This is a genomic window from Flavobacterium sp. ov086, assembly GCF_900187965.1.
In the GTDB taxonomy this organism is placed as follows: Bacteria; Bacteroidota; Bacteroidia; order Flavobacteriales; family Flavobacteriaceae; genus Flavobacterium.
In genome coordinates this window covers 288357-346027 of sequence record NZ_FZNL01000003.1, presented here as the reverse complement: position 1 = coordinate 346027, position 57671 = coordinate 288357, and the positions used below count along the sequence as shown (strand labels likewise).

Below are 57671 nucleotides of genomic sequence, written 5' to 3'. Positions count from 1 at the left end.
ACATTCCTTCTTCCGGAAGCATCACCTTAGGATCGTATTTAAAAGCTTTTTTATAAAGTTCGAATTTCCTTTTACGAACCTCTTTTTTAGTATTATTGGCAGTCCAGGTGCCAACTAAAAGGGTGTCATTTTTTATTTCAAAATCAAAAACACCGTCGTATTTATCATCTCCGGGTTCATTAAGTACAAAATGAACTGTATTTCCTTCTGTTGTTACTTTGCCTTTCAGAGGTCTGCTATTCCCGGCAACAACACTTTGTCCTAGAACCTCCGAAGCGGTTATTTTTTTTATTACAATATTAATTTTGTTGCTATACATTTCAGATTCCGGTCTGGTTGTATCACGTTCCAATACTATAAAATCACCTACCCATGAACCATATAAATCAGTATGGATTTCTTCGGGTTGTGTATTATCTATTTTCTGGGTTAGGTCTTTTTTCTCTTTAGAATTACAGGAGAAAAGTACTATGGATAACAATAAATAAAAAAGGTTTTTCATTTTTTTAATTGGTTATAAAGGTAATATTCAATGATTAGTAAATTCGGAATCCAGCCTAACCAAGCGATTATTTGATAGACATCCATAGGTGCAGGGTGAAACAAATATACAAGAATCACCTTCCAAAAACGCAATGTTACAGCAGAAAAAGTCAGGGCAAAACTTCGTAACATAAATGCCTTATGTTGGGAGATATTTTTGTTTTTAATAGCGGTAAAACCTTTGAGGGTAAAATAAAACCATAAAATCGATAAACTGACAAAAGATATTTGAGAGTAAAGTCCGCCATTTGCAAAAAAGCCAATAAATAAACCCGAAGGCGCACTTAAAAACAGCACTACAAAAACGTAAAACTTACCAATGTTTCTATGTACTGCAGGAAATATTTTTAAAAAAGTAGCATTCAACTGAAAAAATCCGGCTAGTAAAACAAAAATAGCAGAATAAACATGTGTGTAAAAAAAAGGAATATAAAATGGAATTTTCTCTACCTCGGATTGTTTTATTTGAAGAAAAGCAATGTCTTTATGAAAAGGAATATATTGCCATGTAATCTTAATCATTAAGATAAAAAAGTAACTAAAACAGATTGTCCAGATTAAGGGAAATAAAAGACTAAGGTTCTTTCTCAATTTTAGCTTATAAGATTAAATACAATCAAATATATGTAAAAAAAAAGGTTCTAAGGGGCTAAGTTGCTAAGAAAAAAAACTTAGCAACTTAGAATCTCAGTAGCTTTATATTACTTTTTCAAAAACAGAATAAAGCCAAGAATACTAACAACCAAAATGGTCAAAGCTGCCAAAACCATTGTTAGATCGCGAATGTTTTTTCCTGCCCAATCCATGAATAAGAATTTGTGGAGAATTGCAAACGAATAACCTTCGACCATGTCTGAACTCTTAACTACTGCCGCTAATCTTGAAGTACCAGTTTCTATAAAATAAGTTATTTTCTCCGGAGTTTCATAGGCTAATTTTACAACAGGTAATCTTTTGTTGACAAAACCATATTCTCTGCTTTCGAAATCTGTTAAGACTTTAGATTCTAACAATTTTGCATTTTGTAATGAAACTTCCGGTTCATCAGAGCTTTCGACCATTTCGCAACAAGCGGCTTTTGGTGCCCCATCAGTAAAATAATAAGCCAGAAATTCGGCATATTGAAGATCGATGTTTGGTGTGATTTTATTGGTTGTTGCATTAATGTAAACCACTTCAGATTTTTGATCTTCTTTTTTATTCCATTTTGTATTAGAATCTCCTTTTGGTTTTTTGAATTTTCCCTTTTCCAATAATTGACAGCGATAATAAGTAGTATCATTTAAGGTAATAATGCTCGCATTTTGAAAACGAGTCCAGTCTAAATTCAAAGTATTATTCGCTACCGGAATTTCTTTGGTTTTAAAAGTTGGTTCGTAAACCATTTGCGATAAAGTATAAGGCGCCCATTTTGTTGTGGCGTGATAAGCACCGCTAAAAGCAAATGTCAAAGTAAAAAGTGAAACCCAGATTCCAATTTGTCGGTGGTATTTTCTAAGTCCTTTTTTAGGTTGTAGATTGTCAGTTTTTTTGAATTGCTTCCACAGCAAACCATAAATCAGAATTCCGCTCAAGGCAGAAAATCCAATTATAGACAATAAGAAAATCATTGTAATAATTCGGATGCTGTTATTGGTAATTGCATCGATGAAAGACCAATTATGAAAAGTGTCAAAGAACCAAATAAACCATTGTCTTGAAGTTGGATTATAAGTAGCCAGTTTACTTGAAGAAGTTTCTACATAAACTTCCATAGTATCTGCGCGATCAAAACTAAGTTTGTAAACCGGTAAATATCGATTTACATATTTGTATTGCGAAGTAAATTCGGTGAGAACTTCGCTCTTTTTTACGGCACTTTTTTGATCGTCTAAGAAATATCTTGAAAGCCATTCGGCATATTTTTGATCTCCGTTTTCCAGTTTCTCAGCTGTTGAAGTATCGTAATACCATAATTCACCAATTATAGTTTTAAGCTGATAATACGTTTTATTGTTGAAGGTAACGATTCTGAAATTTTTGAATTGTGTTAGTTCATTTTTCTGTAAAACTTGCTGAATCGAAAATTTCAATTGGTTTTTATCAATAATCTGCTGTTTCAGTTTGTCGTGTGCAATTTCCGGTTTGAAAAAATGCGCCATAAACGGATGCATCAACCCTGATAATGTCCAGAAGATTACGGGAATAATTGTAACTAAACCAATAACACGATGCCATTTGTACATGTGTTGTTTGATTTTCTTGACAATTTTGGAATCTTTCTTTTTAGACTTTTTTTCTTTTATTTCTTTGCTCATTGTTAGTTTTTTTAGCCCCGATGGAAGCGATATCCTTTTTTGAGTCGATTTTTTTCGCCTCAAAAAAGATAAAGCTGAGAGCGGGATTAGCTTCTAATAATTATTTTTTTAATGAAAAATTGTACTGTATTCCAAACACAAAAGTTCTTGGGGCAGCTGCTGTATAAGTTGGTTGTGCATTTGTGGTATTGGCTCTCGAAACATTGTAAGCATACAATTTATCGGTTAGATTAAGTACGTTTCCGTAAACTTCAATGTGTTTCCATTGATAACCAACTCTTGCGTTGAATATGTTGTAACCGCTATATTTTACGGTGTTTATCTGATCCTGATAGTAACTTCCCACAAGTTGCCATTCGACAGAAGTTCTAAGATTTGGAAGCCAGTTTGGATAATAACTTACTTCTGAATTTCCGGACCATTTTGGAGCAGCAGGCATTTCTTTTCCGTTTAAATCCTGAATTGGATCTGACGGTTTGTCTGAAAGTTTAAAATCGATATAAGTGTGTTGCGCGTAAGTTCCGCCAAGGCGAAAGTTGAATTGTTTTGATGGACGGTATGAAGCTCCAAATTCGATTCCTTTATGACGCGTTTCTCCGGCCGAACGATAATCTGTTGAATTATCAGCAAGTTTGATGTTCAAAAGTTCATTTTTTCCTTCCATATAATAGAAAGCGTAGTCAAAATTTAATTTATTCTGAAGGAAAGAAAACCATCCGCCCACTTCGTAATTGTTGAAAGTTGCGGGTTCTAAGTTGTAATAAAAGTCAGCAGGAACGCCAGTTGTTCCGCCAGTTCCCGGTTTAGTTCTAAAAATAGAAGTAATTCCCGGAGGCGCAAAACCTTCAGAATAATTTATATAGAAGCCTGCAAATTCAAAAGGATTGTAATTCACACCTGTTTTATAAGTCGTTTTGTCGTAAACTTTGCTTCCTGTAGAGTTATCCAAAGCATTGTTGTAATTGACTTTCATATTGTCATAACGACCTCCAAATGTGATAACTAATTTTTCAAATGGATTAAAACTAAATTGTGCATATTCTGCATAGTTATAAATATCTGCCGTATAATCTGCTAATTTTGAATCGGGATGTTCGGCAATAATCTCATAAGAATCTACCGTTTGTTTCCCTGGAGTTCCCGGATTCAAGTTCGCTTTTAAATCAATAACATAAGACCAATACGTCACAGGAGAATAGTCGTATAATGCTCCGGCAACAAGTTTGGCATTCAAAAAGTTGAATTTTTGAGTATGTTGTCCGATTGCTCCGTAGCTTTTGAAGTTATTCGAATTTACTTCGCCTTTTGCTGTTGTAGGATTTACGGTTGGACTCCATTTTATTCCGTATGAAGGATTTTGGCCTAATTTATTGTCGCGCAAATAAGCTGTAATATAACTGCTAGAATTGCTGTTCCAATCGTGTTCTAATGTTAATCTGGTTCTTAAAGCATCCGATTTTCTATAGGTAAAATTAGAAGTGCTTTTGTAGGTTCTGTTATTAAATGCGTCTTCGTTTACGGTTCCGCTCATGTCCGAATAATATTTTCCATACATGGTATTACTGATCAATCGGGTAGAGGGCGAGATGTTGTAATCGATTCTTGCATTCAGATTGTCTTTGTTATAATCCGAATATGCCATCCAACCGTTTTCTTGCAGGCTTGAAATTCCCGCAATATGAAAACCAACTTTCCCGATTGTTGCGCCACCGGCAGCCTGAAATCTTCTGTAACCGTAATTATCTGCCTGAACACCAAACTTAAATTCGGGATCAACAGGTGGTTTTAGCGAAATTAAATTAATTGTTCCACCAACAGCTTCCGGTCCGTATAAAGAAGAAACAGGACCTTTTACAACTTCGATACTTTGCAAATTATATTGATTGATTTCTAATAAAGCATTGTGATTGAAGATTCCCATTGGGCGAATTGGCAAACCATCTTCGAGATATAAATAATAAGCATTGGTCGTCATTGGCTGACGAATCGACATCATATGTTGTTCGTTTCCTAAATTCACCATTAAAACTCCGGGAGTTTTATTAATGATTTCGTAAACTGCTGTAGCTTTGGTTTCGTTGATTGTTTTTGCCGTTATTTTACTAATAGCAACAGGAGTATCTTTACGTAAAGTGGCGGTACGATTGGCTGTTATAAAAACGTTTTCAAGTTCCTGAGATTTGGTTGTGTCTTTTTCAACTTTGTTTTGTGCTAAAACACATTGCCCCATTATCAATAGGATAAGGTATATTTTTTTCATTATGAATTATATAAATTTTAAAAGTAACAAGTGGTTTTCTTGCTTTTTTGACAAGAAAGTGTGACTGAATTTATATAAAACAGGAGGGAGGACGGAAAGTAGAATTCGAAATCGAAATTGGTTTTTTATCAAAATAATCGAAAATTTTTGCTTCTGATTTGATTTGAACTATTAATTTGAAATCAGCAATAATTGTGTTTTGAATGTAAACCACTTCTGCTTTTTCTTTCAGATTGTCCTGCATTCTTTTTTCATTGTCCGAATATTTCTTCAGGCTTTTTTGAAGTTCGCAACGACCATTACAACTATTAAAAATCATTTTTCGTTGTACACAGATGGTTTTAGAAATTTCTTCCTGATTTAATTTGAATGAAGTGTAAACAAGGAAACTGCCAAAAGAAGGCAGTAAAAGCATGGCAGAAAGAAATAGGATTATAATTTTTTTCAAAGCTTATTTCGTTGTTTTGATAATTTTATTTTTAATTCGAATCAATTTTAATATGTGCTGTTAGGCACATATTTAATTATAGCGTATAATTCAAATTTACACTCCATCTGTAATTGGCTTCCATTTTTCCATTTGATAAATTTTGATTGATTGGAAGCATCGCATTTACACCAATCGAAAGCTTGTCTTTTCCGGCTTCAAAGCCAAATTTCCCAAACAGAATATCTCCCGCAGTATTTGGTAAATCCAATCCGTGTTGTTTGTTGGTTTGATAAACTTCGCCTGCTAATCCGGCCTGAGGAACTATTTGCACCGATTTTAAATCGAATAAATAAAATAGCGTTGCGGCATAATTAAACTGATCTCCGTATTGGTATTCCTTTTTATTTTCTGTTTTAAAAATATAATTCAGCGTTGTGTTTAGTCCCAAATCTTTTCTGTTAATCACATATTCTGAAACTACTGAGTAATCCCAACTTCCGGTTCCTAACTGAAAACTTTGGTTTACGCTTCCTAAATTATTGGCTTCGGTAAATTTACCCGTTGGTATTTTTATTCCCGCCCCAATATTTACTTTATGCGTAAAAACGGCACTGTCTTTTTTCGTTTCGAAGATTTTATATAATCCCATAACCGTAATATCTCCCAAACCAGAAATACTTTCTGTTCCAGCCGTTAATTCTCTTTCATGAAAATGATACGGAATCAATGCCGAAATCTGAATTTTCTCGGTTACGGGAATTCTTGTCCAAACCTGAACGGTATTGAAATTTTCGTCAATCCACGGTGAATTGTCAAAAATCCCGTCGCGGCTTGTATAGCTTTGTTTAAAATAGCGGACACCCACAAAATTATTATTCAGCATTGAGCTAAAACCCATACTTCCGCCACTTGCCGAACAACCGCAAGCATCGCAATCAAAGTCTTCCATCATTGCCAAACGTTGAAAAGTAAAGGCCGAAATACTATCTTTTTCTGTAAAACTAAAGGCCGAAAAGCCAACCAAAAATGTACAGATTACTATTAATTTTTTCATTTTAATTGTTTTTAGGAGCTGATCCCGCTTTCGGCTATATCTTTTTTCGGGTGAAGAAAAATCACCCAAAAAAAGGATACCGCCTCTATCGGGGCTAGGACTCCAGTTTTTATTATATTTTTATTTTTTTGCCACAGATTTCAAGGATTTTGCAAAACAACTTAAATTGTTTTTAATCTGTGTTGATTTGTAAAATCCGTACAATCTGTGGGCTATGTTTTTCTCTAATATTCCGAGAAACGCTTATCAGTCAAATATTGATTATCAGTCAATGTTTTCAGAAAAGCTATGATTTGTTTTTTATCCGTTTCAGAAAGTGCAATTCCCAGTTTTCCATTTTTATTTAAAAGCAGATCTAAAGTTGCCGATGCTACAATACCACTTTCATAATGATCTAAAACACCTTCAAGAGTTCCAAATCTTCCGTCGTGCATATATGGAGCCGAAACTTCTACGTTTCGTAAACTTGGAACTTTGAATTTGTAATAATCACTCGCTAATTCGGTTACTTTATATCTTCCAACATCATTAACCATTGGGTTTACAGCAAGACCATTATTTCGAAATGAGTTATCAGTCTGTAAATCTGTAGCATGACATGAAGCGCAGTTTGATTTAAATAAATTGTAACCAGCCAATTCATCCGATGTGAATGTTCCGCCAGCTTCATTTCGTCGGTATTTGTCAAATTTTGAGTTCGAAGAAACAATCATTACCATAAATTGCGAAAGTGCTTTAAGCATGTTTTCAGTAGTAATTGCTCCATCATCAAAAGCTTGTCCAAATAGTTTTTGATATTCTTTGTCGGCTTTCATCATTTTTAGAATAGCGGTAAAATTGCCATTCATTTCAATAATACTTGTAAGCGGAATTATAGGCTGCAAGTCTAAATGATCTGTCGCGCCGTCGTACATAAAGATACTTTGGTAAGCCAGATTTTGAATTGGCGGTGTATTCCGTGTGCCTTGCGCATTGTCTACACCGTGACTTACAGTGTGTCCGTGATGCGTAAAGGCATTGGCTTGTATGTGGCAAAAACCGCAGGAAACCACTCCGTCAGAAGCTAAGCGTCCATCGTAGAATAGTTTTTTTCCTAATTCAAATCCTTTTTGTGTTGGCGGATTCAGTGCGATATTGTAAGCTAAATCAGGGAAATTCGAAGGAACTTTAAATTCTAGTGGAACATTTACATATTCCTCGTCTTCGCTTTGATTTGAGCAACTCCATAACAATGGAATCATTAGCCATAGAAAATATTTTATTTTCAGCATGATTTTTTATGTTTAAAAAGCAAAATAGTATATTTTTTTTGCCACGAATTGTACGAATTTCCACAAATTACAATGGAGATTAAATTTTTTTAATTGTTATTGCTTTTTTTGTTTATTAGGAATACAAAAGTTGTGGTCTAGCCCCGATTGCAGTGGAAATCCTTTTTATTTTTTCTTTAAAAATAAAAAGATTGAAACGTAAAGCGGGACGTCATTTCTGGGAAACCGAAACTTTTGTGCTCCTGAAAATAAAATTAGTCGTTATGTACGTGATCAACTCTAAACATTCCAGATACGTTTTGAGTAATTAATGGCAAATTAGCACCGCCCATAATCATGGCGCCCATTCCTCCGGCATTATTGTCAGAAAGTTTGATTTTGTTTGTTCCGTCGATAATTTTAGAAACGTCTGTAATAAGGTGAACCTCTGGAGTAATTGTAGTACGAACTAAGGCTTTTGTTGGTAAATCCAGGGTAACTTCGGTATAATTATAATCCGTTCCTGTTTTACCGGTGTGAACCATAAAAGAGGTTGCGGTAGTTACAGTTGGAGAAGTAAAAGTTCCTTCGAAAGCAAGGAATTTGTAACCTGCTGACCAAGACCAAAACATTTCAGCATCATCTGCCTGAGCAAGAAAATCACCTTGTCCTGTTGCGCCTAGTTTCCATTGCTCTTCATCGACTCCTATTCCGAATTTTACTTTTACATAATCTCCCGCAGGAACATCAGTAAGTTCAAATTCACGACCTTCTGCAGAAGCTTCATCTGCTATAAAATAACTTTTACTTTTAGGATATGTAAAGGTTGTTCCGTCAGCTTTTGTTAAAACCACATTGCTAACAATGTATTTTACCATGCTTATTTTTAAAATCTCGTTGTTAGAGGTTTTGTTGGGTTGTGTATTTAGGATAAGATCGTTTGTTCCGTAAGCATTATCAAATTCTAATATAATTTTTCCTTTTCCGGATACGTCGCTACTGCTGTCATCACTTGAACAAGAACCTAGAGTAATAGAAATTGCTACAATAGCAAATGCTTTGTATAATGTATTTTTCATTTTATGAATTTTATATAATAGTAATTTTAAATTTTATTTGTGTGTAAACACAATTTCATTGTTTGGTGACAACGAAAATTATTTCAATAGAATTGAAATGTTATTTAAAAAATTATATAAAATAGGATGGAGGACGAAATGTAGAATTCGAAACCGAAATTGGTTTGTTGTCAAAAGAAGCAAAGAATTTTTCTTTTGATTGAATTGGTGTTGCTAATTTAAAATTTGCTGTAATTGTACTTTGAATGTAAACAACTTCTGCTTTTTCTTTCAGATTGTTTTGCATTTTCTTTTCGTTATCAGCGTATTTTTTTAAACTTTTTTGAAGTTCACATCGGCCGTTACAACTATTAAAAATCATTTTTCGTTGTACGCAGATGGTTTTTGAAATCTCTTCCTGATTTAATTTGAATGAGGTATAAACAAAGAAACTGCCAAATGATGGCACCAGAAGCATGCAGGAAAGAAATATGATTAAAATTCGCTTCAAAGCTTTTTTGTTGTTTATGATTGCAAAAGTACTGTTTATTCGATTTAGAAAGAATAAATATTAGTTTTTTTGCAAAAAAAATCCGCAATTACAAAGTAGTTACGGATTTTCGATATGACAAACCCGACAGGTTTTTAAAAACTTGTCGGGTTTAAAATTGTAAATATTATTTATTTAACAATAACCCATGCTCCAGAAGCGATTAGAGTTTCTGCTTTTTTAAATTTCATTTCTTCAGTTTTACCTGTTGCAACTTCCTGAACTGTTACAGTATCATTACGATTGATTTTTGGCATATCTCTCACGATAGTTTCTGTAACCTGACGTTGTTGTGTTTCTCCAGCTTCGCGGTTGATGTCTTCGCTGTTTACAATTTCGTCTTTGCTTAATTTGAAGTTTTCCTTTTGACGAACTTCTTTTGCTTCGTGAATTTCAGGAACGTTTTGAGCTGGTAAATCACCTTTGAATAAGAATGAAATAACTTCTTTATTAACGTTGTCTAACATTCCTCTAAACAAATTAAAAGCTTCTAATTTGTAAATAAGCAATGGATCTTTTTGCTCGTGAACGGCTAATTGAACTGATTGTTTCAACTCGTCCATTTTACGTAAGTGTTTTTTCCAAGCTTCATCAACAATAGAAAGTGTGATGTTTTTCTCAAAATCAGCAATTAACTGAGTACCTTCGCTTTCGTATGCTTTTTTCAAGTCAGTAACTACGTTCAAAGTTTTGATTCCGTCAGTAAATGGAACTACGATACGCTCAAAATGATTGTTTGGCTCTTCGAAAACTCCTTTAATGATTGGGAAAGCTTCTCTTGCGCTTCTTTCTGTTTTTTCTGTATAGAAAGCTAGAGTTTCTTTATAGATTTTTCCAGTAATTTCGATATCAGATAATTTCGAGAAATCTGCTTCAGAAATTGGAGAAGTGATCGAGAAATAACGAATCAAATCAAATTCGAAGTTTTTGAAATCATTAACAGGTTTGTTTTGACTTACAATTAATTCGCAAGTATCATACATCATGTTAGCGATATCCAGTTTCAAACGCTCACCAAATAAAGCGTGACGACGACGTTTGTAAACTACTTCACGTTGAGAGTTCATAACGTCATCATATTCTAATAAACGTTTACGAACACCAAAGTTGTTTTCTTCTACTTTTTTCTGAGCACGCTCGATAGATTTCGTCATCATAGAATGCTGAATAACTTCACCTTCCTGAAGTCCCATTCTGTCCATTACTTTGGCAACTCTTTCAGAACCAAATAAACGCATTAAGTTATCTTCAAGAGAAACATAGAATTGAGAACTTCCCGGATCTCCCTGACGTCCTGCACGACCACGTAACTGTCTGTCAACACGACGAGAATCATGACGCTCTGTACCAACGATTGCTAAACCTCCGGCAGCTTTTACTTCTGGAGATAATTTAATATCGGTACCACGACCAGCCATATTTGTTGCAATAGTTACAACTCCGGCTTTTCCTGCTTCTTCAACAATTTGAGCTTCTTGTTTGTGCATTTTAGCATTCAAAACGTTATGTGTAACGCCTCTCATTTTCAACATTCGGCTTAATAATTCTGAAATCTCTACAGAAGTTGTTCCAATTAAAACTGGTCTTCCTGCATTTGATAATTGTGTTACATCTTCGATTACAGCATTGAATTTCTCACGTGTAGTTTTGTAGATGTAATCTTCTTTGTCTTGTCTTGACATCGGACGGTTTGTTGGAATTTCAACAACGTCTAATTTGTAAATCTGCCATAACTCTCCAGCTTCTGTAACCGCTGTACCTGTCATACCACCTAATTTGCTGTACATTCTGAAATAATTCTGTAATGTAACTGTTGCAAATGTTTGTGTAGCAGCTTCGATTTTTACATTTTCTTTAGCTTCGATCGCTTGGTGTAAACCGTCAGAATAACGACGGCCATCCATGATACGACCTGTTTGCTCATCGACAATCATAATTTTGTTGTCCATGATCACGTATTCTACATCTTTTTCAAAAAGAGCATACGCTTTTAAAAGTTGTGTAAGTGTATGGATACGCTCGCTTTTTACTCCAAAATCCTGGAATAATCTTTCTTTAGCTTCCGCTTCAGCGTCTTTATCTAGTTTTTGTTTTTCGATAGCAGCGATTTCAGTTCCAATATCCGGAAGTACGAAAAAGTCAGCATCTGTATCTCCTGAAAGGTATTGAATACCGTTGTCAGTCAATTCAACTTGATTGTTTTTTTCTTCAATTACAAAATACAAAGCTTCATCAACTTTATGCATTTCGCGATTGTTATCCTGCATGTATTGATTTTCAGTTTTTTGAAGCAATTGTTTGATTCCTTCTTCACTTAAAAATTTAATTAATGCTTTATTTCTAGGTAAACTTCTGTAAGCTCTTAACAATAAGAATCCACCTTCTTTAGTGTTTCCTTCTTTGATTAATTTTTTAGCTTCAGATAAGAAACCATTCGCTAACTGACGTTGTTGAGATACTAAGTTTTCGATTTTTGGTTTCAACTCATTAAATTCATGACGATCTCCTTGAGGAACAGGTCCTGAAATAATAAGTGGTGTTCTTGCATCATCAATTAATACAGAATCGACCTCATCGACAATTGCATAATTGTGTTTTCTTTGCACTAAGTCGCTTGGCGAATGTGCCATGTTATCTCTTAAGTAGTCAAAACCAAATTCATTGTTGGTTCCGTAAGTGATATCAGCGTCGTATGCTTTTTTTCTTTGTTCTGTACTTGGTTGGTGATTATCGATACAATCAACAGTTAAACCGTGAAATTCGAATAAAGGTGCTTTCCATGTACTATCACGTTTTGCAAGGTAATCATTCACAGTTACCAAGTGAACTCCGTTTCCTGTCAAAGCGTTTAAGTAAAGCGGAAGTGTAGCAACCAAAGTTTTTCCTTCACCCGTTTGCATTTCGGCAACTTTACCTTCATGCAAAACCATACCTCCAATTAACTGAACATCATAATGAATCATGTCCCATGTAATTTCTTTACCGGCAGCATTCCATTTGTTAGCCCAAGTCGCTTTGTCACCTTCAATAGTAACATAAGTTTTTGAACCTGAAAATTCGCGGTCTTTTGCAGTTGCAGTAACTTCGATAAAAGAATTGTCTTTAAAACGACGTGCAGTTTCTTTTACAACAGAGAATGCTTCCGGAAGGATTTCCAATAAAGTTTTCTCTGAGATTTCGTAAGCTTCTTTTTCAAGAGCATCAATAGCATCATAAAGATCTTCTCTTTTGTCAATGTCTTCGATGTTTTCAACTTCTGCTTTAAGCGAAGCAATTTTAGCATCTTTGTCAGCTCTGGCTTCTTTTATTTTTTCTTTAAAAAATGCGGTTCTGGCTCTTAGTTCGTCGTGAGACAATCCCATTAAGCTGGTTTCGAATGTTTTAATTTTATTTAAATATGGCTGTAAAGCTTTGACATCTTTCTGTGATTTATCACCTACAAAGACTTTAATAATACTGTTTATGAAACTCATGATTTATTGTATTTCTATTTTATGTAAATGTGTATTTGAACCAAAAAAAAAGCCTCGGTGATGAGACTTTTTCCTTTGGTTTATTTTTTAATATTCATCCTCATTCCAAAGATAATCTTCGTCTGTTGGATAATCAGGCCAAATTTCTTCCATTGATTCATATATCTCGCCTTCGTCTTCAATCGACTGAAGGTTTTCTACTACTTCTAATGGAGCACCAGCTCTAATAGCGTAGTCAATAAGTTCGTCTTTGTTAGCAGGCCATGGCGCATCACTTAAATAAGATGCTAATTCTAATGTCCAATACATCTGTTATCTGTTTAGTTTGTGCAAAAATAAATTTTTTACTGAAAAAGACAAGTAAAATTTGATTTATTTTAATAAAATTTAAGAACGTCTCTATATATTGTAGATTGTAGAAGGTAGATTTTAGATTTTTGCAATCCGAATAATCTAAAATGTGAACTCTAAAATCTAAAATTTCATTTTCGGGGAATCCATTTCACTTCATCCGCTTTTAAGTCTGACGACAACTTCCGTGCCAAGACAAAAAGGTAGTCAGAAAGTCGGTTTAAGTACATGATTGCGATCTCTGGAACGGGTTCATTATGGCTTAAATGTACTGCCAAACGCTCTGCGCGACGGCAAATACAACGTGCTATATGACAATGTGACACGGTTGGATGACCTCCGGGTAAAACAAAATGAGTCATTTGCGGAAGGCTTTCCTCCATTTTGTCTATTTCGTTTTCTAATAATTCTATATCAGTATCAATGATTCCGAGATTTTTCAAGCGAAGTTCACCGTTTTTTAAAACTTCTTTTTCTGCCGGAGTTGCCAAAATGGCTCCAACGGTAAATAATCGGTCCTGAATTTCGATTAATATAGTTTTATAATGCTCGTCAATTTCCTGATCGCGAATAAGACCTATATAAGAATTTAATTCGTCAACGGTTCCATAACTGTCAATTCTGATATGATCTTTAGGAACTCTGGTGCCTCCAAAAAGAGCCGTGGTTCCTTTATCTCCTGTTTTTGTATATACTTTCATTTTTTTGAGGTGCTAAGTTGCTGAGTACGTAAGTGACTAAGTTTTTGTTTTCGATTAAACAAATAACCAATTAAACTATTTCGTAGTGTCACTTTCAATCAAACCATCTCGCAAACGAATTACGCGATGTGCATAAGCAGCAATATCTTCTTCGTGTGTTACTAAAATCACCGTGTTTCCTTGCGCATGAATATCTCCAAAGAGTTTCATAATTTCTACAGATGTTTTACTGTCTAAGTTTCCGGTTGGTTCATCGGCAAGAATAATAGAAGGTTTGTTGACCAAAGCACGGGCAATTGCAACACGCTGACGTTGACCTCCCGAAAGCTGGTTAGGCTGATGGTCCATTCTGTCTGCCAGATTTACTTGTTTCAAAACTTCTTCAGCTCGTTTAGTACGTTCTGATTTAGAATATCCGGCATAAATCATTGGCAACGCTACATTGTCTAAAGCTGTAGTTCTAGGTAAAAGATTAAAGGTTTGAAAAACAAATCCAATTTCTTTGTTTCGAATTCCTGCTAATTCATCATCTTTCATTTGGCTGACATCTTTTCCATTCAAAATATAATGTCCGGAAGTTGGTGTGTCTAAACAACCTAACAAGTTCATCAAAGTTGATTTTCCGGAACCAGACGGTCCCATTAAAGCTACATATTCGCCTTTGTTGATTTTTAAATCTATACCTTTTAAGACATAAACGATCTCATTACCAAGAACAAAATCTCGTTTTATATCTGTTATTTTAATTAATGGATTTGCCATTTCGATTTACAATTTTGGATTTAAAAGTACAAAACACTTTTCAATAAACGATAAGTAGTTTTAATTGATTTTTGTTACAGATTTCAGGATTTAAAATCATGATTTTCTACAAATTATCATTTTTATAAAAATTATAATTTAATCAAATGAAATATGTTATACGATTTTGTATTATTTTTATATAATTTTCATTTTTTCGGGTTTTTATTGAATTATAATGTTTTAAATATTATAAAAGTGATAATTGTGTAATAATAAGCTCTGCTTTGTAGCTTATATTTGGTATGTAATATTAAATAATCAGAATTATGAAAAACATACAATTATTATCAGGACTTGCTATTATAGCATTAAGTTTTACATCATGTAAAGATGAAAAACAAGAAAAAGCTCAAAAAACAGTAGACTCTTATGTCGCTTATGTCGATTCAGTCAAAAATGTTAAAGCAGATGATCTGAAAGCAGATTGGAAAAATGTTGAAGCGGAATATGACAAAAAAGCTGCAGAAGCAGAATTAGCTTTAGCAGATATTAAAGATAATGCGGCCGCGACCGATAAAGTAAATTCGAGTAAAGTAAAATACGAAGAGTTTAAAAAAGAAATGACCACCGTTCTTGCCCCACCTGCTCCAAGTCCGAAACAACAATTGCGTAATGCATTATTTGGAGAAGGAAAAATAGGAGAGGATATGAGTTTTGCTTGGGTAAATGCCAAGAATATTCATAGTGTTTATCAGCAATTTGTTCATACAGTTGAGAATAATAAGGATAGTTACTCACGTGAAGACTGGGACGAAATTAAATTAATGTATGAAGCGCTTGATAGTCGAAAAAACACTGTTGAAAAAGAAGGGCTTACTGCGGAAGATAACAGAAAAATTGCAGGTTTGAAATTGAAATTTGCTCCAATGTATACTTTAAATAGAATGGGAGCTAAATCTGAAGAAACCAAAGAAGCTAAAAAATAATTATTTATAAAATTGAATTAGTATTAAAATGACAATCAGAAATGGTTGTCATTTTTTTATACCCTAATTTTGCTGAATCGTCCTGAAATTTATTTGATGATAAGTTTTTCAAGCATTGACATCATTTCATCTTTTTCTTTCAGCATACGCTCATATAATGCAATTTTTTCTTCATGCAATTGAATAATCTTTTCAATAGGATTATTATTTTTAACTATAAGCCCAATCGCATTATCATTGGTATTAAATGTATTCGCAATAACATTTACTGCTTGTTCTTCATCAAAATTTTGAAAAGCTTCAAGAGGAATTTTCATAGAATTAGAGATTTGTTTCAGCAGATTATCTTCAATTACTTCTTTCTGTTCCAGTATAGAAATTTTCTTCTGGTTCCAGTCTTCTCCCAAATCATAAGCCAGTGCTTCCTGTTTGATGCCAAGCATTTCTCTGAAACGTTTTACGTTTCTTCCCTGATGAATTTTCTGTTCCATAAATGAGTGTTATTTTTCTAAAGGTTCAAAGATAAAGCTATCTCTACTAAAAAGTGAATTTCAAAGATAAAAAAACATTTCATAAAAACATCTATTTTTGTAGGATATTATCTCTAAATTCAGAATAATTTACCTTAATAATAAAAGCAAATTTTTTGAATAGGAGTTAAATCTGAAGAAACTACACAAGCTAAAAAATAATTTTTTTATAAATTGAATTATTATAAAAATGACAATCAGAAATAGTTGTCATTTTTTTTTGAAATATAATTTTAAAATGAGTTTGTTGTGATAATAATTTTATTTTAGCGATCTGAAAATTAAATAATGGAAATCTATCTTATAATACTACTAATTACAATACTACTTTTTAGACTTTGTTATTTTTTTGAGTATTTTTCTAAATTCGAATTTAAGAGTTTAGTTGGTATTTTTGTTTTTTTGTTTCTGATAATAGCTTTCTTTTTTAGTATCGCGACACAAATATACTTTGTCAAAAGAATAAAAGACAATTATGCTTTATCAGAAGGAAAAGTAACATTTTATCACACTGGAAGAGGAAAATCGGAAGGAAAAGTTCAATATGATTTTAAACTAAACGGGGAATGGGTTTCTAATACGTATAAGGAAAATCATTATATAGAGATTCCGGACGAAAAACCAAATACAAATATTAGCTATTTGGTTATCTATGAAGAAGATTCGCCTCAAAATGGTTATATATTATTTAATTATCCAATAACAGATGAAGATGATTTATTAGAGTACGAAGAATTATTTAAAAAAGGAATACCTGATGATGTGTTTTATAATTAAGCACGAATCACAAAATGTTCTTTTTCCTGTTCGTATCTGAAAAACACAAATCCCCATTGAAAAGTATCAATTGTTACGGTTACTTTTGGATGGTTTTTTATGATTTCCCAAGCTTCTTCCATTTCTGGAGACCAATGAATATCATCAAAAATCCAAACAGAATCATTTGTTATTGTTGGTAATAAAAGGTCAAAATAAGCGATAGTGGCTTTTTTAGAATGATTTCCATCAAAGTATATTAAGTCGAAGTTTTCAGTCTCGGTTTTCAGTCTCAGTTGAAGGTCTTCAAGATAACTTTCGAATTCAGTTATTACCGAATCTACATTATTGAAATTGAATTTTTGTAATTGCAATTGACATTGATTTGCCGTTTGCGGGCAACCTTCAAGCGTAATCACTTTTGCGTTTGTGCTTCCTAAGGCTAAGGCAGAAGTTGCCAATCCTAATGAAGTTCCTATCTCAAGAATGTTTTTTGGCTGAAAATAATTGGTTACGCGAAATAATAATTCGGCACGTTTTGGAGAAATTCCTGCTGTAGATGCAATTTTCGAAATCTGTCTTCTATTTGATTTAAACACTTTTGAACCGGCGCCAAAATCGGTTACTTCAATAAAGTTTTTGTTACTGAGTAATGATTTTCGATAGTTTCGCAAAATCGAATATTCGGGTTTTGTTTTCTTGTCGTAAAAACATTTTGTTAATAAACTAAACACAAACGGTGAATGAACTCCATGTTCGTTTTTGGAATTCCAAAGGAATTTTAAATAAGATTTAATTTGAAATAGCATATAAATGGTTGCAAGGAGGTGCGAAGATACAAAAAAGTCGAAAGTCGTAAAGTCGAAAGTTTTAAAGACACGGGTGTTGCTTTATGACTTTTGATTTTGAACTTTTCCGACTTTTAAAAAGACTATATTTGCGAACTTTAATTTTAAGCTAATAGTAATACTTTTTTATGATGTTGAAGGAAGAAATAGAAGATAAGAATATAATATCTTCTGAAGAAATTAATCGATGCATTGCTATTTTAGCACAATTGAATACGAATACGGATCAGATTTTTGATATTCCAAAAGAGCAACGAATTGCTTTAATCAAAGAAGCGGGGATGTTTTCCAGACCTGACAGAGGTGAGTTTGCAAGACGGGTTAAAGATGGTTTGCAAGCTGCCAAACGCAAAAAAGAAAAGAAAGACAAAACCGCTCGTAAAGAAACCGGAATTCGTCATGCAAGAGAAGCAAGTATATTTGTTGCACCTAAATTATTGGCTTTTAACGATCTTGCCAGCAAAGAACAATTAGAGCTTGAAACCCCCAGAAACTGTTACGTTTGTAAAACAGAATTTACTAAAATGCACCACTTTTATGATACGATGTGTACGGATTGTGGCGATTTTAATTATGCCAAACGTTTTCAGACGGCTGATGTAAAAGGGCAAATTGCAGTTATCACGGGTTCCCGATTAAAAATTGGTTATCATATTACATTGATGCTTTTACGTGGTGGTGCAACCGTTATCGCGACTACACGTTTTCCGGTAGATTCTGCTTTGCGTTTTGCGAAGGAAGATGATTTCATGGAATGGGGACATCGATTAAAAATTCACGGTTTAGATTTGCGACATATTCCAAGTGTGGAAATCTTTTGCAATTTTATAGAGCAAAAATATGAGCGACTGGATATTTTGATTAATAATGCAGCGCAAACGGTTAGACGACCTTCAGGATTTTATTCCCATTTAATGCCGAATGAAGAGTTGCCCATAAGTGCATTGCCCAAACAAGCACAAGAATTATTGGCAGATCATCTTAATTGTCTGGAGGAATTAAAAGTTTTAACAACTGGATTTTCTTCAAATGAAAATATGCCTGTAACCTGGCACGGACCAGAACCCGGAATTGGTTTGCGTGCTTCGGCTCAATTGTCTCAAATTCCGTATTCTTTTGATAATGCGCTTGTAGCAAATGAGGTTTTTCCGGAAGGAGAACTTGATGCTGACTTGCAACAGGTTGATTTGCGAAAAACAAATAGCTGGCGTTTACGTTTAGGTCAAATCGAAACTACCGAAATGATCGAAGTGCAATTGGTGAATTCTGTTGCGCCTTTTGTGTTATGCAACCGACTTTCCGAAGTAATGAAGAAAGATAATACAGGTAAAAAACATATTATAAATGTTTCGGCTATGGAAGGAAAATTTCATCGCTTTTTTAAAGAAGATCGTCATCCGCACACCAATATGGCAAAAGCGGCTCTTAATATGTTAACGCATACTTCATCAGGAACTTTAGCAAAACACGGGATTTTTATGAATGCTGTTGATACAGGCTGGGTAACTGACGAAGATCCTGCCGAATTGGCAAAAAAGAAACAAGAACTTGAAGATTTTCAGCCGCCATTGGATATTGTTGATGGTGCAGCACGTGTTATGGATCCTTTGTTTGACGGAATCAATACTGGAAAACACTGGTGCGGAAAATTTTTGAAAGATTATAATCCGATTCCTTGGTAGAGTTGAGTTTTCAGTCTCCGCTTCATATTAGAAGAAAATAAAAAACCACAACAGAAATAATATCTGTTGTGGTTTTTTAATGAGCTATTTTTAGGTTTTCTATTTGTTGACTTTAATTAATTTAACGTCAAAAACAAGTACTGAACCGCCTGGGATTCCATTATTAGTAAAACTTCCGTAGCCTAAATGTGACGGAACTAGTAAAATTCCACTTCCTCCTTCTTTAAACAAAGGAATACCTTCAGTCCAGCCTTTGATAGCTTTATTTAAATCAAAAGACAGACCTGCTGCGGTACTTTGATCGACGATTTTTCCACTTGTATAATAACCTTTGTAAGCTACAGTTACATTTGATGTTGCTGTTGGTTGTGCTCCTGTTCCGGGTTCATTGATAACATAGTATAAACCTGAATCACTTCTCTCGGCGTCTAGTTTATTTTTGGAAATATAAGCTATGATTTCTTTGTCGTTTTCCATAGTGTAATCCACTTTTGGCGGTTGTGTGACTGTCGGTTGTTCGTCACTATTGCAAGAAACAAAAAGTGTAAAAATTAATAGTGTAGATAAAAGGTGTTTCATGATTTTTTTTTAAAGGATGTAAATATAATGAATTAGGTATTTTATTTCAGGGCTTATTTGCAAATTATATATTCATAAAATGGTCTGGCTCCCATGGGGGGAACTACAAATGTGCCTTTATTAGATAATGTCATTGTAAAATCATGATTGTATTCTTCATTTGCATCAGCATTATGAAAAATGATTTTTCGTGTTTTTAATTTTTTGGATTGTATTTCGATATTTCCAATTTCATAACTTTTAAATACGAATGGTTTTTCTTTAAAATCCCAATAGGTAAATTCTTTTTTACCAAAATCGAGATAAGATTTATTTTCGGAATCACAGAATTTTTGCTGTTCTGTAATATAGTTTTCAATATCTTTTTTGGAATCAAAAGGGATGAAATCCGTCTGTGGATCACTATACGTAACGTCTTCAGTATAATCATAAGATAAGCCTACAATCTTTTTCTTTTCTTTTGTAATTGCAAAGTAGAAATTAAAAATTCGTTTTCCATCTATATCCATTGCACGTGCTCTGTAATTACATTTGTCTTCCAATGCATGATGGGATTTAAAAACACTATCCGAAAGATTTACATAACCATTATCAAAATCAGAGAGCTTGAACTTATTCTCATATTTTTCATAAAAAAAACCTGTTTTCTCAAATTGGGTATCGCCCAGATAAGTTGGAAATTTTTCAGAAGAAACGGTTGTGTGGATTTTAGTTTCAAACCATTCCGTATGACTCATTTTGTTACCGAAAATTATTAAAGGATAAGGACCGTCATAAAGATATTCGACAAAACCATCTTTTTCGTCAATGAACTTATTTATTTCTTTTTCATTATTAGTATTAAAAGCTTTTATAAAATCTTGAAAAAAGAGATTTAATTCGGCTTCTGATATTTCTTCCGGAGCTACAACCGTTTTTTGGACCGTATTTAGTTGTGTTGTATTTGGAATGTTTTTTTTAGGCGAATCACTTTTGAATGAAAAAAATAGTATAACAATTAATGCAAATGCAAAACCTATAATTAAGCTTAATTTTAAAATCTTGTTCTTCGATTCCATCTTTTTTATGTCGTGTAGTGTTGTTGAACCTTATTAGTGGTAATATTGTTCTTCTTTTTGTTTTACAGAATAGTTATTTTTTCTTCTGCTAAAATAGGTATTTACTATTGCAAATGATAAAAAAGACTTTATTTTTTGAAATGGTTTCTTGTTAATTTTGAATTACTTTTTTGAAAAAAAATAACCTCAATACTTTTAGTTATAACACTAATAGTATTGAGGTTCTTATAATATAAGTTTCTGTTTTTCCTTTCGGACGCTCGTGGATTATCCTTCAATCTTAGCCGAAAGCTCAAACCATCTTTCTTCTTTCTGGTCTATTTTATTGATAATGTTTTGTAATTCATTTGCTTTTTTCTCAATATCAGTATCGGCAACTTTTCCGTCAGAGAATAATTGTTCGATTTTAGTTTTGTCTATTTCTAAATCTTTTATTTCTCTTTCTAGTTTTTGATATTCTTTTTGTTCGTTGAAAGTCAGATTTCCTGTTGGATTATTTTGTTTCCAATCTTTCTTTTCGGCTTTGTTTTCTTCTTTTTGAGCAACATCAGCACTATCTTCATAAGCTCTAAAATCTGAGTAGTTTCCTGGGAAGCTTTCGATTTCTCCCTTTCCTCTAAAGATAAATAAGTGATCTACAATTTTATCCATAAAATAACGGTCGTGAGAAACTACCAATAAACATCCTGGGTAATCTAAAAGAAAACTTTCCAAAACATTTAATGTTACAATATCTAAATCGTTTGTAGGTTCATCCAGAATCAAAAAGTTAGGATTCTGAATTAAAACCGTACATAAATACAAACGTTTTAACTCACCACCACTTAATTTTTCGACAAAATCATATTGTTTTTTAGCGTCAAAAAGAAAACGTTCCAGCAATTGTGAAGCCGAAATCATTCGACCTTTTGCCAACGGAATAAACTCTCCGTATTCTTTAATAATATCTATAACACGCTGATTTGGTTTTGGATTAATTCCGCTTTGTGTGTAATATCCAACTTTTATAGTTTCGCCTTTTACAACGCGGCCACTATCTAACGGAATTGTTCCGGTAAGTAGATTTAAGAAAGTAGATTTTCCAGTTCCGTTTTTACCAATAATTCCGATACGTTCTCCACGTTGAAAATCAAAACTGAAATTATCCAGAATAACGTGATCCTTGAATTTTTTAGAAATTTTGTGAAGCTCGATAATTTTGCTTCCCATACGTTCCATATTAATTTCCAGTTCAACTTTATTTTCAAGACGACGGCTTTGTGCTTTTTCTTTAATTACATAAAAATCATCTTGGCGCGATTTTGATTTTGTAGTTCTGGCTTTTGGCTGACGACGCATCCACTCTAATTCTTTTACAAATAAGTTTTTGGCTTTGTCAACGCTGGCATTTTCAGAAGCAATTCTCTCTTCTTTTTTCTCTAAATAATAAGAGTAGTTTCCTTTGTATTGGTATAATTTACCGTTGTCAAGTTCTATGATTTCGTTACAAACACGCTCCAAGAAGAAACGGTCGTGCGTAACCATAAACAAGGTGATATTTTCTTTTGCAAAATAACTTTCCAGCCATTCGATCATTTCAAGATCCAAGTGATTGGTTGGCTCATCAAGAATTAATAAATCAGGGCGATTAATTAAAATGATTGCTAATGAAAGACGCTTCTTTTGTCCTCCCGAAAGATTTTTTACTTTAAGTTTAAAATCTTCCAGTTTTAATTTGAATAAAATCTGCTTGTATTGCGTTTCAAAATCCCATGCGTTATGCTGATCCATTCCGTCAAAAGCTTTTTGATAAGCTTCTTCGTCGTCTGGATTTTCAAGAGCTTTTTCGTAAGCTTCAATAACTTTAAGTGTTTCATTGTCTGATGCAAAAATGCTTTCTTCAATAGATAACTCGTCTTGTAAATTATTGTCTTGCGAAAGAAATGCCATTCGGATTCCTTTTCTCAAAACTACCTGACCAGTATCTGGTTCATCCAAACCATTGATAATACTCATAATGGTCGTTTTTCCTGAACCATTTTTAGCTATAAAAGCAATTTTTTGGTCTTTATTGATTCCAAATGAGATATTGTCAAAAAGCGTTCTTTCGCCAAATGACTTCGATATATTTTCTACAGATAAGTAATTCACTTTGTAAAATATGAGTTATAAATTATAAGTTATGAATGTTTTACAAAACATAACTTTTTTGCAAAAGTAAACTTTTATATTACCATTTACGAATTATTTATGGAGATAGGAACCCAATATAGAAGTTAAGTCAATACGATGAATTTGTTGCGGAACATTAATTATCGGTTTCCGAACCAACGATTCGTTTGTCAGATAATAATGCAAACCATCATTGGTCGCAATACCTTCAATTTGAATAATGGGTAATTTTATCGTAATCCTTCGTTTGTTTCCGGATAAAAAATCATTGTTTTTATAATCATATAAAAGATATAAAAATGGTTTTCCGAGTTTAGAATAACCACAAAGAGCCAGGAGCTTTTTTGACTGTAAATATGTAGCTCCGGTGACTAAACCTTTTGTGTCAAGTGTGTCTTTTAGTTGTGCAACGTGATTACCGGATCTGTTTGGCAGCGCATAAATACTAGTTTTGGAGGTGCTCCATTCTTTGGTAAACAAATAAATAGTGTCTTTGCTAACAATAAAAGCTTCACAGTCAAAATTGGTTGTGTTTTGTTTTTTTGGAGAAAAATCAGCTTGATTAGCGTATTGAAATGAAATTTTTTCAATGTTTGGATTTCCCTCTAAGAAAGATTTTTTTTCTATTTTTAAAATATGTAGATCTGTTCTGTTTCCGGCATAATTATTTCCAAAATCACCAATGTATATATGTGTACTATCTTGCGAAATTTCTTCCCAGTCATTGTTTTTTACTTTGTCTAAAACTATTTTTCTTTTGATATTTCCTAATGTGTCTAATCCATAAATAGTTTTATCATGATCATCGTTATGTGTCCATAATAAATTATTGAATAAAATTAATCCGGAAGTTTCTTTGATCGAGTCGGATATTTTATTAGAATATGTCGGTTTAATTTTGATTAAAGCATATTGACAGCTTCCATTATTTATAGTTGTTAATGGATTATAGTTTTTTGAAAGTGGATCTGTACAGCCTGAAATTTGTGCATTTACTGAAGATAAAATCAGGAAAAAAAATAGAATTGTTTTAAACATAATCTGCAATATTAAATCTGCAAGTTATAAAAGTAAACTTTTAAAGAATAGATTCTAATTAACACGGAAAAATGTAATTAAAATATTATTTTGCACTGCTTTTTTGAATTGAATTTTATTTTTCAAATTAAGCATAAAATACCAACATGAAAATTCTACAACAACTATCACATTATCGTTTTTCGCGCTATTTTAAACTTTTATTTGTTTTAGTAGATGTAGTATTATTGAATCTGGCGACTATTTTGTCTGCATTAGTCAGATTTGGAAATTTGGACAAGCTTTTATCGAAAGAAGAAAGAACAGTTTCGTTATTGGCAATTTTAATTTGGATAGCGTTATTGCTTCAAAATGATTCCAACAGAAGTATAAGGGTCGAGCCTATAGAATCTATATTAGTCCGAACAATAAAGAAGTTGGTAATTCACGCTGCTTTAATTTCGGTTTTTGTTGTTTATTTAAAATATACAGACATTTCACGATTAAGATTAGTTAGTTTTTATTTGATTTTCTTCGGATTACTTATGATTACCCGTTATTTATCAATGAAACTTTTAAAATATATCCGGACACAAGGATATAATTTTAAAACTTTTATCGTGGTGGGAGCTAACGAATCGGGAGAAAAAATACGCAGGATATTGGCTAAAGATTTAACTTATGGATATCGTTTTTTAGGTTTTTTTGATGATAATATAAATCCTCAAATTATTGATTCTTCTTCTGTTTTGGGAGGTTTTGATGCTATTCGTGAATTTGTTTCCGAAAAACAAATAGATGAAATGTATGTGGCGCTACATATTGATAATATTGAAATTATTAATGAGCTAACCAGAATTTGTGAGCAAAGTATGGTACGTATTAAGTTTATTCCTGATTTTCAATTGTACACAAAATCAAGTAAAGTTGAGGTTACCTTTTATGAAAATACGCCTGTATTGATGTTTCGAACAGAGCCTTTAGAATTTGCAGTAAACAGATTGGCAAAAAAAGCTTTTGATGTTATTTTTTCGGTTTTTGTAATCTTGTTAATATTTCCGTGGTTGTTTCCTATTATAATGCTGATTATTAAAATAGAGTCGCCGGGGCCAGTATTTTTTAAACAAGAAAGATCTGGTCGTGACAACAGAACTTTTATGTGTTATAAATTTAGAAGCATGTATGTTAACGGTTTGGCTCATAAGAAACAAGCCGAAAGAGGAGATCAACGTATTACTAAATTTGGTGCTTTTATTCGTAAAACAAGTATTGATGAGCTGCCTCAGTTTTTTAATGTTTTTTATGGAGACATGTCGGTAGTAGGACCAAGACCTCATATGGTAAATCTTGCGAAAGAATACAGTGATTTGATCAATAATTATTTAGTGCGTCAATACGCTAAACCCGGAATTACAGGCTGGGCGCAAGTCAATGGTTATAGGGGAGAAACCAAAGTATTGAGCGATATGGAAAATAGGGTCGAATATGATATCTGGTATATTGAAAACTGGAGCTTATTATTAGATATGAAAATCATTATAAAAACGGTTATCAATATTTTTAAAGGCGAAGAAAACGCGTATTGATTAACGTTTAAAAAAATGATTATTAGCAATTACTTCTTTCAGATTAGAGACGCTGTTTATTTTAATCTTGTTGCTAAAAGAGGCAATATGCTTCATATTATGAACATCTGTTCCAGCAAAATCGTACATTCCTTTTTTTAGAAGTTCTTCTGTAATTTTAGCTATTCTCTCCCCATAATAACCAACGGTCGACAGTAAATTCAATTGAAAAAGACAGCCTGCTTTTTTTAGCTTTTCGTATTCACTAAAGTTTTTATGGTAAAAGGTATAGCGTTCCGGATGTGCCAAAACCGGAATGTAACCTGCAACTTGCAAATCAAATAATGTTTTATACAATTGTATTGGAGCATTGAGATAAGACATTTCTACCAATACATAATTGTCTTTTAATGTTAGAAGTTTTTTTTCTTTAAAATAATTTTCAAACGAATCATCCATTAAATATTCGGCTGCGGCGCGAAAAGGAATTTCTAAATTATTTTCTTCCAGTAAAAGCTTTGTTTTTTTATGATTTTCTGTGATAGTTTCCGGAGAGTTATTCCAGATATAGTGACTAATATGGGGTGTGGTTGTAAATTGAGAAAAACCCATATCCTGAAAAGCCTTTGTAAGATGTATGGTCTCTTTAATGGTCTTGGCTCCATCGTCAATACCGGGTAGTAAATGGGAATGAATATCAATAAAGCCTTCGGAAATAAGGTCCTTTAAGTGTGGTTTGGATTTAAAGAATGATAACATAGATGCAAAAGTAAAAAAAATGTAAGGATTTTCAAGGGTATTAATGAGAGGATTTATTTAAAACGATTTCCGGCACATTTGTTACAGAAACCTAATTTGACATTCCGGCTATTAGTTTATATTTGTTACTATTAATACGGTGAAATTTTATGAGAATTAAAGAGAATTTATACAATCAAAGGATTATTTCGATAGATGCTTTACGCGGAATCACCATTTTTATAATGATTTTTGTAAATGAACTGGCAAGTATTATAGATGTACCGCAATGGATGAAACATATGCCCGCTGATGCAGATGCTATGACTTTTGTTGATGTGGTTTTTCCTGCCTTTTTGTTTATTGTGGGTATGTCAATTCCGTTTGCATTTAATGCCAGATTATTAAAAGGAGATAGCGCCAAAACAATTTGGACACATACATTAAAAAGAGCATTGGCTCTAATTATCATAGGTGTTTTTATGGTTAATGCTGCAGAAGGATATGATGAGACTAAAATGATAATTTTACCTGCATTTTGGGGACTTCTTGCCTATGCAATGCCTATCCCAATTTGGAATAAATACGCAAAAGACTTTCCGGTTTGGATAAAAAACACACTTCAATATGGTGGGATGTTGGTATTAGTAGCGTTATACTTTTTATACGTGCAGGAAGGTACCGGCGCAATTGGTATGACGCCAAAATGGTGGGGAATTCTAGGTTTAATAGGTTGGGCTTATCTGATTACGGTAATTTACTACTGGTTAGTTTCAGGAAGATTATGGGCTATGATTGTTTTTTTGATTGTTTGCGTAATTGCAAATTCTCTTAATTTGACAGAAGGATCTTTTATACAGCAAACATCATGGTTAAACTTCATCGCCGGACATTTAACAGATGCTTCATTAGTAAGTGCAGGAGTTGTAATTTCGTTATTGTTTTTTGATCGAAAAGTAGCAGCCAAAATTAATTGGGCTGTAATAGGTTTTGCTGTTTTGTTTTTTGTGACGGGTTATTTATTAAGACCATATTTCGGAATTTCAAAAATAAAAGGAACTCCATCCTGGACCATGTTTTCGGCTACGATTTGTACGGTATTATTCTATTTTCTGTATTGGTTGATGGAAATTAAAAAACAAACCAAATGGAGCAATTTCTTTATCCCGGCAGCAGCAAATCCATTGTTGATTTATATTTTGCCAGGAGTAATTTATTATTTCTGTAAAACTTTAAACATTCATATTATTCCGGGATATTTCCGTGTAGGAGTTCCGGGAATTATCTGGTCATTAGTTTTTTCTACAATAATGTTGTTTGTAATGAAATTATGTAATAAGTATAAAATTCAATTACACTTATAAAAGGGAATTTAACCCCAAAGTTCACAAAGATTTACGCAAAGTTTTAAAAACAAAGCTTTGCGAACTTTGCGTTTGCTAAAAATGATCTAAGAGAAAAAACTTTGCGGACTTTGCGGTTAAATAGTCTCATTTCAACTTGAAACTTGAAACCTGAAACCATTTTTAACGAATTCTTTTAAACGAAATTGGTCCGGTTCTTTTTTTATTGTCTACAAAAGTACCTTCAAGGGTGTTTCCGTCTTCAGATAATGTTAGGGTATGAGTTCCTGCAGTTGCCCAACCTTTAATAGGTAAAGTAACATCTACTGTATAACCAATTGTGTTTCCAATTCGTTTTCCGGTGCCGCTTTCTACAAATTTTTGCCCTTTCCATTCTAAATAATGCGAGAAAATAACTTTTCCGTTTTGCTCAGATATAATGGCAACAGCATTTTGAACGCCGGGATTTATATCTTCCCAAACACCATTAATATCAATTTTTGATTTTGCAGATTTATTTTGGCTATAGCCAAAATTTGAATATAATACAGTAATAAAAAGCAGTAATAAAAGTCTTGTTTTCATATTTTTTAATTTTGAACTATAACTGATTTAATTTCTAAAAATGCTCCTGAAACCGGATTGTAATTCACAAAATTGAATTTACAAAGATTATGAATATCTAAAAGTTTTCCGTTTGACAATCCGTCTTGTTTAAAGTCTGACCACGGAATTTTAATGGTTACAAATTTCTTTGGAGAAGCCGCAATGTCAACTCTCGGATGCGAACTGCCATGCACACAGCCAGTCCCTTCGTTATTTCCCTCTCTGGCTTGCAATTTTGTAAGATGAGAGGATTTATAGGTAATACTTACGAATTTTGAACTATCAGATAAGTTTGTTGGACGACCATCATTTGAACCTGATACCGTAATCATGACATTCAATTCAATTTCTCCAACTGGATTATCTTTGGCAGTTACCCTAATAATTCCTTCTTTTTCTCGAATCGCATTAATTGTTCCCTGATTTTCTTCGGCAGGGCCAGCAATATACCAAGTAGAAGATTTTACGAGATCTTTATCTGTGTTTAAATGATCTTGTGCTAAAACAAAACCAGATGTCAAAAAGATTGTTAATATCAGAAGAAAAGAATCAATTAGAATCGGTGTTTTGTTTTTCATAGAAAACTATTTTGGTTCAAAATCAAAAATATAGTTTTTTATAATCTGTTTTAGTTTTCTTTTTTTATTATTTCTAAAATTAGCTTCTGTTTTAAATTAAATTTTAAATTTGTAAGAAGTTGTTTCTGAAAACCTTACGAAATGAAAAGTATAAAATCGCTAATAATTTTATTTTTCCTTTTATTTATGCCATTTTGTTATTCGCAAAATGACACAATTCAAAATAACCAAAGAGATATTTTAGATGTTTTGTATAAACTATTTAAAAAGAACGATTCAATAGCAAGAAAAGATAAAAAACTGGCCTTTTCGTTATTACCGGCTCCAGCTGGAGCAAATTCAGAAAATGGGCTTGTAGTTTCTTTTTTAACCACTTTTTATCTGGGCGAAGATCATGAAACGACCAATATGTCACAGATTACTTTCTCGCCTTATTTTAGTTTTAGTAACCAGTATGTTTTCCCAATTCAGTCCTATATATATACCAAAGACAATAAATGGAATTTTATTGGCGATTATCGTTACTTAATTTATCCACAGCTTACTTACGGATTAGGTGATCACAATACAAAAGAAGAAATGTCGACTTTAGATTATCAACAATGGCGTTTTTATCAATTTGTTACTCGAAAGGTTATTGGTGATTTTCGATTAGGTGTGGGATTGTTGTTTGACAATTATAAAAATATCTCGGAGAAATCAGATATTGATGAACCAACAGATTATGTGAAATATATGAACGGAGATTTTTCAGATGAAACTTCATTCGGATATGCCTTTCAGGGTTTGTATGATTCGAGAAAAAATACGGTTAATCCAGAACAAGGACTTTACGTTGAAGCCGATTTCAGGATAAATACAAGTGGGGTACTAGGCGATAAATGGCAATCGTTGTATGTTGATGCCCGAAAATACCATTCGTTTAGTAAATACAAACACAGGGTTTGGGCTTCACGTGCTTTTTATTGGTCTACTTTTGGCGGAAAGCCACATTATCTTGATTTGCCAAGTATTGGCTGGGATCGTGATGGAAGAACGGGGCGTGGTTTTACCAAAAACAGATATCGTAGTAACGCATTGATGTATTTTGAAACAGAATATAGAACTGATATAACCAGAAATGGTTTTTTTGGTGCTGTATTTTTTGGTAATATTTCGTCAGTTTCAAAGTTAGATACCTATAAATTTGACAAATGGCATCCCGCCGTTGGAACCGGAATTCGAATTAAGTGGAATAAGAAGAATAATAGTAATTTGGCTCTGGATTACGGAATCAGTAAAAACGATTGGTCTTTACGGTTGGGATTATCTGAAAATTTCTAACTTTCCGAAAAATTCACAGTAAAAATTCTTCATGCAATTATCCGTAATTATTCTTAATTATAATGTGCGTTACTTTCTGGAACAATGTGTTTTAAGTGTTCAGGAAGCGCTTTCGACTCTTGATGCCGAAATTATTGTAATTGATAATAATTCCTCTGATGATAGTTGTGAGATGATGCAAAATAAATTTCCAAGGATAAAATTGATTGAAAATAAAGTCAATTTTGGCTTTCCAAAAGGAAATAATATTGGAGTTTCTCAAGCTCAGGGAAAATACATTTGCATCTTAAATCCCGATACAGTTGTCGCAGAAGATACGTTTATTAAAATTTTGGCTTTCGCCGAAAGGCAAGCAGATTTAGGAATTATAGGCTGCAAGTTAATTGATGGAACAGGCAATTTTCTGCCGGAAAGCAAACGCGGAGTTCCAATACCTTGGGTTGCTTTTACAAAGATTTTTGGTTTGTATAAAATTTTTCCAAAAACAAATCTTTTCAATCAATATTATGCACAACATTTAGATGAAAATGAAACCGGAAAAGTTGATATTCTGGTTGGAGCTTTTATGTTTCTAAAACGCGATTTATATCTGGAACTAGAAGGTTTTGACGAGGAATGTTTTATGTATGCAGATGATATTGATTTGTCGTATCGTGTTTTGCAAAAACAAAAAACAAATTATTATTTTCATGAAACAACCGTTTTGCATTATAAAGGAGAAAGTACAGTGAAAGACGAAAAGTATATGAAGCGTTTTCAGGAAGCGATGAATTTCTTTTACCAAAAGCATTTTAAGAAATCGTGGTTTTTTACTTTTTTTATCCAAATTGGCATTTGGTTTTTCTCTTTTGTAAAAATGTTTCAGGGAAAAGTTAAGTCAAAACTGTTGCCTGAAAGTTTCATTTTTTACTCGGAAAATAAAATTTTGTCTGAAAAATTACCTTCTATTTTAAAAAATAAAGTACTGTTTTTAGATTTCAAAAAAGAAAAAATGGTAAATTCGTGGCAGGTTTTTAAGGGTAAAAGAGGGGAGATTATTTTGGATAATCAGTATGTTTCGTTCAAAAAATGTATCAAAATCATAGAAACTCTTAAAGATAAGAACATTACTTTTAAGATTTTTCCCAAAAATACCAATTTTATTATTGGAAGCAATTCCCGGAACGACAGAGGGCAAATTATAAAAATTGAGTAAAAAATTATATTAAGTGTAATTTATATTTAAAATATTCAGTAATTTCGCAATCAGAAAATCAAAATCATCCTTTAGATTAACAATATGGCAAGATTTGAATTAAAGCTTCCTAAAATGGGAGAAAGTGTCGCTGAAGCAACTATTACAAACTGGTTGAAAGAAGTTGGAGACAAAATTGAAGCTGATGAAGCAGTACTGGAAATTGCAACTGATAAGGTTGATAGTGAAGTGCCAAGCGAAGTATCAGGAATTTTGATCGAACAATTGTTCGGTAAAGATGATTTAGTTCAGGTTGGACAGACCATTGCAATTATTGAAACAGAAGGTGACGCGCCAGCAGCAAAAGCTGAAGAAACTGTTGCGCCAGTTGAGGTTGCTGCAATTGAAGCAACAATTGAAACTGCAAAAGAAACAGTTAGTGCTCCACAAGATTTTTCAGGATCTGATAAATTCTTTTCTCCGTTAGTAAAAAATATTGCGAAAGAAGAAGGTATTTCTGTTGCTGAGTTAGAAAATCTTGCAGGTTCAGGAAAAGATGGTCGCGTAACGAAAGAAGATATCTTAAAATATATTGAAAACCGTAAATCAGGAATCGTAGAAACTCCAAAAGCGGTTGTTCAGGCTCCAAAAGTGGCCGAGCCAGTAGTTCAGGCAGCTCCGGTTCAAAAAAGTCAACAAGCAGTTCCGGTTTCTGTAAATGGAGGTGATGAAATCATTGAAATGGACAGAATGCGTAAACTGATTTCAGGTTATATGGTAGCTTCGGTACAAACATCTGCTCACGTACAATCGTTTATTGAAGTTGACGTAACAAATATTGTAAAATGGAGAGAAAAAGTTAAAACTGCTTTCGAGAAAAGGGAAGGTGAGAAATTGACTTTTACGCCAATTATGATGGAGGCGGTTGCAAAAGCATTAAAAGATTTCCCTGGAATGAATATTTCTGTTGATGGAGATTATATCATCAAAAAGAAAAATATAAACTTAGGAATGGCTGCGGCTTTGCCAAACGGAAACTTAATTGTTCCGGTAATTAAAAATGCGGATCAGTTAAATCTTGTTGGAATGGCAAAAGCGGTTAATGATTTAGGAAACCGTGCAAAAGCAGGAAAACTTAAACCAGACGATACACAAGGCGGAACTTATACGGTGACGAATGTGGGAACTTTTGGAAGTGTTTTTGGAACGCCAATTATCAATCAGCCTCAAGTTGGAATTCTGGCTCTTGGTGCGATTCGTAAAGTGCCTGCGGTTATCGAAACTCCGGAAGGTGATTTTATCGGAATTCGTCAAAAAATGTTCTTATCACATTCTTACGATCATAGAGTTGTTGATGGTGCTTTAGGTGGAAGTTTTGTGAAACGAGTAGCAGAATACTTAGAAGCTTTTGATGTAGACAGAGATTTCTAAAATCATAATAGATATAAATTCAAACCTGGGAAATTTTAATAATTTTCCGGGTTTTTTGTTTTGTGAGAAAAGGTTAAGAAATGAATAGAAGGTTACTTTAAGAATGAATTCAAACGTTAAAATGTCGAAATTGCATTCCTTTTTGTTTAAAAAAATCCAGAATAAAAGAGGAAATTCGGCTTTAAAAATTACATTTGTAATCTTATAAAAATTAAAAATGGAACTCAAACTCAACAAACCAATTTGCTTTTTTGATCTTGAAACAACCGGAATTGACATCGGTAAAGATCGAATTGTAGAAATTTCGATATTTAAAGTTTTTCCAAACGGAAATAAAGAAAGTAAAACATGGTTGGTAAATCCAACGATTCCAATTCCGCCGCAAACTACCGCTGTTCATGGTATCACAGACGAAAAAGTAGCAAACGAACCTACTTTTGCAGAACTGGCACCACAGGTTCATAGCATGATTAAAGATAGTGATCTGGGAGGGTTTAATTCAGATCGTTTTGATATTCCGTTGTTGGCGGAAGAATTGCTTCGCGCCGGAGTTGATTTTGATATGAAAAATAAAGTTTCGGTCGATGTGCAAACTATTTTTCATAAAATGGAAGAACGTACCTTAAGTGCAGCATTGAAATTTTATTGTGGAAAAAGTCTTGAAAATGCGCATTCGGCAGAAGCAGATACCATGGCAACATACGAAATCTTAAAAGCGCAATTAGATCGTTATCCGGAATTAGAAAATGATATGAAATCATTGTCTGAATTTACAACCCGTAAAAAAATCGCTGATTTTGCCGGAATGATTGCTTTTGATGCAGACAACGAAGAAGTTTTTACCTTCGGAAAACATAAAGGAGTAAAAGTTGATAAGGTATTGGAATCAGAGCCGGGGTATTTCAGCTGGATTCAAAACGCCGATTTTCCTTTATATACCAAGAAAGTCTTGACGGCAATTAAATTAAGAAAGTTAAATACTAAATAAGGTTCTAAGTTACTAAGACTCTAAGATGCTAAGTTTTGTATGGTTTCTTAGAGTCTTAGTAACTTAGCGACTTAGAGACTATAAAAAATGAAGATAATTTGTATCGGTAGAAATTATACCAATCATATCGAAGAATTAAAAAACGAACGTCCAACAGAACCAGTAGTTTTTATGAAACCCGATTCGGCGGTTTTATTAAAGCAGCATCCGTTTGTAATTCCAGAATTTTCTGAAGAAATTCATCACGAAATAGAAATAATTGTTAAAATTAATAAGGTAGGAAAGTATATCGAGCCTAAATTTGCTCATAAGTATTACGATGAAATAAGTGTAGGTATAGATTTTACAGCCAGAGATTTACAGGATAAATTAAAAGCAAAAGGATTGCCTTGGGAAAAAGCAAAAGCGTTTGATGGCTCTGCTGTTATTGGAGATTTTTTGCCAAAAACTGATTTTGTTTCTATGGAAAATCTTACATTTGAGTTGACAAACAATTCTCAAACCGTTCAAAAAGGCAATACTAGTTTAATGCTTTGGAAAATTGACGAGCTAATTTCTTATGTATCGCAGTATTTTACATTAAAAATAGGCGATATTATTTTTACAGGTACGCCTGAAGGAGTTGCGGCAGTGAAACCAAATGATGTTTTAGAGGGCTTTTTAGAAGATAAAAAATTATTTAGAATACAAGTAAAATAATGGCTTTAAAATACAACCTTTCGAAAGTATATGCGCTTTCAGATAATGATCCTGAATTTGTAAATGAAATTCTAAAATTATTTGTTACCGAAGTTCCTGAAGATTTAAAACAAATCAAAGAAGGAATTAAAAAAAAGGACCACAAATATGCTTACTCTTACGCGCATAAAATAAAACCTACATTGGATTTGATGGGGTTAAATGTAGCTTTTGAAGAAATTCTTCAAGTTGAAGCATGGACAAAAGCTGAAGGCAAGAAAAAAGAAATTGTCGAAACTTTTAAGAGTATTAAATTACAGGTAAAAGAGGCAATAAAAGAAATCAAAAAAGACTTTGATTTGTAAGATATGGGCGTGACTCTATTTTTGTCCTTTTTAAATTAGGTCAAAAATAGAGTCGGGTTATTCGCTATATCTTTTGTTTCTGAAAAATTCATTAAGCGAGCATTTGTCGTTTGTCACAAAAGGATGCCGTTTCTACCCCTCACGCAAAATCGTTGCGACAACAACCTTCTTTATAATAATGACTTACAATTCAGTAAGTAAATATATTCCACAGCTATGAAAGCAACTATCATTACTATTGGAGATGAAATTTTAATAGGTCAAATTGTAGATACAAACTCAGGTTTTATCGCAAAATCATTAGATCGAATCGGGGTTGAAGTTCATGAAATGATTTCGATCAGCGATGATAAAAAACACATTTTAGGTACATTTGCCCAGTTACAAAACAAAGTCGATGTTGTCATTGTAACAGGTGGTTTAGGACCGACAAAAGACGATGTTACCAAGAAAACTTTCTGTGATTATTTTGATGACGAGTTAGTCGTAAATCCGGAAGTTTTGGCTCACGTGACAGAATTAATTGAAGGTTTTTATAAGCGACCAATTTCTCAGTTAAATAAAGATCAGGCGTTAGTGCCGTCAAAATGTACCGTTTTGCACAACAAAATGGGAACAGCGCCGGGAATGTGGATGAAGAAAGAAAATACAGTATTTATTTCGCTTCCGGGAGTTCCGTATGAAATGAAATATTTAGTTGAAGAAGAAATAATTCCTAAAATAGTTAGAGAGTACAAACGCCCTTATATCATTCATAAAACTATTTTAACCTACGGTCAGGGCGAGAGTTTAGTTGCAGAGCGTATCGAGGATTGGGAAAATAATTTGCCTGAATTTATTAAGCTTGCTTATTTACCAAATCCAGGTAGAGTACGTTTGCGTTTGTCTGCCAGAGGAACCAATAAAGAAGAATTGGAAGCTGCTATTGAATCGAATGTAAAATCATTAGATGCTATAATTCATGATATTATAGTAGGGTATGAAGAAAATGAAACAATAGAATCCGTAGTTGGAAAAATTTTGACGAAACAAAAGAAAACAATTTCGACTGCTGAAAGTTTTACAGGCGGAAAAGTTGCTTCACTTTTGTCATCTATTCCGGGAGCGTCAAATTATTTTAGAGGCAGTATTGTTTCTTATGCAACAGAGGCGAAGGTCAATGTTCTTGGTGTCTCGCAGGATTTAGTAGATCAATTTACAGTAGTTAGTGCAGAGGTTGCTTCGGCTATGGCTTTGAACGTGAAAGAGATACTAAAAACAGACTATGCAATTGCAACAACTGGGAACGCCGGACCGACAAAAGGAGATTCAAATGCTGAAATTGGAGCTGTTTTTATCGCTTTGGCTACTCCTAACGGAATAATTGTTGAAGAATTTAACTTTGGCCAACCACGTGAAAAAGTGATAGATAGAGCCACAATTAAGAGTTTAGAAATATTACAGAAAGAAATTTTAAAAAATGTGTACTAATTTTTTGTTTCAATCGTTTATTTTTCTTTTCTTTGCACCCTGATTTTGAATAACGATAAAAGATAAGTATAATGTCAAGAGTTTGTGACCTTACAGGTAAAAGAGCGATGGTAGGAAATAACGTTTCTCACGCTATGAACAAAACTAAGAGAAAATTTTCTGTTAACTTAGTTAAAAAGCGTTTTTATCTTCCAGAAGAAGATAGATGGATTACTCTTAGAGTAGCAGCATCTACGATAAAAACAATTAATAAAAATGGAATCACTGCGGTTTTGAAAAAAGCTCAGTCAGAAGGATTTATCAAATAATCTTTTCCTAAATAAATATATAGCAAGATGGCAAAGAAAGGTAATAGAATCCAAGTAATTTTAGAATGTACTGAGCACAAGACTTCTGGTGTTCCAGGAACTTCTAGATACATTACAACTAAGAACAAAAAAAATACTCCAGACAGATTAGAGATTAAAAAATTTAATCCAATCTTGAAAAGAGTAACTGTTCACAAAGAAATTAAGTAATAATTAGAGATTTTTGTAAATCTCAAATGGTTTAGCCATTTCGAGTTTTATAAGAAACTTCAAATAACATTTGAATCATGGCAAAGAAAACCGTAGCATCGTTACAAACATCTTCTAAGAGATTATCAAAAGCCATCAAAATGGTAAAATCTCCTAAAACTGGTGCATATACATTCGTAGAATCTATTATGGCTCCTGAAGAAGTTGATACTTTCTTGAAAAAGAAATAATTACAATCACATTATATAGAAAAGCTACTTTCATTCGGAAGTAGCTTTTTTATTTTTTATATTTGTCTAAAATTTAAAGAAACATATGTAATTTTTGTTTTCTTTAAATATTAAGGATTATTTGGATCGTAAAATCGAATAATCTAAAAAACTAACAATCTATAAAAAATGAGTTTTTTTAAAAAATTATTCTCTACTGATAAAAAAGAGACCTTGGATAAAGGACTTGAAAAATCAAAAACTACTTTTTTCTCAAAGTTAAGTAAAGCCGTTGCCGGAAAATCTAAAGTCGATGACGATGTTCTGGATGATCTGGAAGAAATTCTGGTTGCGTCAGATGTTGGTGTTGATACAACTTTGAAAATAATCTCAAGAATCGAAAAACGCGTTGCTGAAGATAAATATTTAGGAACAGAAGAATTGAATCAAATTCTACGTGAAGAAATTGGAGCTTTATTGTCTGAGACTAATACTGGCGAAGCTACAGAATTTGAAATTCCGAAAGATAAAAAGCCATACGTTTTAATGGTGGTTGGTGTTAATGGAGTTGGTAAAACAACGACGATTGGTAAGCTGGCTTATCAATTTAAGAAAGCGGGTTATAATGTGGTTTTAGGAGCTGCAGATACTTTTCGTGCTGCTGCTATTGATCAATTGCAGGTTTGGGCAGATCGTGTAGGTGTGCCAATTGTAAGACAAAATATGGGTAGTGATCCTGCTTCTGTTGCGTTTGATACGCTGCAATCTGCGGTTGCTCAAAATGCTGATGTTGTTATCATTGATACTGCGGGACGTTTGCATAATAAGATCAATTTGATGAACGAACTTACGAAAGTAAAACGTGTGATGCAAAAAGTCGTTGCTGATGCTCCACATGATGTGCTTTTGGTTTTGGATGGTTCTACTGGACAAAATGCTTTTGAACAAGCGAAACAATTTACTGCTGCAACCGAAGTGACTTCTCTTGCTGTAACTAAATTAGACGGAACTGCAAAAGGTGGTGTTGTAATTGGTATTTCTGATCAATTTCAGATTCCTGTAAAGTATATTGGAATTGGCGAGGGAATTGAAGATTTGCAGGTTTTTAATAAGTATGAATTTGTAGATAGTTTTTTTAAATAATCTTTTTTAGATAATTTCGATGAGTTTTTCTTCTTTAAAAAATATAACGCCTGTTAGTTTTTATTTCGCAAGCGTTATATGTTTTGTTATGGCAAATGTATTAAAAGATAAAAGTTTGCCTTTTTATTATATTATGTTGATTCTGGGATTGGTTTTCTTTTTTATGGGAATGCTAAAAAGATTACGTAGAAAATAATATCTCTTTATTTTAAAATGGAATTTTTAGTTGTGGAAATTATTTTTTTAATTTCCATTTTGTTCCGTCTGAAAAAACAACATAATATGCTCTTGCTGATATAATTGTATTAGCATCAGTTGAAAAATCCTCCCATACTTGAGATTTTCTTTCTTTAGGTCTTAGTAAAGTACTGCTAAAACCATCACTTTTTCCTTTCATAAAAAAGTTTCTTCCACTTGCAGGTTTGTCAAAAGCATTTTCGCAATACCACTCAAATCGAATGGCTTTAATGTTTTTTAAGGTTACATTTTTGTAAACTAATTCAATGTCTTTGTGATCTGAATATTGAGATTTAAATAGCCTTGCTGAGATAATTTTGACTGGGGATCCTTTTATATTGTGAGTTTTTATAAAACTATTTTTTGTTGAATCAGCTGCTATATTTATAGTGTCTTTTTTTTCGACTTGTTGATAGTCTATTTGGGGAGTCATAGCTATCTGATTAGTATTGCTTTTTTTGGTGCATGATATTAATACTAATATAATAGCAAGAACAGATAGTGCTTTTTTCATGATTGATAGTAGGTTGCTTTTTTAATTGAACGTTTTCTTATGTCTCACTAGAAAGGTGTGTGTTTTCTAAGAGGCCTGAAAAAGAATAATATTACAACACGTAAATTATTTTTAATTTACGGAATAGATACAATTGCTTTTAGAATAAATTTGGGTGTAAAAGTCTCTATTTTTTTTGCTTTTTTGAGCCATAAGAAGTTATAAAAATATTGGGATAGGGTTTTCGTTTGTATAACTTATGGCAAGTAATAAAATGTTGTTTGCTTTTAGAAGGATCTATTAAATAAAAACGCAATAAAGAATAGTGTATTTCTTTATTGCGTTCATTACATGCAGTAGTAAAAAAAAAGACTTTAATTAAATATTATTGATACAAAGCGTTAATTTTTGTCCAAAGTGTTTTATCAAAGTCGGATAAGGCCAGATTAACATCGTCTGCAGCATCTCCCATTCTAATAATGACCATATTTTTGCTGGGAACAACATATATTTTCTGGTCATTTTTACCGAGTGCCATGTACATATCATTTGGTGCTGTTGGAATTACGCTGCCAGCGAAGGTAAGTTGTGATTGTGGTAAATGATAGGATGTTTTTCCGTTTAACCACCATAAATAGCCATATCCTAAATTAATGTTTTGAGAAGTAGTTGTTGCTTCATTGAAGTAAGTTTCGTTTAGGATTTGGTTGTTATTCCACTTACCTTTGTTTAGCATTAAAAGTCCAAAGCGTGCCATACTTCTTGAGGTACTGGTATAAACGCTATTGACGCCAAGTTGTACCCAAGTGCCGTCCATTCCAATTTTGTCTCTTAATTTGGTATTGAAATAGTTTTGCCAGGTTTGTCCGCTTGCTTTTGCGATTACATCTTGCAATTTTACGTAAACATTGTGGTATGCCCAGCGTTTTCCCGCTTCGGCTTTATAGATTAGGCTTGCAGGATCAACATCGTCTGTGCTGTCATCAAGTCCTGATGTCATTGTGAGTAAGTTTTTGCAAGTAATAAGGTTTTCTTGTGCAAGAGTTTCACTTGTCCATCCTGTACCAATGTATTGTGAAACTTTATTATTGATGTTTATTAGGTTTTCCTGTTGTGCAATTCCGGTCATGGTTGATGTCAGGGTTTTTCCTGCGCTTGCCCAATACCAGTTTGTGGTTGCGGAATGATTGTTGAAATATTTCTCGATTACAATTCGGCCATTGATTAAAATGATGAAAGATTTAGAATTTTTAAGTTCTAAATAATCTAAAAGCGGCTGAACTGCTGTTTGATTCCATTTGAGATCTGTTATGGATTTTGTTTCCCAAGTATTTCCTGTTAACGGAGGAAAATACATAGTGTCAGTTGGAGTAGGTGCTTGTTCGGTTGGGTCTGAACTGCATCCTGCAAATGCTAAGATTGTCAGGATTATACAAAAAGTTTTAGTCATGTTTTTTGGTTTTGGTTTGGAGTTGGACTAAAAATAGGCAAAATAGTTTAATGGGTTTCGTGAATTTTTATTTCTTTTCATCTTTATAAGTTTAACTTTGTAGTTCGCAAAATCTCTTTTAGAATCTGGTGCCTTAGCCCTGATGGAAGCGGCATCCTTTTATGGTGGGGTTCACCATAAAAGATATAGCGGACAGCAGGAAATAGCTCCTGATTCTTTGGTTTAGCTAAGAGGGAAGCAATTGAATTTTAATATAATAAACTATGAAAAACACTTTTATGATTTTGGTTTTGTCGCTCTTTTTTGTAGGGTGCAAACAGGAAATTAAACCAACGGATATCGCTAAATTAAATGGTTATTGGGAAATTGAAAAGGTGGTTTTTGATAAGGGTGAACAGAAGGATTACGGGATGAATGAAAGTTTTGATTATTTTGATATTAAAAACAATAAAGGAATTCGAAAGAAAGTGATGCCGCAGTTTGACGGAACTTTTTTGACAAGTGATTCTTTTGAAAATGTTTCGGTTCGATTTAAGGATGATCAGGTGTTTCTGGATTATAAAACGGATTACGCAAAATGGAGTGAAGAATTGATTTCGATTTCGGATAAGGAGTTGGTGTTGAAAAATCAGCAGAAAAAAGAATATCATTATAAAAAAGCAGAACCAATAAATTTATTAAACGATGGCAAAAAGACTAAATAATCAGAGTACGATTGGGGCTGTTTTGCAACAGATTATCCAGGTAAATAAATTAGGTCCGGGAATGGATCAGATTGACGTAAAGGAAGCGTGGAGACAATTGATGGGGAATGGTGTGAATACGTATACTAAAAACGTTGTTTTAAAGGGAAGTACATTGTATGTTGAACTTGGATCGGCAGTTTTGAGAGAAGAATTAAGTCATGGAAAGTCTAAAATCGTAAAAATGATTAATGAGGAATTGGGGCGCGAGGTCGTTAAGGATGTGATTTTGCGATAATCTTTTTGCTTTTAAAGGCGCTCAATTATTAGATTATAATGTTGAAAAAATAAAGTTAACACTTCTGTTTTAGAAGTGTTTTTTTTATAATACATTTGAGCAGTAAGTATTTTTTTAATAAATAAATACTTGTTTAAATAAAAATTAACCAATAAAAACAATTCTAAAAGAATGAAAAAAGTATTACTTATTTTAACCGTTTTATTTGCTTTAAACGGCTATTCACAAAAGAAAAAAGTTGCAGTTGTTGCTTTTTACACAGATAAAACAATCGATCTTTCTGATTTAGGCTTAAGTGCTGTGGCTGCAATAGCAGATTTAGGAAGTAACCCTGACTTTAATTTGTCTCCTATTTTAGAGAAATATCATAATGCTTTTTTTAATGAATATTCAAAACAATTTCCGTTTGATTTAGTTCCAGAAAGTGAAGTGACTCAAAAGCAGGAATATATTGACTTTTCTCCTAAATTTGCCAGAGAAGGTAATGCAGGGAAAACTATAATTAATTACCCTGGATATAAGTATATTTATGAGGGAACGAATGGTGAAGCTAATGAAGTAGGAACTGCTACTATTTTTAAAGAAGTTGCTGATGGTGTTTTATTTACGGAAATTCATTTTGCTTTGCAAAAAGGATTTGCTGTTGCAGGTACCGGAACAGTTAAAATGAGAGCTAATGCAAGAATTGCTTTATATGATAAAACAGGTAAAAAAGTATTTGCTTTTAGCGAAGGAGCTAACTCAAAAAAAACGGGTGCTATTGTAGGTGGAATTCCTGTTTTAACTCCAGAAAAAGTATTGCCTATGTGCGAAAGTGCTTTAGATGAGCTTTTGAAAGATTTAGATGAAAAAGTTGCTAAAATTGTTAAAAAGACAGCTGGTAATCTTTAATGATTACATATAAAAAAGAAAACCCCACTTCATTGAAGTGGGGTTTTTTATTTGACTCTAAATTTAAATTAGAATTGCTCTCTTCCTGCAAAATGAAATGCACTTTCGATAGCTGCATTTTCATCACTATCAGAACCGTGAACTGCATTTTCTCCAATAGAAGTTGCATATGCTTTACGAATAGTTCCTTCAGCAGCTTCAGCTGGATTTGTAGCTCCAATTAAAGTTCTGAAATCTTCTACTGCGTTGTCTTTTTCTAAAATTGCAGCAACAATTGGTCCACGAGACATGAATTCAACTAATTCTCCGTAGAAAGGTCTTTCTGCGTGAACTGCATAAAATGCTTTTGCATCAGCTACAGTTAGTTGAGTTAATTTTAATGAAACGATTTTGAAACCTCCATTAGTAATCATTGCTAAGATATTACCGATGTGTCCGTTTTGAACTGCATCTGGCTTAATCATTGTAAAAGTTCTATTTGTTGCCATTTTATTGCTTATTTTTAATTTTGTGCAAAAGTATACTTTTTTTATGAATTGATTTTAATAAATTCATAATTTAAACAGTGTGAAATGATATTTTGGCAAAGAAAATTGTAAAATACTTTCACCATATAAGTGATTTAAGTTTATTTTAGTAAATGGTTAATGTATAAAAAGAGAAAGACGCACTGTTGTGCGTCTCTGCTTATAAGAACTTATATCATTTATATGATGAAAAAAGATGTTTTAGACTTTGAAAATTAGCTTATTTTTATAGAAACCCCATAAAATAAACGACCAGATTCCAACATAAACTAGTGCTCCTGCTAATGATGCCATCTTTGGATCGCTGAAGAATGGTGCAATTCCGAAATGATATAAATAGTTTAAAAGATTAATTTGAGTTTCAGGATTTTCAGGATTTTTCAGCTGAACCATTACTAAGGCTTGTGGAATAATCTGAGAAAAGAAAAATACAATCATTGGATTTACTCCCCAAATTAAAAACAATTTAAATCCCTTTTTATAATCAGCAATATCAATTATATAATACAAGATTGCTAAACAAGTTGCAGCTAATCCTGTGGTGTATAAAACATAACTGCTTGTCCAAAGTGATTTGTTTATTGGGAAAACAATACTCCAGATTAAACCTGCAATGATAAGTGCAACGCCAGCAATGGCAATTTTTGATGCTTTTTGAGTTTTGGGTATTTCTCTTTGCAATATTAAACCAATTAATAAACCAATGATTCCGTTTACAATTGAAGGAAGTGTGCTTAAAATTCCTTCCGGATCCCAGGTAATGGTTTCACGATACATGTGTCCTTTTAGTAAAACGCTGTCTAACCAAGAGGCTAAATTTGTTCCTTTTTCTAAATTTGCCTCGCCAATTCCGGGAACAGGAATTAAAGTCATTATTGCCCAATAAGTCAATAAAAGAATTACTCCGGTAATGATTTGTGTTTTTTTGCTAGTTTTTAAATACAAAAGTGAAACTACAAAGTATACAATTCCAATTCGTTGTAAAACACCTGGCAAACGAACACTTTGATAGGCTTCGATACCACTATAAGCTAAAAACAGATAAATAAACAAAACCGAAAAAGCCAGAATGTTTTTAACTTTTGAACTGAAATTGCCCATTAACGCATAACCAACAACTATGGTAATGATTAAACGGCTAATAAGTAGTGGGATTCCGTCAAGTCCAAAAAGCTGAATTTTGGCAAAAAAATTAAAGAAAATTCCAAGACAAAACATTCGTAAAGATCGAACGAGGATTTTGTTAAAGGTGGTGTCATCCCAACTCTTAGTTGGCATTGCTAATGGAACTGCAACTCCCATAATAAAAATAAAAAAGGGAAAAACTAAATCGGTTGGCGTACAGCCATGCCATTCAGAATGTAATAAGGGTGCGTAAACATGTCCCCAATCTCCGGGATTGTTTACGATGGTCATTAATAAAATCGTTAATCCTCTAAAGACATCCAAGGATATCAAGCGCTCTCTGGTCATAAATTTTGGTAAATAGGTTAATTTTTGTTTTTAAAAGTTACTATTTGGTTTAGAGAGGCAATAACTTCAGAAGGAGGTGGTTATTTATTTCTGAGGATTATTACTTTATTTTTATCCGCTTATCGGATTGTTTTTTGCCACGAATTTCACGGATTATCACTAATTTTTATTCGCGAGAATTTGTGAAATTCGTGGCAATGTTTTTTATATTGTAATGATGTTAAAATTATTCTCTAAAGGTTTTAGTTTTTGAATTAAAAGCGGAATCAATTGTTCTCCTTTTTCTAAATAAAATTCAGAAAAATTAGCTTGACGTTCCTGTAAACTCTGATTCGGAAATAATTCGCATTGTAAATCTACTACACGTTGCAATTCGTTATCCAATTTTCGTTTTTGTGCTTTTAATAAACGTTTTTCAAGGTTTTCTAAACCTTTCTTTTGTTTTACTTCTTGTGCTTTTACAGCTCCGGTAAATGATTTATCGGTTTGTTGCGCCAGTTCATAAAGATATTCAAATTGTTTTTCCAACGTTTCTTTTTGAGGTGTTAAGTTAATAGGAAAGGCTGATAATTTGTGTGTGATCGCATTTATTAAATCGGCTGGTTTTGTAAATAAATCGGCCCAGCTTAAACCTAGTTTGTCTGCTTTTTGGGCTTGTTTTTCGGTGTTTAAAAGTACAGAATTACGAACCAAAAGTATTGGAAACGTAATTTTTACAGCGTCAAAGAATGATTTTAATTCTAACCAATAGGCAATTTCTCCGCCTCCACCAATGTAGCATAAATTTGGGAGGATGATTTCCTGATATAACGGACGCATAATTACATTAGGACTAAATTTCTCAGGATTAGTTCCTGACAATTTTAGAATTTCTTCTTTCGAAAATGAAATTTTAGTATTGTTTACGAAGTATTTATCTTTCTCAAAAATGATTCTTTCTCTTAAATAATCTTCAATATAAAATAAATTGATTTCGCGAGGATTTACCTGAACGGTATAATCTTTAAAATTCGCAATGGTTTCCTGTACTGCTTTAAAGGAAGTTTGTTCCTCTAATTCTTCTTTGATGTATGGAATAAAAGCACGTTTCAAATTAGCATCATCGGCATCCAGAATCACCAAACCATAATTGGCGAATAGGTTATTGGCTAAAAAACGAGTTGCATCAGCAAGGTTTTCGTATTTTAGATACGCTTCTTCAAACATTTTCTTCAAAGCATTGGCATTTGTACTTGAGCCTAAATCTTTGGAGTATATTTCGAAAAATTCTTCTAAACCTTCTGTAGAAAGTCTTCCGACCGGACCGCTGCTTTCTTTATTCCAACGGAATTTTTTCCCTTTAAAATTGAAATAATTAATCTCTTCAAAATCGTGATCTTCTGTCGCCATCCAATATATGGGAACAAAATTATTTGTTGGATATTTAAGTTTTAATTCTTTGGTGAGATTAATTGTGGAAATGATTTTATATAAAAAGTACAACGGACCACTAAATAAGTTCAATTGATGTCCGGTTGTAATCGTAAACGTATTAGGAAGCGCCAGAAGCTCAATATTTTGTTTTGTCGAATCTGATATTTCAATGTTTTGATATTGCTTTTTTAAGGTTTCAACCAAAGGAATTCGGTTGGCATTATCAAAGTTTGCCTGTTTTTCTGTGATCTGTTTTTCGAAGTTCTCCGAAGTTGGAAAATGATTGTACAGCGGCTTTAATTCTGGTTTTTGATCTAAATAATCTTGTATTAACTTAGAGAAATATCCTGAAGTTTGATAGCTGATACAGTCGGTTGGCATAATTTTAAATTTATTTTTGATAGCTGTAAATTTAATGAAAATATGTACTTAAAAATGGTTTTAACGATTGCTTATGATTTGATTTTTGTTTTTAAGTTTAAAATTCTTGTAATCAGGTTTTTAATTTTTTTTGGTTTATAGATAATTTAGAGAATTGATAGTTTAGTAAATTTGTTAAAAAGAGAAGTTGTTCTGAAACTAATTCTCTTAAAGATGAATTATTAATAATGAAATTATATTTTTGCAAGGAAAAAAAGTATATCTATTCTACATGAAAAATAATCCGAATAAGGAGAACTCCTTGCGACATGTTCTTTTTGGTTCTTTAATTGGTACCACAATTGAATTTTTTGATTTCTATATTTATGCCAATGCCGCTGTATTGGTTTTTCCACAACTATTTTTTCCGGGTGCTAATAGTACAGTTTCTACGCTGGAATCATTGGCTACGTTTTCGATAGCGTTTTTGGCAAGACCTTTGGGATCTGCTGTTTTTGGACATTATGGAGATAAAATTGGACGTAAAGTCACTTTGGTTGTAGCGTTATTAACAATGGGATTATCAACAATTGCAATTGGTTTCCTGCCAGGTTATGCAAGTATCGGAATTGTTGCGCCAATTTTATTGATGTTGTGCCGCTTCGGTCAGGGAGTCGGTTTAGGAGGTGAGTGGGGCGGAGCTGTTTTATTGGCAATTGAAAATGCGCCTCCACATAAACGTGCTTGGTACGGAATGTTTCCGCAATTAGGAGCGCCAATAGGATTATTGCTTTCAGGAGGAACTTTTTTAATTTTAACCGATAGTATGAGCAGTGAGGCTTTTATGGATTATGGTTGGAGAATTCCGTTTATAGCAAGTTCACTTTTAGTAATAGTTGGATTTTATATTCGTTTAAAAATTAGCGAAACACCAGCGTTTGAAAATTCGAAAGAAGAACAAAAAGAGGTTAAAATTCCATTTTTTACCTTGCTAAAATCATATAAAAATCAATTGATTTTTGGGACTTTGTCTGCTGTTACAACCTTTTTGGTTTTTTATTTAATGACAGTTTTTACACTTAGTTGGGCTACATCTGATTTGGGTTTTACCAAAAGAGATGCTTTATTGATCCAATTACTTTCAGTATTGTTTTTTGCCTTTTTTATTCCTGTTTCAGCTTTAGTTGCCGATAAAATTGGACGTAGAAAAATATTAATTATTACGACAGCAGCTATTGCTGTTTTTGGATTTTTCTTTTCGTACTTTCTAAATTCGGGAAATTCTGTTTTAGTAACAGCTTTTGTATGCATCGGAATGTCTTTGATGGGATTTACTTATGGACCATTAGGAACTTTTTTATCTGAGTTGTTTCCTACTACAGTTCGTTATTCTGGTGCTTCTTTGACTTTTAATTTGGCAGGGATTCTGGGTGCAGCATTTGCGCCAATGATTGCAATTTGGCTGGCAAGTACATATGGTTTGAATTATGTAGGTTTTTACCTGACAGCTGCTGCTTTAATTTCTTTAATTTCATTTTTAGTGATTTCTAAGAAAGTACATCAGTTTTAATTTTTAACCGCAAAGTTCGCAAAGTATTTTTAGATCGCGATTTTTATAAAAACACAAAGTTCGCAAAGCTTTTTTAATCTGGCTTTGCGAACTTTGTGTTTTCTATACGTAAAGAAAAATTAAAACTTTGCGAACTTTGCGGTTAATTAATTCTTTATCGCTTCAAACTAAAATGCCCTCTATATTCAGTTCTGTTTAATCTCGTTACTGTAAACCAATAATCAGATGCAGGTTGTTCCTGACCAAGATAATTTCCGTCCCAAACGCCATTATTAAATAACTCTTTGATTAATTTTCCGTAGCGATCAAATATTTTGATTCCTGTATTTGGTGCTAAATAAGCAAAATCAATTGTCCAGTAATCATTATAAGTATCATTGTTTGGAGTGAAGAATTTTGGAAAAGGAAGTTCATCAACAAAATTAATACAATCACCAGTAGTTGCTTCAAGAACTTTTATCGTTACCGGAATTCTGTCACTTTCGCAATTGTTTATTGTTTGCGAAGCATAATAAGTAATGCCGTTTTGTAGTAAAGTTGATTCTGATAAAGTACTATTTGAAGAGATGCTTTCAAACCATTTAATGTTTTCTCCTGTAATGTCAATGTCACTTATTTTAGCATTTTTTTGAATACAAAATGTTTGAGGAGAGTTGGCAATTGGGTTTTGAGTGTCTTGAATTTTTACAACCACAGCAAATCGTTTACTTTCGCAACTGTTTAAAGTTTGCGTTGCATAATACGTTGTGTTTTCAAGTAAAGTTGTTTCTGTCAAGATGTTTCCAGCAGTTGCTGCATCGTACCAAATGATTCCTGTTCCCTGAATATTAATATCAGCAATTGTGGCATTTTGATCAATACAGAAAGGTTGCTCTGCTTTTGCTATTGGTAAATTTGTGTCATTGACTTTTACCAAAATTGGAGTTCTTTCACTTTCACAACCTGTAGTTTGCGAAACGTAATAAGTAGTATTATTTTCCAGCAAAGTAGTGTTCGGTAAAGTACTGGCTGCAATGTTTGAACTGTACCATTTTAAATTTTGTCCATCAATTTGAATATCGTTTAAAGTTGCATTTTCATTTTTGCAGAAAGAACGACTATTAAGTTCAAGAGGAGCAAGAGGAGTATTTTTCACCGAAACCGTTACAGCAAATCTTTGACTTTCGCAACTGTTTGCAGTTTGAGAAGCATAATATGTTTTTCCGTCTTGAAGATTTGTCGTAGTTGGCAAAAGTGTTCCATTTGACGCAGCATCATACCATTTTACAAGATCTCCGGTAACCATAATATCTGCGATAGTAGGATTTGATCCGGAACAAAAAGGCTGATTTGCATCTCCAGTTGGAGGAAGAGTATTTTCAATTTTTGCGATTACAGCAAATCTGTCACTTTCACAACCGCTAATTGTTTGTGTAGCATAATACGTTACATCGTTTTGAAGTAAAGTTGTTTTTGGTAATAATGTTCCCGCAGTTGCAGCGTCGTACCATTTTATATTTTGCCCTGTTATACTAATATTGTCTAAAGTGGCATTTTGAATACTACAGAAAGTTTGCGGAGTATTAGCACTAGGAATTGGTTGGCTCGTAATAGTAACAGTTTGATTTTGTGTTGATGTATTTCCATTTCCATCATCGTAATTCCACACAATTGTATAGGTTCCAGGTAAATTATAAGATAACGGATTTGTAGTTGTTCCTGTAATTGCACCTGCACAAGCATCTGTCGCAGTTGGAGCTGTGTTTATTGTAGTATGGCAATCTCCAGTTATTGTTGGAAGAGTTGCCAAATCAGGAATTGGCTTTTCTACATCGCCAATAACTACTGTAATTTTTTTGGTATCATCACAATCGCCAGTTCCGGTAATTGAGCAACTATATTCACCACTGTTAATAGCCGCTGCATTTGTAATTGTTGGATTTTGATCTGTAGATGTAAACCCGTTTGGTCCAGTCCAGGAGTAATTGGTTCCTCCAGAAGCTTTTAGCTCTAAGGTTTTACCAACACAGACTGGGGAGTTGCTTGTGGTAGTTGTGTACAATTGACAATCTTGGAACTCTGCAACAAAAATATCAATAAATCCTCCGCCATTTGATTTATGCGTTCCTGGTGTACTTAAATCTGATGAGTCATCATAAACAGTTCTCCCTGAAACGACAATTTTTCCGTCTAAAACATCAATATTTCCTAAAAAATCTCCTCCTTTTCCACCATAATAAGTACTCCAATTTAAATCACCGGCTGTCGAAAATTTTGCAATATATCCATCAGGTCCATTTTTAATAATGCTTTGGAAAGAATTGGGAGTAGAGATATTTTTTGGACTATCTGTATATCCAATTAAGTATACATTCCCTTCTGCCGACGAAACAAAACAGTTTGTGCCAAAATCAGTATATGTTGAGGAGTCATCTCCAAAATATGTTCCCCATTGTCTTTCCCCATTCGTATTAAATTTTGCAATGAAGGCATCTTGACCTCCTATATTTTGAGCAGTTTTAAATGCTCCGATTGTGGACATATTGTTTGAACTAGTTGTAGACCCAACTATATATATGTTATTTGCATTATCACTTCCAAGTCCGCTTATTATATCAGAATTTGCAGATGGGTCTATGGCAGTTTTATCTCCACCGTAGTAGGTGCACCACAGTTTTGTAAAACTTGAATTAAATTTAATTATAAAACCATCATTAGAATTATGAGAAGTTTTAAAAGCTCCGGTTGTTGAGATATTTGGATAGGTATAAAAATCACTGAAATATTGATTTCCTGCAAGAATTATATTGCCGTTTAGGTCTATTGTACTGCATTTTATTACAAAAGGGAAATAACTTCCATAAAGTCGCTTTCTACCATCTTTGTCAAGTTTTGCAAAGAATCCTGTATAATCAGAGGAATTACTTAATGTAGTTTGATATCCATCGGGAGTTGCAATTCCTTTAAAACTATGAGTTTCTCCTGCGATTATTATATTTTCATTGCTGTCTAGAGAAATAGCATCTATCCGTTCAAAACCTTCTCCTCCAAAATAGGTTCCCCAAATTCTTTGGCCATTATTGTCAAATTTCATTAACAGACCATCAGTAAAGTCACCAATTTCTTTGTATGTATTGGGAGTTGAAAGGGATCCGTCTTCAGCATATCCTGCAATATAAATTTCATTCAGAGAATTAATTTTAGCACATTGAATTCCTGCCCTTCCCAAATAAGTTCCCCAAATTCTTACTCCATTTGAATTTAGCTTAACCATGAAAGCAGGCCGAAATGCTGTTGCAACTGATTGAAAAGAACCGCTAGTTGCAATTCCAGTGGTACTCTCAGTGCTTCCTGTAAAAATTGTATTTCCTAAGTGATCAAGATTAATAGAATTTGGTTCGTCAGTGAAATGAATATCACCATAATAAGTTCCCCATAATCTAACAGGCACAGGATCAATAATAACAGTTTTGCCAGAAACACCACTTAAACTACTAAATCCATAAACATTCTTTTTAATCTTAGTATATCCAACTTCAATCTCTTTTTTACTATTCCCATCTTCAATCCAACTTGCTGGTAACGTTTCTTCCATTTTTCCAAAACGAACATTCATCTGGATTTTGTTATCAACTAAATCAGTTTCTGCACCATTAAATTTTAATTGAATATCAGATATTTTCCCTTTTGGATGAATTACAAAATTGTATTCAACTGTTTTTTGAGGATCATTTGGGATTGAAAAAACAACATCAATATTAGGATAGATATTTTTGTATGTAATTTGTTTGTACTGATAAACACCAATGATTCCTTCTGGTTTATTTGGGACATTGTAGTAATTGTCAAAGTCTTTTGATTTCTGATCTGCGAGTAATTCAACTTTAGAGCTTGAATTTGCAAAGTCAATGTCTATTCTATGAAAGGTATATTCTAAATTATATTCTGGTTTTGTTTCTTTATCTTTTTCCGGAATCTGAAGAGGAATTCTTTTTGTCGCTTTTGAACGAACAATAGGAGTTTTTTTGACTTCATAAACATCATAAGAAAAACCGTTTTTTCTAAGCTGAACATTCAGGCCATTAGAATTTAAAAGATATTTTACGGCTTGGTTAGATTTTCCTTTTTGATCTATTATTTGACCTTTATTCTCTTTAAAACCAATAGATTGGTTTTTATTCTGAGAGAACAACTGAATGGTAATTATAAAAAAAAGTAAAAGTAATTTGTATTTCATTTGAATAATTTGGATAGCGGCAAATGTAATTAAATATCTACAAAAGACAATCTAAAACTCTGCATGTTAAAAAGCAGATTTTGAATCTTTATTATGAGAATCAAAATCTGCTATATAGAGTTTTTGGACTAAATTATCTTTATCGTTTCAAACTAAAATGCCCTCTATATTCAGTTCCATTTAAACGTGTTACTGTAAACCAATAATCAGAGGCAGGTTGTTCCTGATCAAGATAGTTTCCGTCCCAGGTTCCGTTATTAAATAATTCTTTAATAAATTTTCCGTAACGATCAAATACTCTGATTCCTGTATTTGGAGCTAAATAAACAAAATCAATTGTCCATGTATCATTATATCCATCATTATTTGGGGTAAAGAATTTAGGGTAAGGAAGTTCATCAACAAAATTTATACATTCTGTAGTCGTAGCTCCAAGAATATTTATTGTAACAGGAATTTTGTCGCCTTCGCAGTTACTAATAGTTTGTGATGCATAATAAGTGATTCCGTCTACAAGTTCAGTTATATCAGATAACCCGATAGTAGATGAGGCAGTTTCATACCACTTAATGTTTTCTCCTATTATTTTAATATCCCTAATTCTTGCATTTTTCTGAATACAGAATTGTTGCGGAGAATCAGCATTCGGTATAGAGGTATCTTGTGTTTTTACTGTCACAGCAAATCTTTGGCTTTCGCAGTTATTTATTGTTTGAGTAGCATAATACATTTTGCTTTCTAGCAAAGTGGTTTCAGATAAAATGTTTCCGTTTGCTGGTGCATCATACCATTTAAGTGCAGTTCCGGAAATATTCAGATCTTCAATTGTTGCAATTTTATCAATACAAAACTGTTGACTGTTTTTACCTACCGGCATTGCAGTGTCATAAACGCGAACCAGAACCGACGTTCTATCACTTTCACATCCAATTGTCTGTGAAGTATAATAAGTTCTATTGTTTTCTAAAATAGTTGTGTTTGGCAAAGCCGCTGCAGAGAAATTAGTATCGTACCATTTTAGATTTTGACCAGACATTTGAATGCTGGCTAACGATGGATTATCGTTTTTGCAAAAAGAAAGATTACCATTTACACTTGGAGCAGAAGGTGTATTTACAATTGATACTGTAACTCCCAGTCTGGAACCTTCACAATTATTTTCTGTTTGAGACGCATAATAGGTTTTTCCATTTTCGAGGGTTGTAGTTTCTACTAATAATGAACCATTGATTAATGCGTTATACCATTTTATTGAAGTTCCCGTAATTTTAATGTTTGCTAAAGTTGGATTTTGTCCTGTACAAAATGACTGATTAGCATCGCCAGAAGGAGCAGGAGTATCTAGAATTTTTATGGACACAGCAATTCTTTCGCTTTCACAACCATTTATAGTTTGCGAAGCGTAATATGTTGTATTGTTTTGAAGCAAAGTTGCATTGGGTAAAAGAGATCCGTCTGTTACTGCGTTATACCATTTTATACTTTGTCCTGTGATAATAATTGAATTTAGTGTCGAAATTTGTTGAATACAAAATGTTTGAGGGCTCGCTAAAGAAGGCTTTTGAGTAAAATTTGTAAAAGGAGTGATGGTAACTGTGGTTGCATTTGAAATACAGCCGTTATTATTTTTTACCTTAATAAGATAGGTTTTTGGGTCAAGATTTGATTTCGTTGCAATTGTAGTCCAGCTAGCACCATTATCGAAACTATATTGTGATGCAGCGTCGGTAATTGTAATAGCGCCTTTAAGATTATTACAATCGGGCTGGATAGTTGTAAATACAGGATTGCTCGGATAATCTGTTGGAGGATTAATGGTTGTAGATAATGGAGCAGACTCGCAGCCACTACTATTTTTAACACGAACCATATAGGTTCCGGCTATTAAATTTCCTGAATTAGGATTGGCTGAATAATTTTTACCATTGTCAAAACTATATTGATCAGTTGTACTTGTAATTAAAATCGAGCCAAATGGATTGCTGCAAGTAGTAGGTTGAGTAACATTTAAAGTTGGAGTTACTGGAGCATTTGGCGCTACATTGATGGTTGCTTTATACGCAATAGATGCACAGCCATTTGTGTATTTTATTCGGATAAAATAACTTCCGGGAGATAAACTGGCAGTGTTACTAGTATTCCAGGTAAGACCATCGTCAAAACTATATAGATTAGCAACTGTAGAAACCATAATGCTGCCTGTAGTCGAATCACAGCCAGTTGGGTCATTGACTACAACTTGTGGAGCGTCAGGAATTACTGGAGCAGCTTCTATAGTGACAGGTGCCGCAAGAGAAATACAACCCGAATTATATTTAATCATCAAATTATAGGTTCCTGCAGACAGATTAGATTTTTTATTGGATGTCCCATACGTGATTCCGTTATCAAAACTATAAAAATCGGCTACGGTATTAATTGAAATTGATCCTGTAAAATCGGTACAATTGGGTTGAACTGTTGTAAAGGCAGGAGCTGAAAGCGCTGATAATGGTGAAATCGTGACCGGAGCAGCATCTGAAATACAACCGGCTAAACTTTTAATTTTTATGAAATAAGTACCCGGAGAAAGATCTGTTTTTGTATTAGAAAATACGTAGGTTAATCCGTTGTCATAGCTATAAGTTGCTGCATTTGTTGTAATGGTAATAGAACCTTTTGATGAGCTGCAATTTGGCTGAGTAGTAGTAAAAGTTGGAGCTGCAATTGTAGTGCCAGAACTCAAATTAACAACAGTTGTTGATGATTCGCAACTATATGAATCTGTTTTGATTTTAATAATATAGGTACCAGCGCCTACATTTATTTTCGTAGGACTTGTTGTCCAACTGTTTCCATCATTAAAACTATAACTTATGGCTGATGTTGTTATGTTGATGCTGCCATCAGTGGCGCCGCAGGAAGAAGGTTGAACTATCTTTACAGCGGGTGCAGCAGGAATTGTAGGAGGAGTATTTATATAGGTATAACTGCCATAAGAGGTACAGCCCAGAGTGTTTTTTATCACTACATTGTATGAGCCGCCAGCTAAATTTTTCTTTACAGGATTTGTAGTCCAGGTTATTCCTCCATCAAAACTATATTGGTCTGCGGTAGAATTTACTATTATAGTTCCACTAGGATTACTACATGTGGGTTGAATATTAGATACATTTGGTGAGGGAAGGTAATAATTGTTTATGTAGAGAGATTGTGAATTTGATTTACAACCTGTTGCATTTTTAATAAGGACATTATAAATCGAACTTACAGGATTTAATAAAATTGGATTTGTCGTCCAAGTAGTGCCTCCATCAAAACTATAACTGTCAGCAGGAGTTGTAACGGTAATGCTTCCTCCATTTCCGCAGCTGGGTGGTACTACTTTTATATTTGGATTGGGAAGATAAAAAGCATTGATTGGTATTGATAAACTATAAGATTTACAACCTGCTGCATTTTTTATCATAATGTTATAATAGCCAGAGGTAAGTCCTGAAAGAACTGGATTAGTTGTCCAGGTATAGCCGCCGTCAAAGCTATAAGAACTTGCAACTGTTGCAATGTTAATGCTTCCGTTGATACCACAGGTTGGTTGTATAACTGTAAAATCCGGATTAGGTAAATAATATTCTTGTAGGATAGCGGATGTACCGTAAGGTTTAGACGTGCATCCGGAAGCATCTTTTATTGATAAATAATAATATTTTGGACTTAGATTAGTAAATACAGGATTAGTGCTCCAGGTAGTACCTCCATCTATACTGTATTGTGCTCCAGTTGAAGTAAAGGTTATACTTCCTCCAACTCCACAAGTAGGCTGTGCTGCTTTAAAAGTGGGAACTGGAAGATAAAACTCTTCAAGATATACCGAGTTTGAGTTAGAAATACAACCTTGAGCATTTTTGATCACTGGATAATAATATCCTACTGAAAGATTCGAAAAAAGAGGATTTGTACTCCAATTTACCCCATCAAGACTATAAGAGCTTGCGGTAGTATTAATTTTAATACTGCCTTTTGTCCCGCATGCTGGCTGAACGACGGTTAATTTGGGCTGTGCTAACTTCGAGTTATCCAGATAAACAGAAATGTAATTGGATATGCAATTGTCTTTTTTTACTATTAAATAATAAGATCCCTGGCTTAAATTATTAAAAATATTACTTGCGCTCCAGGTTGCACCATAATCGATACTATAATAATCTGCAGTTTTGCTGAATGTAATATTGCCAATATTTCCACAACTTGGATTGGTAACTGTATAATCTGGTTCAGGAAGCCTTCCGTCGTTAATTGAAATACTTGCAGAGTTAGAAATACATCCTAAATTGTTTTTTATTGCAATGTTGTAATATCCATAAGAAGTAAGATTTGATAAGGTAGGAGAAGTTCCCCAAGTATAGCCTCCGTCAAAAGTATAGAAGCTGGCAATTGTATTTATTGTAATGCTACCCGAGGTTGTACAAGTGGGTTGAACAACAGTATAATCAGGTAGATCTATATTTGGATTATTTAAATAAACACTATTTGGATAAGAGGTACAGCCAAGACTATTTTTTATAAGTATGTTATAATAACCAGGAGGCAGTGATTTAGAATTGAGAGTTGTCCAGGTTGCACCATTGTCAAAACTATAAAAATCAGATAATGAGTTAATAGTGATTTTTCCGTTTGTACCACAAGTCGGTTGTTCTGGGGTAATAATTGGCGTACTCAAGTAAGGCTGATATAAAGAAGCATAATTACCACCGCTGATACATCCCGCCTTGTTTTTTATTTTTATTTGATAGGTTCCGAAAGGTAAAATTTTAACATTATTACTAGTCCACGTTGCTCCATTGTCAAAACTATACGAATCTCCTACTGTAGTTATAGTAATACTGCCATCTGTTCCGCAAACAGGTTGTTCGGCTGTATATTCAGGATAAGAATTTTCAAAATCATTTAAATAGGCATAAGTATAATTAGAAGTACAGCCTAAAGCATTTTTAATTCCTAAAACATAACTTCCTGCATTTAAATTACTCATTGTATTGTTTGTAACCCATGTGGTTCCTCCATCAAAAGTGTAAAAATCCGAAAGAGTATTGATCGTAATACTTCCTTTTACAGTACAAGCAGGTGATTCGATTGTATAAGTTGGAGTTTCTAGTGTATTACTACTGATGAGTACATTGTTTGACGACGAAAGACAACCTTGTAAATCTTTGGTACGGATTTTATAATTTGCTGGTGAAAGATTGTTAGCAGTAGGATTACTTCCCCAAGTTAAACCATCATCAAAGCTATAGTATGCAGCTGGAGTTGTAATAGTAATACTACCTTTATCTCCACAAAATAAAGGATTGGTATAACTGTAATTTGGATACAAAGTAGAAGCAGCTGTAATAATTACGCTTTGAGAATAGGAGGTACATCCATTTACGGTCTTTATCTTTACTAAATAAGTTCCGGGGTATAAATTATTCTTTGTGTCGCTTGTTTGCCAAGTTGCGCCATCATCAAAACTATATTGTGATGCCGCAGAAGTTACTTTTATCGTTCCTGTGTCGGCAAAACAAGAGGGTTGCGTAATCTGTAAGACCGGAGAAACGGCAGTTTGGCTTGGTTCGATAGTAACACTTGCATTGC

At 33.3% G+C, this 57671-nt stretch carries 49 protein-coding genes (2 of these 49 cut by a window edge); 20 read left to right on the top strand and 29 right to left on the bottom strand.

The features are described from left to right. The 13 genes from CHB81_RS05140 to CHB81_RS05080 form a co-directional block, all read right to left on the bottom strand. Nucleotides 1-502, bottom strand: the 5' portion of a protein-coding gene (locus tag CHB81_RS05140; protein ID WP_089350817.1) for a YARHG domain-containing protein. Its footprint begins 398 nt before the window's first position; 502 of the gene's 900 nt are visible here — the first part of the coding sequence; it begins with the start codon at nucleotides 500-502; its stop codon lies off the left edge, out of view. Then, on the bottom strand, nucleotides 499-1065 hold the full coding sequence (locus tag CHB81_RS05135) for a DUF2306 domain-containing protein (RefSeq protein WP_089350816.1): 567 nt from the start codon (nucleotides 1063-1065) through the stop codon (nucleotides 499-501). Before CHB81_RS05135 ends, CHB81_RS05140 begins: the two co-directional genes overlap by 4 nt. A gap of 179 nt (nucleotides 1066-1244) precedes the next feature. After that, nucleotides 1245-2840: a PepSY-associated TM helix domain-containing protein gene (locus CHB81_RS05130; protein ID WP_089350815.1), complete on the bottom strand. Its 1596-nt coding sequence runs from the start codon at nucleotides 2838-2840 to the stop codon at nucleotides 1245-1247. A gap of 100 nt (nucleotides 2841-2940) precedes the next feature. After that, nucleotides 2941-5100 (bottom strand): TonB-dependent receptor, encoded by a 2160-nt coding sequence (locus CHB81_RS05125; RefSeq protein ID WP_089350814.1) that lies wholly within the window; start codon nucleotides 5098-5100, stop codon nucleotides 2941-2943. Nucleotides 5101-5170: 70 nt separating this feature from the next. Then, nucleotides 5171-5548, bottom strand: a complete 378-nt coding sequence (locus CHB81_RS05120) for a hypothetical protein (RefSeq protein WP_254920972.1) — start codon at nucleotides 5546-5548, stop codon at nucleotides 5171-5173. A gap of 76 nt (nucleotides 5549-5624) precedes the next feature. Next, entirely contained in the window at nucleotides 5625-6584 is a 960-nt protein-coding gene (locus CHB81_RS05115; protein ID WP_089350812.1) for a transporter, read from the bottom strand. 224 nt (nucleotides 6585-6808) lie between these two features. Then, nucleotides 6809-7855 (bottom strand): cytochrome-c peroxidase, encoded by a 1047-nt coding sequence (locus tag CHB81_RS05110; protein WP_089350811.1) that lies wholly within the window; start codon nucleotides 7853-7855, stop codon nucleotides 6809-6811. 254 nt (nucleotides 7856-8109) lie between these two features. Further along, nucleotides 8110-8913, bottom strand: a complete 804-nt coding sequence (locus CHB81_RS05105; RefSeq protein ID WP_089350810.1) for an MbnP family protein — start codon at nucleotides 8911-8913, stop codon at nucleotides 8110-8112. A 112-nt stretch (nucleotides 8914-9025) separates the two neighbouring features. Beyond that, nucleotides 9026-9403 carry a hypothetical protein gene (locus tag CHB81_RS05100; RefSeq protein ID WP_254920970.1) on the bottom strand — a complete coding sequence of 126 codons (378 nt, stop codon included), beginning with the start codon at nucleotides 9401-9403 and terminating at the stop codon, nucleotides 9026-9028. Between the two features lie 170 nt (nucleotides 9404-9573). Beyond that, nucleotides 9574-12915: a preprotein translocase subunit SecA gene (secA, locus tag CHB81_RS05095; RefSeq protein ID WP_089350808.1), complete on the bottom strand. Its 3342-nt coding sequence runs from the start codon at nucleotides 12913-12915 to the stop codon at nucleotides 9574-9576. 87 nt (nucleotides 12916-13002) lie between these two features. Next, complete coding sequence (locus CHB81_RS05090; RefSeq protein ID WP_007138072.1) at nucleotides 13003-13224, bottom strand: DUF2795 domain-containing protein; 222 nt, start codon at nucleotides 13222-13224, stop codon at nucleotides 13003-13005. Nucleotides 13225-13397: 173 nt separating this feature from the next. After that, nucleotides 13398-13967, bottom strand: coding sequence for a cob(I)yrinic acid a,c-diamide adenosyltransferase (locus tag CHB81_RS05085; protein ID WP_089350807.1), 570 nt, complete (start codon nucleotides 13965-13967; stop codon nucleotides 13398-13400). Nucleotides 13968-14042: 75 nt separating this feature from the next. Next, the gene (locus CHB81_RS05080; protein ID WP_089350806.1) at nucleotides 14043-14729 is read right to left on the bottom strand and encodes an ABC transporter ATP-binding protein; all 687 of its coding nucleotides are present in this window, start codon (nucleotides 14727-14729) and stop codon (nucleotides 14043-14045) included. 308 nt (nucleotides 14730-15037) lie between these two features. Here CHB81_RS05080 and CHB81_RS05075 point away from each other — a divergent pair, with 308 nt between their 5' ends. Continuing rightward, complete coding sequence (locus tag CHB81_RS05075; RefSeq protein ID WP_089350805.1) at nucleotides 15038-15697, top strand: DUF6565 domain-containing protein; 660 nt, start codon at nucleotides 15038-15040, stop codon at nucleotides 15695-15697. 89 nt (nucleotides 15698-15786) lie between these two features. Here CHB81_RS05075 and CHB81_RS05070 read toward each other — a convergent pair whose 3' ends face one another. Then, entirely contained in the window at nucleotides 15787-16188 is a 402-nt protein-coding gene (locus tag CHB81_RS05070; RefSeq protein WP_089350804.1) for a helix-turn-helix domain-containing protein, read from the bottom strand. Between the two features lie 327 nt (nucleotides 16189-16515). Here CHB81_RS05070 and CHB81_RS05065 point away from each other — a divergent pair, with 327 nt between their 5' ends. After that, nucleotides 16516-17004, top strand: coding sequence for a hypothetical protein (locus CHB81_RS05065; RefSeq protein ID WP_089350803.1), 489 nt, complete (start codon nucleotides 16516-16518; stop codon nucleotides 17002-17004). On the opposite strand, the gene CHB81_RS05060 is transcribed toward CHB81_RS05065, so the two are convergent. After that, nucleotides 17001-17792, bottom strand: coding sequence for an O-methyltransferase (locus tag CHB81_RS05060; RefSeq protein ID WP_089350802.1), 792 nt, complete (start codon nucleotides 17790-17792; stop codon nucleotides 17001-17003). The two genes, CHB81_RS05065 and CHB81_RS05060, sit on opposite strands and share 4 nt — an antisense overlap. Nucleotides 17793-17962: 170 nt before the next feature. On the opposite strand from CHB81_RS05060, the gene CHB81_RS05055 reads away from it, so the two are divergent. Further along, nucleotides 17963-19513, top strand: a complete 1551-nt coding sequence (locus tag CHB81_RS05055) for an SDR family oxidoreductase (protein ID WP_089350898.1) — start codon at nucleotides 17963-17965, stop codon at nucleotides 19511-19513. 99 nt (nucleotides 19514-19612) lie between these two features. On the opposite strand, the gene CHB81_RS05050 is transcribed toward CHB81_RS05055, so the two are convergent. The 4 genes from CHB81_RS05050 to CHB81_RS05035 form a co-directional block, all read right to left on the bottom strand. Beyond that, nucleotides 19613-20092, bottom strand: coding sequence for an FKBP-type peptidyl-prolyl cis-trans isomerase (locus CHB81_RS05050; protein WP_089350801.1), 480 nt, complete (start codon nucleotides 20090-20092; stop codon nucleotides 19613-19615). A 53-nt stretch (nucleotides 20093-20145) separates the two neighbouring features. Beyond that, nucleotides 20146-21150, bottom strand: a complete 1005-nt coding sequence (locus CHB81_RS05045; protein WP_089350800.1) for a hypothetical protein — start codon at nucleotides 21148-21150, stop codon at nucleotides 20146-20148. 267 nt (nucleotides 21151-21417) lie between these two features. Beyond that, nucleotides 21418-23280, bottom strand: a complete 1863-nt coding sequence (locus CHB81_RS05040; protein WP_089350799.1) for an ABC-F family ATP-binding cassette domain-containing protein — start codon at nucleotides 23278-23280, stop codon at nucleotides 21418-21420. A 93-nt stretch (nucleotides 23281-23373) separates the two neighbouring features. Beyond that, nucleotides 23374-24339 (bottom strand): hypothetical protein, encoded by a 966-nt coding sequence (locus CHB81_RS05035; RefSeq protein WP_089350798.1) that lies wholly within the window; start codon nucleotides 24337-24339, stop codon nucleotides 23374-23376. A 146-nt stretch (nucleotides 24340-24485) separates the two neighbouring features. Here CHB81_RS05035 and CHB81_RS05030 point away from each other — a divergent pair, with 146 nt between their 5' ends. After that, nucleotides 24486-25904: an undecaprenyl-phosphate glucose phosphotransferase gene (locus CHB81_RS05030; protein WP_089350797.1), complete on the top strand. Its 1419-nt coding sequence runs from the start codon at nucleotides 24486-24488 to the stop codon at nucleotides 25902-25904. Here the strand turns inward: CHB81_RS05030 and CHB81_RS05025 are convergent, their stop codons facing one another. Then, nucleotides 25905-26642 carry a tyrosine-protein phosphatase gene (locus CHB81_RS05025; protein WP_089350796.1) on the bottom strand — a complete coding sequence of 246 codons (738 nt, stop codon included), beginning with the start codon at nucleotides 26640-26642 and terminating at the stop codon, nucleotides 25905-25907. It lies immediately after the preceding gene. A gap of 149 nt (nucleotides 26643-26791) precedes the next feature. Between CHB81_RS05025 and CHB81_RS05020 the strand changes: the two genes are divergently transcribed. After that, nucleotides 26792-27985 (top strand): DUF5009 domain-containing protein, encoded by a 1194-nt coding sequence (locus CHB81_RS05020; protein ID WP_089350795.1) that lies wholly within the window; start codon nucleotides 26792-26794, stop codon nucleotides 27983-27985. A 162-nt stretch (nucleotides 27986-28147) separates the two neighbouring features. On the opposite strand, the gene CHB81_RS05015 is transcribed toward CHB81_RS05020, so the two are convergent. After that, nucleotides 28148-28549 (bottom strand): hypothetical protein, encoded by a 402-nt coding sequence (locus CHB81_RS05015; protein WP_089350794.1) that lies wholly within the window; start codon nucleotides 28547-28549, stop codon nucleotides 28148-28150. A gap of 5 nt (nucleotides 28550-28554) precedes the next feature. Beyond that, on the bottom strand, nucleotides 28555-29148 hold the full coding sequence (locus CHB81_RS05010; protein WP_089350793.1) for a hypothetical protein: 594 nt from the start codon (nucleotides 29146-29148) through the stop codon (nucleotides 28555-28557). Nucleotides 29149-29289: 141 nt separating this feature from the next. Between CHB81_RS05010 and CHB81_RS05005 the strand changes: the two genes are divergently transcribed. From CHB81_RS05005 to ftsY, 11 genes are all read left to right on the top strand, one after another. Next, nucleotides 29290-30471 (top strand): hypothetical protein, encoded by a 1182-nt coding sequence (locus tag CHB81_RS05005; RefSeq protein ID WP_254920969.1) that lies wholly within the window; start codon nucleotides 29290-29292, stop codon nucleotides 30469-30471. A gap of 31 nt (nucleotides 30472-30502) precedes the next feature. Next, complete coding sequence (locus tag CHB81_RS05000; RefSeq protein ID WP_089350792.1) at nucleotides 30503-31666, top strand: glycosyltransferase family 2 protein; 1164 nt, start codon at nucleotides 30503-30505, stop codon at nucleotides 31664-31666. Nucleotides 31667-31750: 84 nt separating this feature from the next. Beyond that, the gene (locus CHB81_RS04995) at nucleotides 31751-33076 is read left to right on the top strand and encodes a dihydrolipoamide acetyltransferase family protein (protein WP_089350791.1); all 1326 of its coding nucleotides are present in this window, start codon (nucleotides 31751-31753) and stop codon (nucleotides 33074-33076) included. 217 nt (nucleotides 33077-33293) lie between these two features. Further along, nucleotides 33294-34064, top strand: a complete 771-nt coding sequence (locus CHB81_RS04990; protein ID WP_089350790.1) for a 3'-5' exonuclease — start codon at nucleotides 33294-33296, stop codon at nucleotides 34062-34064. A gap of 87 nt (nucleotides 34065-34151) precedes the next feature. Beyond that, a complete protein-coding gene (locus tag CHB81_RS04985) occupies nucleotides 34152-34763 on the top strand; it encodes a fumarylacetoacetate hydrolase family protein (RefSeq protein ID WP_089350789.1) in 612 nt (203 codons plus the stop codon). After that, complete coding sequence (locus CHB81_RS04980; RefSeq protein ID WP_089350788.1) at nucleotides 34763-35107, top strand: Hpt domain-containing protein; 345 nt, start codon at nucleotides 34763-34765, stop codon at nucleotides 35105-35107. The genes CHB81_RS04985 and CHB81_RS04980 overlap by 1 nt, the downstream gene beginning before the upstream one ends. Nucleotides 35108-35323: 216 nt before the next feature. Further along, on the top strand, nucleotides 35324-36577 hold the full coding sequence (locus CHB81_RS04975; RefSeq protein WP_089350787.1) for a CinA family nicotinamide mononucleotide deamidase-related protein: 1254 nt from the start codon (nucleotides 35324-35326) through the stop codon (nucleotides 36575-36577). Between the two features lie 71 nt (nucleotides 36578-36648). Then, entirely contained in the window at nucleotides 36649-36885 is a 237-nt protein-coding gene (gene rpmB, locus CHB81_RS04970; RefSeq protein WP_008468080.1) for a 50S ribosomal protein L28, read from the top strand. A 27-nt stretch (nucleotides 36886-36912) separates the two neighbouring features. After that, nucleotides 36913-37095 carry a 50S ribosomal protein L33 gene (gene rpmG / locus CHB81_RS04965; protein ID WP_008253902.1) on the top strand — a complete coding sequence of 61 codons (183 nt, stop codon included), beginning with the start codon at nucleotides 36913-36915 and terminating at the stop codon, nucleotides 37093-37095. Nucleotides 37096-37172: 77 nt separating this feature from the next. Beyond that, nucleotides 37173-37325, top strand: coding sequence for a DUF4295 domain-containing protein (locus CHB81_RS04960; protein ID WP_007805819.1), 153 nt, complete (start codon nucleotides 37173-37175; stop codon nucleotides 37323-37325). A 168-nt stretch (nucleotides 37326-37493) separates the two neighbouring features. Continuing rightward, nucleotides 37494-38447 (top strand): signal recognition particle-docking protein FtsY, encoded by a 954-nt coding sequence (gene ftsY, locus CHB81_RS04955; RefSeq protein WP_089350786.1) that lies wholly within the window; start codon nucleotides 37494-37496, stop codon nucleotides 38445-38447. A 235-nt stretch (nucleotides 38448-38682) separates the two neighbouring features. Here the strand turns inward: ftsY and CHB81_RS04950 are convergent, their stop codons facing one another. Further along, nucleotides 38683-39198, bottom strand: a complete 516-nt coding sequence (locus CHB81_RS04950) for a hypothetical protein (protein WP_089350785.1) — start codon at nucleotides 39196-39198, stop codon at nucleotides 38683-38685. Between the two features lie 364 nt (nucleotides 39199-39562). Further along, on the bottom strand, nucleotides 39563-40627 hold the full coding sequence (locus CHB81_RS04945) for a serine hydrolase (RefSeq protein WP_089350784.1): 1065 nt from the start codon (nucleotides 40625-40627) through the stop codon (nucleotides 39563-39565). Nucleotides 40628-40890: 263 nt separating this feature from the next. Between CHB81_RS04945 and CHB81_RS04940 the strand changes: the two genes are divergently transcribed. The 3 genes from CHB81_RS04940 to CHB81_RS04930 all read left to right on the top strand — a co-directional run bounded on the left by CHB81_RS04940 (nucleotide 40891) and on the right by CHB81_RS04930 (nucleotide 42499). Beyond that, entirely contained in the window at nucleotides 40891-41331 is a 441-nt protein-coding gene (locus CHB81_RS04940; RefSeq protein WP_089350783.1) for a lipocalin family protein, read from the top strand. Next, a complete protein-coding gene (locus CHB81_RS04935; protein ID WP_089350782.1) occupies nucleotides 41312-41608 on the top strand; it encodes a DUF721 domain-containing protein in 297 nt (98 codons plus the stop codon). The genes CHB81_RS04940 and CHB81_RS04935 overlap by 20 nt, the downstream gene beginning before the upstream one ends. A gap of 171 nt (nucleotides 41609-41779) precedes the next feature. After that, the gene (locus CHB81_RS04930; RefSeq protein ID WP_089350781.1) at nucleotides 41780-42499 is read left to right on the top strand and encodes a hypothetical protein; all 720 of its coding nucleotides are present in this window, start codon (nucleotides 41780-41782) and stop codon (nucleotides 42497-42499) included. 68 nt (nucleotides 42500-42567) lie between these two features. On the opposite strand, the gene CHB81_RS04925 is transcribed toward CHB81_RS04930, so the two are convergent. From CHB81_RS04925 to bshC, 3 genes are all read right to left on the bottom strand, one after another. Beyond that, a complete protein-coding gene (locus CHB81_RS04925; RefSeq protein WP_089350780.1) occupies nucleotides 42568-42987 on the bottom strand; it encodes a nucleoside-diphosphate kinase in 420 nt (139 codons plus the stop codon). A gap of 240 nt (nucleotides 42988-43227) precedes the next feature. Continuing rightward, the gene (locus CHB81_RS04920) at nucleotides 43228-44499 is read right to left on the bottom strand and encodes an acyltransferase family protein (protein WP_089350779.1); all 1272 of its coding nucleotides are present in this window, start codon (nucleotides 44497-44499) and stop codon (nucleotides 43228-43230) included. A 204-nt stretch (nucleotides 44500-44703) separates the two neighbouring features. Continuing rightward, nucleotides 44704-46293: a bacillithiol biosynthesis cysteine-adding enzyme BshC gene (gene bshC / locus CHB81_RS04915; protein WP_089350778.1), complete on the bottom strand. Its 1590-nt coding sequence runs from the start codon at nucleotides 46291-46293 to the stop codon at nucleotides 44704-44706. 271 nt (nucleotides 46294-46564) lie between these two features. Here bshC and CHB81_RS04910 point away from each other — a divergent pair, with 271 nt between their 5' ends. Next, on the top strand, nucleotides 46565-47842 hold the full coding sequence (locus CHB81_RS04910) for an MFS transporter (protein WP_089350777.1): 1278 nt from the start codon (nucleotides 46565-46567) through the stop codon (nucleotides 47840-47842). Nucleotides 47843-47996: 154 nt separating this feature from the next. Here CHB81_RS04910 and CHB81_RS04905 read toward each other — a convergent pair whose 3' ends face one another. Next, entirely contained in the window at nucleotides 47997-52058 is a 4062-nt protein-coding gene (locus tag CHB81_RS04905) for a T9SS type B sorting domain-containing protein (protein ID WP_089350776.1), read from the bottom strand. A gap of 139 nt (nucleotides 52059-52197) precedes the next feature. Further along, a protein-coding gene (locus tag CHB81_RS04900) for a T9SS type B sorting domain-containing protein (protein WP_089350775.1) crosses the window boundary here: on the bottom strand, nucleotides 52198-57671 show its 3' portion. The gene runs 1783 nt beyond the window's last position; only the last 5474 of its 7257 coding nucleotides appear in the window; the start codon falls outside the window, past its right edge; the stop codon is at nucleotides 52198-52200.

What these genes read in the sequence shown, in the direction of transcription:
- CHB81_RS05075 (WP_089350805.1), top strand. Translation starts at nt 15,038, where the DNA reads ATGAAAAACATACAATTATTATCAGGACTTGCTATTATAGCATTAAGT.
- CHB81_RS04940 (WP_089350783.1), top strand. Translation starts at nt 40,891, where the DNA reads ATGAAAAACACTTTTATGATTTTGGTTTTGTCGCTCTTTTTTGTAGGG.
- CHB81_RS04945 (WP_089350784.1), bottom strand. Translation starts at nt 40,627, where the DNA reads ATGACTAAAACTTTTTGTATAATCCTGACAATCTTAGCATTTGCAGGA.
- CHB81_RS05005 (WP_254920969.1), top strand. Translation starts at nt 29,290, where the DNA reads ATGAAAAGTATAAAATCGCTAATAATTTTATTTTTCCTTTTATTTATG.
- CHB81_RS05000 (WP_089350792.1), top strand. Translation starts at nt 30,503, where the DNA reads ATGCAATTATCCGTAATTATTCTTAATTATAATGTGCGTTACTTTCTG.
- CHB81_RS05025 (WP_089350796.1), bottom strand. Translation starts at nt 26,642, where the DNA reads ATGTTATCATTCTTTAAATCCAAACCACACTTAAAGGACCTTATTTCC.
- CHB81_RS04950 (WP_089350785.1), bottom strand. Translation starts at nt 39,198, where the DNA reads ATGAAAAAAGCACTATCTGTTCTTGCTATTATATTAGTATTAATATCA.
- CHB81_RS05045 (WP_089350800.1), bottom strand. Translation starts at nt 21,150, where the DNA reads ATGGAATCGAAGAACAAGATTTTAAAATTAAGCTTAATTATAGGTTTT.
- CHB81_RS04960 (WP_007805819.1), top strand. Translation starts at nt 37,173, where the DNA reads ATGGCAAAGAAAACCGTAGCATCGTTACAAACATCTTCTAAGAGATTA.
- CHB81_RS05065 (WP_089350803.1), top strand. Translation starts at nt 16,516, where the DNA reads ATGGAAATCTATCTTATAATACTACTAATTACAATACTACTTTTTAGA.
- CHB81_RS04910 (WP_089350777.1), top strand. Translation starts at nt 46,565, where the DNA reads ATGAAAAATAATCCGAATAAGGAGAACTCCTTGCGACATGTTCTTTTT.
- CHB81_RS04925 (WP_089350780.1), bottom strand. Translation starts at nt 42,987, where the DNA reads ATGGCAACAAATAGAACTTTTACAATGATTAAGCCAGATGCAGTTCAA.
- CHB81_RS05015 (WP_089350794.1), bottom strand. Translation starts at nt 28,549, where the DNA reads ATGAAAACAAGACTTTTATTACTGCTTTTTATTACTGTATTATATTCA.
- CHB81_RS05060 (WP_089350802.1), bottom strand. Translation starts at nt 17,792, where the DNA reads ATGCTATTTCAAATTAAATCTTATTTAAAATTCCTTTGGAATTCCAAA.
- CHB81_RS05135 (WP_089350816.1), bottom strand. Translation starts at nt 1,065, where the DNA reads ATGATTAAGATTACATGGCAATATATTCCTTTTCATAAAGACATTGCT.
- CHB81_RS04930 (WP_089350781.1), top strand. Translation starts at nt 41,780, where the DNA reads ATGAAAAAAGTATTACTTATTTTAACCGTTTTATTTGCTTTAAACGGC.
- CHB81_RS04975 (WP_089350787.1), top strand. Translation starts at nt 35,324, where the DNA reads ATGAAAGCAACTATCATTACTATTGGAGATGAAATTTTAATAGGTCAA.
- bshC (WP_089350778.1), bottom strand. Translation starts at nt 46,293, where the DNA reads ATGCCAACCGACTGTATCAGCTATCAAACTTCAGGATATTTCTCTAAG.
- CHB81_RS04905 (WP_089350776.1), bottom strand. Translation starts at nt 52,058, where the DNA reads ATGAAATACAAATTACTTTTACTTTTTTTTATAATTACCATTCAGTTG.
- CHB81_RS05115 (WP_089350812.1), bottom strand. Translation starts at nt 6,584, where the DNA reads ATGAAAAAATTAATAGTAATCTGTACATTTTTGGTTGGCTTTTCGGCC.
- CHB81_RS05080 (WP_089350806.1), bottom strand. Translation starts at nt 14,729, where the DNA reads ATGGCAAATCCATTAATTAAAATAACAGATATAAAACGAGATTTTGTT.
- CHB81_RS04995 (WP_089350791.1), top strand. Translation starts at nt 31,751, where the DNA reads ATGGCAAGATTTGAATTAAAGCTTCCTAAAATGGGAGAAAGTGTCGCT.
- CHB81_RS04935 (WP_089350782.1), top strand. Translation starts at nt 41,312, where the DNA reads ATGGCAAAAAGACTAAATAATCAGAGTACGATTGGGGCTGTTTTGCAA.
- CHB81_RS05125 (WP_089350814.1), bottom strand. Translation starts at nt 5,100, where the DNA reads ATGAAAAAAATATACCTTATCCTATTGATAATGGGGCAATGTGTTTTA.
- CHB81_RS04985 (WP_089350789.1), top strand. Translation starts at nt 34,152, where the DNA reads ATGAAGATAATTTGTATCGGTAGAAATTATACCAATCATATCGAAGAA.
- CHB81_RS04980 (WP_089350788.1), top strand. Translation starts at nt 34,763, where the DNA reads ATGGCTTTAAAATACAACCTTTCGAAAGTATATGCGCTTTCAGATAAT.
- CHB81_RS04990 (WP_089350790.1), top strand. Translation starts at nt 33,294, where the DNA reads ATGGAACTCAAACTCAACAAACCAATTTGCTTTTTTGATCTTGAAACA.
- CHB81_RS05010 (WP_089350793.1), bottom strand. Translation starts at nt 29,148, where the DNA reads ATGAAAAACAAAACACCGATTCTAATTGATTCTTTTCTTCTGATATTA.
- CHB81_RS05020 (WP_089350795.1), top strand. Translation starts at nt 26,792, where the DNA reads ATGAGAATTAAAGAGAATTTATACAATCAAAGGATTATTTCGATAGAT.
- CHB81_RS05105 (WP_089350810.1), bottom strand. Translation starts at nt 8,913, where the DNA reads ATGAAAAATACATTATACAAAGCATTTGCTATTGTAGCAATTTCTATT.
- CHB81_RS05130 (WP_089350815.1), bottom strand. Translation starts at nt 2,840, where the DNA reads ATGAGCAAAGAAATAAAAGAAAAAAAGTCTAAAAAGAAAGATTCCAAA.
- ftsY (WP_089350786.1), top strand. Translation starts at nt 37,494, where the DNA reads ATGAGTTTTTTTAAAAAATTATTCTCTACTGATAAAAAAGAGACCTTG.
- CHB81_RS05050 (WP_089350801.1), bottom strand. Translation starts at nt 20,092, where the DNA reads ATGAAACACCTTTTATCTACACTATTAATTTTTACACTTTTTGTTTCT.
- CHB81_RS05030 (WP_089350797.1), top strand. Translation starts at nt 24,486, where the DNA reads ATGAAAATTCTACAACAACTATCACATTATCGTTTTTCGCGCTATTTT.
- CHB81_RS05035 (WP_089350798.1), bottom strand. Translation starts at nt 24,339, where the DNA reads ATGTTTAAAACAATTCTATTTTTTTTCCTGATTTTATCTTCAGTAAAT.
- CHB81_RS05055 (WP_089350898.1), top strand. Translation starts at nt 17,963, where the DNA reads ATGTTGAAGGAAGAAATAGAAGATAAGAATATAATATCTTCTGAAGAA.
- rpmB (WP_008468080.1), top strand. Translation starts at nt 36,649, where the DNA reads ATGTCAAGAGTTTGTGACCTTACAGGTAAAAGAGCGATGGTAGGAAAT.
- CHB81_RS05070 (WP_089350804.1), bottom strand. Translation starts at nt 16,188, where the DNA reads ATGGAACAGAAAATTCATCAGGGAAGAAACGTAAAACGTTTCAGAGAA.
- CHB81_RS05085 (WP_089350807.1), bottom strand. Translation starts at nt 13,967, where the DNA reads ATGAAAGTATATACAAAAACAGGAGATAAAGGAACCACGGCTCTTTTT.
- CHB81_RS05110 (WP_089350811.1), bottom strand. Translation starts at nt 7,855, where the DNA reads ATGCTGAAAATAAAATATTTTCTATGGCTAATGATTCCATTGTTATGG.
- secA (WP_089350808.1), bottom strand. Translation starts at nt 12,915, where the DNA reads ATGAGTTTCATAAACAGTATTATTAAAGTCTTTGTAGGTGATAAATCA.
- CHB81_RS04920 (WP_089350779.1), bottom strand. Translation starts at nt 44,499, where the DNA reads ATGACCAGAGAGCGCTTGATATCCTTGGATGTCTTTAGAGGATTAACG.
- CHB81_RS05090 (WP_007138072.1), bottom strand. Translation starts at nt 13,224, where the DNA reads ATGTATTGGACATTAGAATTAGCATCTTATTTAAGTGATGCGCCATGG.
- rpmG (WP_008253902.1), top strand. Translation starts at nt 36,913, where the DNA reads ATGGCAAAGAAAGGTAATAGAATCCAAGTAATTTTAGAATGTACTGAG.